Here is a 57,671-nt window from a genome sequence, read left to right as displayed (position 1 = left end):
TACTCCAGCGTCGCCACCTGCGACAGCGCCACGCTGCGCCCGCTGTCGGTCGGCACCGCCAGGCTCGGTAGCTGGCTCAGTGCCTTGCGCTCCTCGGGCGTGCCACGCTGCAGAATCTCGATCAGCTCGTTGTCCTCACGATACTGGCTGACGCTGGTACCGGATAGCGACCCTTGCAGAAAGCGCGACAGCTCGGCCGTGTTGACGCCCAGCGCCCGCGCGCGATCCTGGTCGATATTGAGGATGACCACCTTGCTCGGTTCTTCCCAATCCAGGTGCACGTTGGCCACGTGCGGGTTCTCCCGCACCTTGTCCGCCACCTGGCGAGCCAGGGCGCGCACCTCGTCGATGTGCTCGCCACTGACGCGGAACTGCACCGGATAGCCCACCGGCGGGCCATTTTCCAGACGGCTGACACGGCTGCGCAGCGTGGGGAATTCGTCACGCATCACCTGGATCAGCCAAGTACGCAGCCGTTCACGCTCTTCGATGCTGCTGGCGAGCACGACGAACTGGGCAAAACTGGCTGCAGGCAATTGCTGATCGAGTGGCAGGTAGAAACGCGGCGAACCGGTTCCCACGTAGGCCACGTAGTTGTCGATCCCGCTCTGCGCCTTGAGCATCTCTTCCAGACGCTTGACCTCAGCCTCGGTGGCCAGCAGCGAGGCGCCCTCCTCCAGCTTGATGTCGACCATCAGCTCCAGCCGACCGGAGGCCGGGAAGAACTGCTGTGGCACGAAGCGGAACAGCACGATTGAAGCCACGAACAAGCCCAGGGTCAGCACGATCACCGTCTTGCGGCGGCGTACGCACCACTCCACCAGAGCCCTGACACGTCGATAGAAGGGGGTCGCATACGGATCGTGAGCGCCACCATCGCCATGTTTGGAAGCATGCAGCTTGGCCAGATCCGGTAACAGCTTGTCGCCCAGATAGGGCACGAACATCACGGCGGCAATCCACGAGGCCACCAGAGAGATCACTACCACCTGAAAGATCGAGCGGGTGTACTCGCCGGTGCCCGACTGCGCCGTGGCGATGGGCAGAAAGCCCGCCGCCGTGATCAGCGTGCCGGTGAGCATGGGGAAGGCCGTGCTGGTCCAGGCGAAGCTGGCCGCTTTGAGGCGGTCATAGCCCTGCTCCATCTTGATGGCCATCATCTCCACCGCGATGATCGCGTCGTCCACCAGCAAGCCCAGACCCAGCACCAGCGCGCCGAGAGAAATCTTGTGCAGGCCTATGCCTAAGTAGTACATGGCCGCGAAGGTCATAGCCAACACCAGCGGGATGACCAACGCCACCACCAGCCCGGTACGCAGCCCAAGGGAGAAGAAGCTGACCAGCAGGACGATGGTCAATGCCTCCACCAGCACCTTGACGAACTCGCCCACGCCCGTCTTCACCGCTGCCGGCTGATCGGACACCTTGCGCAGCTCCATGCCCAACGGCAGGGTCTGCTGCAGACGCGCGAACGCCTCTTCCAGCGCCTTGCCCAACACGAGGATGTCGCCGCCGGCCTTCATCGACACTGCAATGCCGATGGCGTCCTCGCCCATGAAGCGCATGCGCGGCGCGGGCGGATCGTTGAAGCCGCGTTTGACCTCGGCCACGTCGGCGATGCGGAAGGTGCGGTCACCGACGCGAATGGGGAAGCTGCGGATCTCGTCCACCGACTCGAAACGGCCGGTGACACGCAGCTGGATGCGCTCGCTATCGGTTTCGAAGAAGCCAGCGGCCGCCACCGCATTCTGTGCCTCCAGCGCCTGCTGCACCGCCGACAGCGGCAGACCGAGAGTGGCCAGCTTGGTGTTGGACAGCTCGATCCAGATTTTCTCGTCCTGCAGGCCGACCAGTTCCACCTTGCCCACGTCCTTGACGCGCTGCAGCTGCAACTGGATGCGGTCGGCGTAGTCCTTGAGCACTGCGTAGTCGAACCCATTGCCGGTCAACGCATAGATATTGCCGAAGGTGGTACCGAACTCGTCATTGAAGAACGGGCCCTGGATGCCGGAGGGCAAGGTGTAACGAATGTCGCCGATCTTCTTGCGAACCTGGTACCAAAGGTCGGGAATCTCCGAACTGTGCATGGAGTCGCGCGCCATGAAGGTGACCTGCGACTCACCCGGCCGGGAGAAACTGACGATACGGTCGTATTCGCCGGTTTCCATCAGCTTCTTCTCGATGCGTTCGGTGACCTGACGCGACACTTCTTCGGCACTGGCGCCCGGCCAGAGGGTACGGATCACCATGGCCTTGAAGGTGAAGGGAGGATCCTCGCTCTGCCCCAGCTTGGTGTAGGAAAGCCCACCGACGATGGCCAGCAGCAGCATGATGTAGAGCACGATCTCGCGGTGGCGCAGCGCCCAGGCAGACAGGTTGAAGCTCATCGGCTTACTCCTTGGCGGCCATTTCGACGTTGCGATTGGCGCGATCCACAGGCCGCACCTGCATCCCCTCGCGCAGCACCTGCACGCCGGCAGCTACCACCCAGTCGGACGCCTTCAGCCCCTCCAGCACCGGTACCTGGTTGTCACCATAAGCGCCGACGCGCACCGCCCGCCGTTCGACCTTGTGCTCACCAGGAGTGACCACCCAGACGAACGGCTGGCCCTGCTCGGAACTGAGCGCAGACAGAGGGACGGCCAGCGGCACCTGGCCGTCGCTGACGATGAAGACCCGCGCGCTCTGCCCCAGCTCGGCGGGCACCTGGCCTTCGGTGAAGGCCACGCGCGTGGCGAAGGTACGCGACTGCGAGTCAGCCGCCGGCGCCATCTCGCGGATGCGACCGGGAAAGCGCTGCCCCGGCTGTGACCACAGCTCCACCTCGACCGCCTGGCCGATCTGGAACCGCCCCACGCTCTGCTCCGGCAGGCTGATCAGCACCTCACGCTCGCCATCGGCCGCCAAGGTGAAAACGCCCTGCCCGGCCGCCACCACCTGCCCGACCTCCAGCGAACGGCGGGCGATCACGCCGTCCTGAGACGCGCGTAGCACGGCGTAGTCGGTCTGGTTGCGGGCCACGTCGTATTCCGCCTTGACCTGATTCAGTCGCGCCTCGCCGGAGCGGTACTGATTTTCGATGTTGTCGAATTGCGAGCGGCTGACCAGGTTGCGGGCCAGCAGGGTCTTGTAGCGCTCACGCTCGGCGCGCACGGTCTGCAGATTGGCTTCGGCCGCCGCCACCTGGGCCCGCGAAGCGTCAAGCTGCAAACGCACGTCCTGAGGATCGAGCTGGGCCAGCGGTTGATCCTTCTTCACCCGATCACCGACATCCACCAGGCGTTTGCTCACCTTGCCGGCGATGCGGAAAGCCAGCTCCGGCTCGAAACGTGCCCGCACCTCACCGGGGTAGCTGTCGACCAGAGCGGCGGCAGGTTGTGGTTGAACCACCATGGCAGGACGAAGGGATTGTTCGGTCTGCTCATCGTTGCTGCAGGCAGCGAGCAGCATGGCGAGACCCAGAGACGCAACGAGCGGAAGGGCGTGGCGAAACATGTTGGCGACCTTTCGGGGAAGGTTTGGAATATTTGTACTGCCGGGTATAGTAAAAATAGCAAACTCGCCAGTCCAGTATTAAAATCCGCCAATGCCCAACAAGTTGTTACAGCCTTCCGGCCCCGGTCGACCGAAGGATCCCGCCAAGCGCCGCGCCATTCTGGATGCGGCCAAATGCCTGTTCCTGCGCAATGGCTACGACGGCAGCAGCATGGACGCCATCGCCGCCGAGGCTGGCGTTTCCAAGCTCACGGTGTACAGCCACTTCACCGACAAGGAGACGCTGTTCTCCGCCGCGATCAAGGCCAAGTGCGAAGAGCAACTGCCCGAGCTGTTGTTCGAACTGCCGGATGACGTACCGCTGGAAAAGCAGCTAGTCGAAATTGGCCGTGGCTTCCTCACGCTGATCAACAGTCGCGAGTCGGTGGAAATGCACCGCATGATGGTCAACCTGGCCAGCCAGGGTTCGAAGCTGGCGCAGATGTTCTACGAGGCGGGCCCCCTGCGCATTCAGCAGGAGATGGAACTGCTGCTGGGCAAGGCCGCGCAGCGCAGCCTGCTGGACATCGATGACGCGCCGCGCGCGGCGGATCATTTCTTCTGTCTGCTCAAGGGTGGTGCGCACTTCCGCCTGCTGATCGGCTGCGGCGCCCCGCTGCAAGACGCAGATGCCGAATACCATGTCCAGGATGCCGTGCAGCTGTTCCTGCGCGCCTATCGGCCAGAACTTGGCGCGCAGTAACGAGGCCCTGTCCGAGGTTCAGGCTTCCAGCTTTTTCTTCGGGTAGATGTCATAACGGCTGGACTTGCCCTCCAGCACGTAACCCGGCTTGAGCCCCTCGATGGCCGGCGCCTTGCGCGGACGCTTGACCACCACCCGATGAGTCGCCAGCGCCAGCGCTGCCGCCAGCAGCGCCGGTGCATCCAGATCGTCACCGACGAAGGGGCGGAACAGACGCATCTCCTTCTTCACCAGCGCACTCTTGTCGCGGTGCGGGAACATCGGATCGAGGTAAATTACCTGTGGCGCCTCATCCTGCCAGCCCTGCATCAGCTCGATAGCATTACCGGTGAGCAGGCGCATGCGCGCCGCAATCGGCGCAACCTCCAGATTCAGCGCCGCCCGCTGCAGACCATCTTCCAGCAACGCGGCAACCAGAGGCTGACGCTCGATCAGCGTCATGTCGCAGCCCAGGCTGGCGAGCACGAAGGCATCGCGCCCCAGCCCGGCCGTTGCATCGAGAATGCGTGGGCGAATGCCCGACTGCACACCGACGGCCTTGGCGATCATCTGGCCGCTGCCACCGCCGAACTGACGGCGATGGGCGGCCGCACCCTCGACGAAATCCACCCGTACCGGGCCAGGCGCCTTATCGCCCAGCTCGACCAGTTGCAGCCCGTCATCGCCTAACTGCAAGGCGTACTCGGTTTCCCCCTCGACAGCCAGGCCGAGCCGCGCCGCCCACTGGGCGGCTGCTTCGGCGTACTGAGGATGCAAGGCTTGCATGCGAATACTGGCGTTATGCCGCTCGTCGGTCATTGGCTCGTTCTGCTCAAAAATCACTCAAAGCATCGGCCACTCGGCCGATATCGAAGAAGCGGCATTCTGCCAGACCCGGCCGCCAACAGCCGCATCGAGTGTGATCATGTTCGACGCCCTCTCCGCTCCACGTGCCAGCAGCGCATCGGCCCGACTGCGCCCCTCCGACGATGAGCTCGACCGCGCCACGCGCGAATCGGTCGACTATCAGATTCTGCGCCGCACCCTGGGGATCGAGGATCAGCCCACACCAGGCGACCTCACCCGCGAACTCGGCCAGACGTCGGAACCGCCCGCCGTCTCCAGCAGCGCAGCGGCGCTCAGCCAGGCCGTGGTCGAACAGCGCAGCCTGGAGCTCAACGTGACAGCCACAGCGACACCTCAGCAGGTGGATCCACTGGTGCTGGATCTGGCCGGCAACGGCTTTGCCACCAGCGGGCTGGGCCGCCCGGTGCGTTTCGACCTGGATGCCGATGGACGCATGGACTCTATCAGCGTACCGACCGGCGACGACGCACTGCTGGCCCTGGATCGTAATGCTAACGGCCGCATCGACGATGGCCGCGAGCTGTTCGGTGACCAGCATAACGCCGCCAATGGCTTTGCCGAGCTGGCCCGTTTCGATGACAACGGCGACGGCCGTATCGACGCCGCCGACAGCGTCTTCGACCAGCTACGCCTGCTGCGTTTCGACGCCCAGGGTCGACAGCAACTGCAGACCCTGAGCGAGGCAGGTGTCAGCGCCATCGATCTGCGCGCACGTGATGTGAATATCGCGCTGGGTGCTTACGACCAGATCGCGCAACTGGGTCAGTTCCAGTTCGCCGACGGGCGCAGCGGACAGGCCGCCGACCTGCTCTTGGCCAAACGCTAGTGTCTGCTCCGTAGGGCGGGTGCAACCCGCCATTGGCGCTGTGGCGGTTTGCACCCGCCCTACGGATCGCAAACGCCTTAGCGACACATCCGCCACAGGCCCATATCCACATGAAAGTGGTCACGGTGCGCAGCGTTGTATTGCGGCCCCAGGGTGACATTGAAGCTGTCACAGGCGGCTTCCTGCACCAGGCGCAGAAAGCGCGCCTTGTCGCCCTGCCCCGTCCAGTCATGCAGCACGCTGATGTGCCGGCCATCACGCAGACGGAAGCCGACCATATCCAGCGCGTTGGCATAGGCGTGCTGACTGGGCCGTTGGCTGCCGGCGATGCTGCGACAGGCGAAACTGCCGACGTGTTCGAGACGCACCACGGGCTGGCCAAATACGGCCTGCGCAGCCGGCTGCAGGCCGTGACGCTCGAACAGGGCAAAACTCACCGCCAGCGGGCAGGTGGACATGAAGCTGCTGCTCAAACCGACCTCGGCGCTGTGGATACGCACCGCGTTCTCGATCAGGCAGCCCGGCTGCGGCGTGCTGTCGGCCAGACGCGTGACACGCAGCCCGGAAGTCGCCAGGGCCTGGTCACACAAGGCGCGATCATCGCTCAGGCGCCAGAGCTTGAAGCGGGTCAGCAGGTTCGGCGTCTCGCGTACATCCAGTGGCGCCCAGGGGTCGAAGCGCGGCGGCACCTCCAGCCATACCCGCCAGATCGCCAGGAGTAGCGCGGCGCCCAGCAACAGCGCCAGTAACAGGGTGCGACCGACGATCCTCGTCAACATGCTCATGCACTCTCAGAGCAGGCCCAGTTGCTCCAGTTCCGGCTCCACCTGCAATTGGGGCAGTGCGGGCATGCCAGGCAGACGCTCACTCAGCCGCTGGTGGAAGCGCCGCGCCAGCTCGGGGGCGAGGCGATTGTCCGAGGTGTGCAGGAATACGTAGGGGCTCAGACCCTGCTCGATCCAGCCGGCGACCTTGTCCAGCCAGGGCGTCATGAAGGGGTCGTTGGCCAGCAGCTCGGGATGGCCGATGAAGCGCAGTTGCGGGCTCTGGCTGAAGGCGGTTGGCCGAGTCGGCAGGCGCGGTTTCTTGGCCTGCGCGTGCAGCACCGCAGGTTCCTGCGAAGCGCAACTGAACAGCGCGCGCGAGTCCAGGCAGATGCGCTCGACCCCGCGTTCATGCAGCAGGCGGTTGAGCATACGTTCGGCATCGCCCTTGGCGAAGAACTCGCCATGACGCACTTCGACGGCCAGTGCCGTATCGCCCCAGGCCTCGATGAAGGCCTCGAGTTCGGCCAGGCGCGAAGGGCCGAAACTGGCCGGAAGCTGTAACCAATAGGGCGCCACCCGCTCGCCCAGCGGCGCCAGCAACTGACGAAAGTCGAGGCTTGGCTCCAGTTGCTGGCACAGGTCGTCGCTATGGCTGATGTCACGCGGCAGCTTGGCGCAGAAGCGAAAATGCGCCGGCATCGCCAGCGCCCAGCGCGCCACCGTCTGCTCGCTGGGCCGGGCGTAGAAGGTGGTGTTGCCTTCCACCGCGTTGAACACCTCGGTGTAGCGCGCGAGAAAATCGTTGGGTCGGGTATCGGCAGGATAGAGCGTGGCGCGCCAGGCAGCCTCGCTCCAGGACGGACAACCGAGGTAATAGGGAAGTGTCGAAGTCATCGAATGATGCGCGCCGCGCCGGAGGGCGTCAGGCGTAGAGATCGAGCCCGAGCACTTCCTGTGCGTCGGATTCGTTGGCATAGCTGGCCGTGGTGCTGTAGCTGGCAAGCGCCTGAGCGCTGCGGCTGCTCAGTTGCGGCTGGGCGTAGCTGGCATTCTGGGTGCGCGCCGGCAGGCTGTCGGTATTGGCGCTGCTGGCCTGGACGCGACGAATCTGCGGCTGTTGCTCCAGCCCCTGGCTGTTCGACGGTGCGGCGGGTTGTTCACGCCGCACCTCCACCTCACGCTGCGCCTCGCGATAAGGCGTGACCGCCGTCCCCGAACGGGGGCCGCGATCCGGCGAATAGGAGGGAAGATAACCGTCGATGCGCATTCAGAAGTGCTCGGCGAACTCGATAAAAACGGAAAGGGTGCTGGCAATGTAGCGGTGCTGAGGCGCCTTGGCAAACGTCAGCAGACAGCGTGTTCGGCTCAGCCTCATGCAGGGACTTTCGGTGTCGCCACCTGATCACGCAGGTACACCGGTTGCGCCTGATCGGCCACCACAGCCTCACCTCGAGCCCAGGCGAAGCGCGCCAGGCTGAGCAGGTCTTCTGCGTGCGGCAGGAGGCTGCCATCGATAGCGTTCGGCTTGAGGGCGATACGCGCGGCATGGGTGCCCCAGCCAGTGCCCGCACCGAACCAGTCGCCCTCGGCACCACGCGGCACCTCGGCCTGTTCCGGCGGCAGCACCGCTTCCTGGCCGAACAGGCGCATCTCACCGCTCTCTTCGCGGTAACAGCCCCAATAGACCTCGTCCATGCGCGCATCGATGGCGGCGGCGACCTGTCGCGCGCCCTGCTCGCGCAGTGCGCGTTGTGCCAGCACGGCCAGGTTGGACACCGGCAGCACTGGTCGATCCAGAGCGAAAGCCAGCCCCTGCACGACACCGATAGCGATACGCACGCCGGTGAAAGCGCCGGGGCCACGACCAAAGGCGATGGCGTCCAGCTCCGCTGCGGCGATGCCCGCCTCACCGAGCATCTGCTGGATCATCGGCAGCAGGCGCTGCGCATGCAGGCGCGGCGCCACTTCGTAGTGGCTGAGCACACGGCCGTCATGCAGCAGAGCAACGGAACAGGCTTCGGTGGCGGTATCCAGGGCCAGGAGAGTGGTCATCGTGTTTGTACGGCGCAATGAAAAGAGCCGGCATTAGACCGGCTCAGCGCTTTTTTTTCCAGCACGGTAGCGGCACCCGGGACGACCGGCATGACCGGGTGGCCATGCCGCCGGGCTCAGCAGGCCGTTACCAGGGCTGGATTTCCATCTTGGCATCCCAGCCCTTGAGCGGTGCCTTGGACCAGGTGCCGTAGGCCGCATTGGGGAACACGATCCACTCGGTGCCCCACTTGCCGGCTTCCTCAGCAAGTGTCTTGCGCTGCTCATCGAGCGGCGTCTTGCGGAAACGCGCATCGAAATCGTGCAAGGTATCGCCGAGCAGCAGGACGATCTGATGATCGGCGCTGACCAGGGCGCGGCGCTCCACCTTGGGCGGGCCGAGCAACAGCACGCTCTCTTCGGAAACCTGCGGCAGGCCCAGTTTGCGCAGGGTGGCCAGGGTGTACTTCTTCTGTTCGTCAGCGCGATCCGAGACGTAGCGGATGGTCACGCCGAGCTTGTCGGCATGTTCGAGGAACTGCTTGGCACCGGGGATCAATGCCGGCGTACCTTCACGCTCCCAGGGCAGCCAGGTGTCCCAGGCGTCGTACTGGTGACAGTTGGCCAGGTCACGCGCCAGGAGGGCGCTGTTGTCGATCACTGTTTCATCGAGGTCGGTGACGATGGCCAGCTTCGATGGATCCTTGGCGGCCGCGACGGCCTTGTCCAGTTTCTCCGTGGCGATGTTGTAGGCCTGCAGTTGCAGCGCCTGGATTTCTGCCGACTGCTGCTGGAAACGCAGCCCCATGGTGAATTCCGACACCGCGCAATCGGGCTTGGCAGACGATGTGTCCGCTGCCTGCACTGCGGGAACGCTCAACAGGGCTGCAGCCAGCCCCAACCAGATACGGCGATGCGCTGATTTCTCGGTCATTGAATGTCCTCTTTCCTGGGGTGATGACCCATGCCGCGCGCGTGTCACGAAGCGGCCTGAGCCGAAGACAGCAGACTGATGCTAACGCGCCTGGCCGAGAGCTTCATACCCGCTGCCGACCGAAACGGCGGGTCAACCCCTCAGAAACGACAAAGGCCCGTAACGGGCCTTTGTGCGGAGCACCTGCTGTCAGGCAGGGCTCGGGATGCTGCGGATCGACTCAGGACAGTGCGGCCAGGGTCTTCTCGGTGATCTGCTCGACGCTGCCAACACCCGGGATGTGGGTGTACTTGGGCGTACCGGTCTCGGCCGAGAGCTTTTGGTAGAAGTCCACCAGCGGCTTGGTTTGCGAGTGGTAGACCGACAGGCGATGACGCACGGTTTCTTCCTTGTCGTCTTCGCGCTGAACCAGTTCTTCACCGCTGATGTCGTCCTTGCCGGCGACCTTAGGCGGGTTGTACTCGGTGTGGTAGACGCGGCCGGAAGCCGGGTGTACGCGACGACCGGACAGGCGCTTGACGATTTCCTCGTCGTCCACGGCGATTTCCACCACGTGGTCGAGGGCAACGCCGGCGTCACGCAGGGCTTCGGCCTGGGGAATGGTGCGCGGGAAGCCATCGAAGAGGAAGCCATTGGCGCAATCGGCCTGAGCGATACGCTCCTTGACCAGATTGATGATCAGGTCATCGGAGACCAGGCCACCGGCGTCCATGACGCTCTTGGCTTTCAGGCCCAGTTCGGTACCCGCCTTGACCGCTGCGCGCAGCATGTCACCCGTGGAGATTTGCGGAATGCCGAATTTCTCGGTGATGTAGCGAGCCTGGGTACCTTTGCCGGCACCGGGCGCCCCCAGCAGAATCACGCGCATCGATGTGCTCCTCAAGATTTGTATAGTTATCGGTCGGATTCGCCTCGTGGGCACTTCTAAAAACGGCCTGAGCTGTCAGCGCCAGGTTTTTAGAAGCACCCTCGTGGTGCCAATCTCTCAAGTGGTTTATGGCTGCCGAAGCGGCCAAAAGGCTGTCCAAGATACACAGCGCCCCCCTGCTGCACAAGCAGCCAAAAGTCGCAGCAAACCCCTACTCTCGAGCGCATGGGGCCTCGTCCAGACAGAGGATCCGGGCCCCTGCTCAGTCCTCAACCGGTATTGCGCAAGCCCGCGGCGATACCCGCCACACTGACCAGCAACGCCTGCTCTAGAGGGCTCTCCGGCGCCTGTTCGCGCAGTCGGCAGCGCGCCAGCAGCTCGGCCTGCAGCAGGTGCAGGGGATCGAGGTAAGTGTTGCGCACGCTGATCGATTGCAGGGTCTCCGGGCTGTGCGCAAGCAGCTGAGACTGGCCGGTCACTTCCAGCACGCCAGAGCATGCCTGCGACAATAGGTCGCGTAACTGCGCACCCAGGGGCTGCAGCGCCGCCTCGACCAGGCGCCGGTCGTACAATTCGGCAATGGCCATGTCGGCCTTGGCCAGCACCATCTCCAGCATGTCGATGCGGGTACGGAAGAAGGGCCAGCGCTCGCGCATCTGCCGCAGCAGATCGCCCTCCCCTGCCAGCAGCGCCTGGCCCAGAGCCTGCTCCCAGCCCAGCCAGGCCGGCAGCATCAGGCGGGTCTGCGTCCAGGCGAAGATCCACGGGATCGCCCGCAGGCTTTCCACGCCACCGGCGCGCCGCTTGGCCGGTCGGCTGCCCAATGGCAGGCGCCCCAGTTCCTGCTCCGGCGTCGCCTGATGGAAGTATTCGACGAACTGCGGATGCTCACGTACCACGCCGCGATAGCCCTGCACGCCCGCTTCAGCCAGGCGATCCATCATCGCCCGCCAGGCGGGTTCCGGCACCGGAGGTGGCAACAACGTGGCCTCCAGAACCGCCGCCAGGTAGAGGTTGAGGTTCTGCACGGCGATGTCCGGAAGGCCGAACTTGAAGCGAATCATCTCCCCCTGCTCGGTGGTGCGGAAACGCCCGGCCACCGACCCCGGCGGTTGCGACAGGATCGCCGCGTGCGCTGGGCCACCGCCTCGCCCGACGGTGCCACCACGGCCATGGAACAGCAGCAGTTCGACCTGATGCTCGCGGCATAGGCGCACCAGCTCCTCCTGTGCCCGATATTGCGCCCAGGCCGCCGCCGTGGTGCCGGCATCCTTGGCCGAGTCGGAATAGCCGATCATCACCTCCTGCGGCCCGTGCAGCCGGGCCCGATAGCCCGGCAACTGCAGCAGGCGGTCGATCACCGGGCCGGCGTGGTCCAGATCGGCCAGGGTTTCGAACAGGGGCACCACACGCATCGGCCGGCGCAACCCGGCCTCCTTGAGTAGCAGTTGCACCGCCAGCACATCGGAAGCCGCGCCGGCCATGGAAATCACGTAGGAACCCAGCGAGGCGGCTGGTGCAACCGCGACCTCGCGGCAGGTAGCGAGTACTTCGGCGGTATCCGCGCTGGGTCGATAGTCGCCGGGCAACAGCGGCCGGCGGTTGTCCAGTTCACGTTGCAGGAAGCTCAGGCGCTGCTCCTCGTCCCAGTCGGCATAGCGTCCGAGGCCGAGGTAATCGGTGATTTCCGACAGCGCTGCAGCATGCCGCGTCGAGTCCTGACGCACGTCCAGGCGCACCAGGAACAGGCCGAAGGTGGCCGCCCGGCGCAGGCAGTCGAGCAGCGGGCCATCGGCAATCACGCCCATGCCGCACTCGTGCAGCGAGTGATAGCAGAGCTGCAGCGGCTCGAGCAGCTCCTGATTGTCCTGCAGCACGCTCGCAGGCGCTGACACTTCACCAGCGAGCGACTCGTGCGCCCACTGGCGCGTGGCGCGCAGACGCTCGCGCAACTGCTTGAGCAGCGCCCGATAGGGCTCGGGCACATCGCCGACACGGCTCTTCAACGCGTCACTGGCCTGCTGCATGGACAGCTCGGCAGCCAGGCTGTCGACATCGCGCAGGTACAGGTCGGCGGCCATCCAGCGCGCCAGCAGCAGCACTTCGCGGGTGACGCTGGCGGTGACGTTGGGGTTGCCGTCGCGGTCGCCACCCATCCACGAGGCGAAGCGGATCGGCGCCGCCGTCAACGGCAGGCGCAAGCCAGTGGCGGTCTGCAAACTGCGGTCGGTGCGGCGCAAGAATTGCGGCACGGCATGCCACAGGGAATGCTCGATGACGGCGAAGCCCCACTTCGCCTCGTCCACCGGCGTCGGTCGGCTGCGGCGAATTTCCTCGGTGTGCCAGGCCTCGGCGATCAGCCGTTGCAGACGCTCGACCACCGCTTCGCGCTCGGCCGGCAGCAGGTCGTCATGATCCAGCGCGGCCAGTTGCGCGGCGATGGCATCGTATTTCTGGATCAGCGTGCGGCGCGCCACTTCGGTGGGGTGTGCAGTGAGCACCAGTTGAATGTCCAGGCGAGCGATCTGCCGAGCGAGATCGTCTGGCGTCTGTCCGGCTGCACTCAGCCGTTCGAGCAGTTCGTCGAGCACGGTGTCTTCGAACAGGGCGGGCTCCTCTGGCCGACGGCGACGCACCCGGTGCTGCTGTTCGGCGATATTGGCCAGGTTGAGAAACTGGTTGAACGCTCGTGCCACCGGTAGCAGCTCGTCTTCACCCAGGCTGGCAAGCGTGGCGCTCAGGCGCTCGGAGCTGCCGCTGCGATCGGCCTTGGCGCTGTGGCGGATGGCTTCGATCTTCTGCAGGAAGGCTTCGCCGTGCTGCTGGCGAATGGTGTCGCCAAGCAGCTCGCCAAGCAGATGCACGTCTTTACGCAAGCGCAGATCGATATCGGTCATCAGGCTTTCTCCACCCCGGATTCGTGCCTCACAGAGTGGCCCAGCAAGGGGCATGGGTTCAAGGTTTGCTGCCTGCCGCCCACCGTTCTGGCGCAGGAAAATGACTAACCAGTCAGTCAGAAAATCATGAGCAGGCTGTCATTTTTTCTGAACCATCCGTTGAACATGCCTGTCGGAAACCCTAGGCGATGACGCTGAACCCGGCCGCTCGAACAGGGCTCGCCGCAGGGTCAATACGCCACCCGTTACGGAACTCGTCATTCATAGGAGTGTTGCAAATGGAGTTAACCACCATGAAGACCCTTAACGCGAAAGCCACCGGCTCACGTTCACATGTGCTCAAGCTGGCGGCCCTGATGCTGGGCAGCAGCCTGGTTCTGGCCGGCTGCGCCGGCAACCCACCCAGCGAGCAATACGCCGTGACGCAGTCGGCGGTCAATTCGGCCATCAGCGCAGGCGGTACCGAATACGCCCCCGTAGAGATGAAAGCCGCGCAGGACAAACTCAAGGAAGCCGAGTTCGCCATGCATGACGAGGACTACGAAAAGGCTCGCCGCCTGGCCGAACAGGCCGAGTGGGACGCCCGCCTCGCCGAGCGCAAGGCCGAGGCTGCCAAGGCCGAACGTGCCCTGCAAGATGCCCGTCAGGGGGTTCAAGAGCTGCGTGAAGAAGGCATGCGCAACGCCCAGTAAAGGGCAGTCGACGCCTCCATTCAACGACTGATCAAAGGATGAACGCCATGCGTAAACACATCATGCTTCCGACTCTGCTGGCCCTGAGCATCGGCCTGGTCGCCTGCGCCAGCCAGCCCAACCCCAACCTGGAATCGGCACGCAGCAATTTCTCCTCGCTGCAGGGTGACCCACAGGCCAGCAAACTCGCGGCGCTGGAAACCAAGGAAGCCAAGGAATGGCTGGATAAGGCTGACAAGGCCTACATGAACGACGCTGACGAGAAGAAAGTCGATCAGCTCGCCTACCTGACCAACCAACGCGTCGAGGTGGCCAAACAGACCATCGCCCTGCGCCAGGCTGAAGACGAACTGAAGAACGCCTCGTCCATGCGCGCTCAGGCTCTGCTGGATGCGCGCGATGCGCAGATCCGCAAGTTGCAGGACAGCCTCAAAGATCTCAACACCAAGCAGACCGAGCGCGGCACCCTGGTGACCTTTGGCGATGTGCTGTTCGACTTCAACAAGGCCGAGCTCAAGAGCAGCGCCTACCCGAACATCACCCAGCTGGCACGTTTCCTCCAGGAGAACCCGGAGCGCAAGGTGATCGTCGAGGGCTATACCGACAGCGTCGGCTCGGCCAGCTACAACCAGAGCCTGTCCGAGCGCCGCGCCAACGCCGTACGCATGGCCCTGGTGCGCGCCGGTGTCGACCCGGCGCGGATCGTCGCGCAGGGTTATGGCAAGGAGTATCCGGTAGCGGATAACTCTACCGACTCCGGGCGGGCGCAGAATCGCCGGGTGGAGGTGACCATCTCCAACGATAACCAGCCGGTGGTGCCGCGTTCGGCCAGCGGGGCCTGATACCTTCCCCCCGGAGGTAGAGCAGCGACCCGCCTGACGGCGTAAGGCTGCTTACTTCACGGAACCGCTCTGAAAAGCCGATGCCAGGTTTTGGCATCGGCTTTTTTATAGCTCGCCATTTTTATAGGGCGCTGCTTGTTTGATACCGGACTGGCAATTCGGTGTTGGTTGTTCTGTGTGCCTGTTCCGAGTTGCCGCGCTTTTGCTGATGTTTCTGGTTTCGCCCTCCCGGGCGAGTGACTTTGCGGGCAAAGTAACCAAACCCTTCCGCCCGTTCATCCGGCCCTGGCTGCGCCAGGGTTCGCTCACTCCATCGCCGTTCCAGAGGCCCGCCACGATGGGCCATCCATGGCCCTCCGTGGCTCTCGCGACATCCTGTCGCTCGACCTCTTCCACGACGACTCCGTTCGCCCTCCTGGGCGGGCTCTGCACGCGCCTGAACCTGAGTTAACCCAGAAGTAGTGCAGAGTGCTTGTACGTGTGTCAGCCTCAGGGCTGACCGGGATACCGGCTGAAAGCCGGCAAGTTATCCCGGCGAATGAAACTATTGGTTTAACTCGCCAACCCAATCGCGACTTCATCGCTACTAGAACACGCCGAGCAATCTGTGGAATGCCGGTTCGTTCAGGCGCGCAGATGCCCCCTTCAGGAGGCCGAACGTAGGCATTGCGCAGGGGGCGAGTGGCATGGATGCCACGAGAGGCTTAAAGGGCCAGGGATGGCCCTTGTAAGCCGACCCCGGAGCGATGCCGGAGTGAGGGAAGTCGAGCGAAGCGAGACCCGGATGGCGGGGGTGCGTTTCTTTTGCTTACTTTTCTTTGCGCATTTCAAAGAAAAGTGAGTCGCCCGAGGGGGCGAAACCAGGACTATCTGAAAACACCACAGCGGCGTCCAAAACACCAAGAGCCAATACGAGCCAACACACAAACTTGCCAGTCCGGTCTCAAACCTAACGTCTACGAGTCTCCGCGAAGAACCTTTTTTGCCTCACTGCTCCAGCGCTGGCGTTTCCTGCCCCAGGCAGCGCACAGCCTGCTTCTTGCGATCCACCAGCACGCCGGTCAGGCCCTTTTGCTGGGTATCGAACAGCACCAGCACGCCATCAACGCATTGCGCCACCTGATCGGCCGGTTGCAGCGAGACCTTGTAGTCCTCGCCGGGAATGGTCTTGAGCATGGTGAAGTCCGACAGCAGCAGCGCATCTTCGGGCTTGGCGAAATGCAGATAGCCGTAGTACCAGAGCACGCCGATGGTGCCGACAATACTGGCGATGCCGGTAAGGATCATGGGGATGGGATCACGTTCTTTCATTGCGAGCTCTCGGAGGCGGAATCAGAAGTGGGGAACGATGGCGTGACGACCACTTGGGGATCCTGCAAGAACGCCAGCAGCACCTGGCGCCAGGCATCCTCGGTGAAGGTCTGGACGTGTCCGCCACGGGTTTCGATGAAGCGGTGTGGCGAACGTGTCGCCGCATTCAGACGGGCGCCATTGGAAAACGGCACCACGTCGTCGTCAAGACTGTGGAAGATCAGCAAGGGCAACGGCCCGAGCGTATCGATCGAGCGAATGGCACTGTCGGCGTCCGGCACCAGCCAGGACAGGGGCACCTGCAACGGCCAGGTCAGCCAGGATTTGTTCAGCACGCTGCGCGCCACGTCGCGGTAACTGGCCGGCACGCCATCGAGTGCCAGGCCCTGCAGTCGGCTGCGTTGTTCAGGATGCTCGGCCAGGTAATGCACGGCCAGGGCGCCGCCCAGGCTCTGTCCGAGCAGCGTCAGCGGCTTGCCCTGCACCTCGGGCGCCTGCGCCAGCCAGGCGAAGGCAGCGTCGATATCCTGATACACCGCTGGCAGGCCAGGCTCGCCCTCGGAGAGGCCATAGCCCCGGTAATCGAGCATCAACACCTGGTAACCCTGCTCCGGCAACCAGTAGGTACCGCCAAGGTGCCAGGCAAGGTTGCCGCCATTGCCATGCAAATGCAGCACCGTGCCCTTGACCGCAACGCCCGCCTTGGCTGGCAACCACCAGGCATGCAGGCGCGTACCATCGGCGGCGTGCAGGGTGATATCGCGATATTCCAGGCCCGCTCGCGTCGGCGTGATCGGCAGGCCGGGCTCGGGATAGAACAGCAGGCTGCTGCAGCCGCTCAGCCACAGGGCGATGAGCAGACACAGCGTGGTGCGCAGACTACTTGCCACCGGCCCGTACTTCCTCGCGGGCCTGCACCGTGGCGGCATGCACGCGCTCGGCCAGACGCGAGAACGGCAGGCTCTGGATCCACACTGTCCCGGTACCCTTGAGGGTGGTCAGGAGAATGCCCTCACCGCCAAACAGCATGCTTTTCAGCCCACCAGCCAGTGCAATGTCGTAGTCAATGCCATCGCTGAAGGCCACCAGGCAGCCGGTATCGAGGCGCAGGGTTTCGCCGTTCAGCTCCTTGCGGATCACCGTGCCACCGGCATGCACGAAGGCCAGGCCGTCGCCTTCGAGCTTCTGCAGGATGAAGCCCTCCCCCCCAAAGAAGCCGGCACCGATACGCTTGGCGAAGCTGATGCCAATGCGCGTGCCGTGCGCTGCGCAAAGAAAGGCATCCTTCTGGCAGATCAGTCGACCGCCAACATGCGCCAGATCGATGGGCACCACCGTCCCCGGATAAGGTGCCGCGAAGGCGACTCGTGCCTGCTTGTTGCCGGCATTGCTGAAGTGGGTCATGAACAGCGACTCGCCGGTGAGCATGCGCTTGCCGGCGCTCCACAGTTTGCCCAACAGCCCACTGGACGAGCCGTCGCCCATGCGCGTCTCGAAACGCACACCGTCGGTCATGTAGTTCATCGCCCCGGCTTCGGCGATCACCGTCTCGCCGGGGTCGAGGATGATCTCCACTGATTGCGCGGAGCTGCCAAGGATTTCGTAATCGAGTTGATGGCTGGGCATGGACGGGGCTCCTGGGTTCATCGGGACTCAACGACCTGGGCGGTTTCCCGCGTTAGCAAACAGACACGGCATCCGCCAATCATTTACGGCCGAGTATGCGCAGGATACGCAGGAACAGATTGATGATGTCCATGTACAGCGCCGCTGCGCTGTCGATCGCATTGTCCAGCGTCTTCGGAATCTGGTTGGCGCGCCCCCAGTCGTAACCGATATAGCCGCAGAAGATCAGCACCACGACCCAATCGAGGATGCCGTGATGGGTGTGGAACACGAAGATTTCCACCAGTTCCACGACGATCACCAGCAGCAGCGCCACGGTCAAGGCCGAGGCGATGCGCCTGAAGAATGCCGGAAACAGCGTCCCCAAAATCATCATCCCCACCGTCACCAGCGCGGTGATACGGATCGCCTCCTGCACCAGTTGCGGGTCGTAGCGGTTGACCACCAGATTGACGACCAAGCCGAACGGCACCACCACCAGGTTGTAGCCGACGAAGCTCACCAATGGGTTGCTGGAACGCGCGAACAGATAGACGCCGAGCATGCACGAGGCGAAATAGCCGCCATAGAACACCCAGGGATTGAGGCTGCGTATCCAATCGGTGCTGATGTTAGCCACCATCCACCAGTTGCACATGAAGCCCCAGAGCAGGGCCAGGCCGATGACCAGGTTGTAGGCGGCCGGGCTGATCAGCCTATCCGTGAGCTGTCCTTGTCGCTCGAAAACCGAGTGTTCCATGAGATAAGTCCTTTTACGGAGGTGGTCTGGCGCCAGTGCGGCGCCGATCAGAGGATATTGGCGTAGTCCGCTTCGATGCGATCCAGGCTCAGGTGGTTGAGGAAGTTGGAGAAGCACATCCATGCCGACAGTGCGTTGAGATCCTGGAACTGCGGTGGCAGGTACTTGGGCGGCAACACCAGCCCCTCGTCCACCAGCTTACGCAGGGTACGCATGTCTTCCAGGGTGGTCTTGCCGCAGAACAACAGAGGGATCTGCTCCAGCTTGCCCTTGCGCACCGCCAACTGGATGTAGTTGTAGATGAGGATAAAGCCTTTCAGGTACGACAGATCCTTGGTGAACGGCAGGCCATTGGGCAGCGAGCCCCGGAATACCCGGCTGGCATTGCTGTAGCCGCCTTCCAGGCCGTAACCCTGCTCACGGAAGAACTCGAATACCTCGAGGAAATCGGCGCCCTCCTCCGCCATGTGGATGGCGCGGGTACGGTTGGTCAGCTTGCGCAGGCGCGTCGGGTAGGAGGCGAAGGCGATCACTTCCATGAGGATGGCCAGGCCTTCCTGGGTCACGGTCGACGAGGGCGGCCCCTTGGCCAGGAAGGTGCAAATCGGCTGGTTCAGGCCGTTCAGGGTGGTGCCGACATGCACCAGGCCTTCATGCACTTCCAGCGCCTTGACGTCGCGCTCGTTGAAGCGGGCGTCACTGCGAATCTTGATGTAGTCGGCGCCGGCAGCGGCATCGGCGAGAATGCCGTCGGACTCCAGCACACGTACCGTGTCGTCGCCGAACACCTCGGCCAGGCGTTGCTGCAGGATGTTCACCGCATCACCCGCGCCGAGGGTCTTGGGCTCGTCTTCAAGATCACCGCGCGCGGCGATGTTGTTGAGGTAGTCCGAAAGCATCAGGCCCAGATCGGCGAGGGTCGGATCACCGGCATGGAAGGCATCGGACGCCGCGCCGTAGAGTTCCTGGCTGATCAGACCGAAGTCCTCGGTGCCACGCGCTTCGAGCATGCGGATGACCATGCGGTACTCGCGACACATGCGCCGCATGATCTGCCCGACCGGGTTGAACTGGCCCAGTTGGCGAGTGATGTCGCGCTCGATGTTCTGGAACTCCAGGCGCTTGGCTGCGGCATCGAAGCCCAGCGGCCGGCTCAGGTAGTAGTCGCGGTCAACCGCTGGCAGGGCCTTGCCCTTGGCCTTGAGGAAGGCATCGCGGATGCCGTCGTCCCATTTCACCGCATCCAGTACGCGAATCGGCGTCTGCGCCTCGACGATGCGGTCGCTCAGGGCGCGGATACAGAGTTGGTAATCGTCCAGTTTCTGCTGGCTGTTCATGCTCATCGTTACTCGGCGGCGCGTTGATAACGCGCTACTTCGACGAACAGATCGGCATTGGCCGGGTCGTCGAGATAGGTGAATACCTTGTCCAGCGGGCTGGTGATCAGGGCGCCATCAGCTTCCGGCATGGACACCTTCTGGCCCTGCAGCAGGCCCTTGTTCATGTCCTGCAGGATGTGTTCGACATCGAGGTTGTACACCACCAGCTCGTTGTCCCTGGTCAGTTCGAAACCGGCGATGGCGAAATTGGCGCCCAGGCTTTTCGGCAAGCCCGCCGAGACATACCAACGGCGGCCATGATGAGCGACGGTGAAACCGAAGGTCTCGAGGCTGGCGAGATTATCCGGGCTGCCCTCGTACATTCGCGCTTCGTAGAGGTTGGAGCCGGCCCGGGTAATTTCCAGGAACAGCTGATCGCCCCACTCGTCCTCGCGTGTCCACTCGCCCAGCAAAGGAATCGGCGCGGCCTCATTGGCCGGAATCGGCTCCCGGAAGGTGACCAGGCAACCACTCAGTAACAGGAAGGACAAGGCGACCAGTACGCGCCAGGCTTTCATTTCGCTCTCCTTGTGCACACCACCAGCCCAGGCTGCATCACAGCCCCAGAACCAGATCGATATAGCGTTTAAGAATGGCCAGCATTCCCTGGCTGTCCAGATGCTCGACGCCCTCGAGCAGGCCTCGATACTCCATCTGCAGGATCACGGCCGTCAACAGCTCGCCATCCTGCCTGGGCTGGGTCGAGCCCAGCATTTCGAAGAAGTGGCTGACACCCTGCAGCAAAATCTCCCGATGTGCCCGCACCAGCTCGTGCAGACGCGGGTTGATCAGCGCCTCCTGCTCGAAGGCACGTTCGGCAATCAGATGGTCACGCCGCTCGCGCAGTTGCTGCTGGATATAGGCTGCGGTGAACGCGGCGATCTCGTCGGCCACCTGCTGGCGGGCCTGGCGGCTACCGTCCAGGCGGCTGACAAGTTCCTGCTGCAAGGCCTGGGTGCCCTGCCAGAACTCGGCCATCGACACCGCCCCCCGCTCGACGAACAGGGCGAAGGTGTCGGTGATGAGGTCGTCGATGTCCTTGAAATAGTAGGTGGTCGCCGATAGCGGCACATCAGCTTCGGCGGCAACCGCACGGTGGCGGACGGCGCGTACACCGTCACGCACGATGATGCGCAGCGCTGCGTCGAGAATGGCCTGACGGCGCTGCTCGCTACCCTGACGACTGGCCTTGCGACCCTGGTATTGCACGCTTTCGGCAGCGGCCTGAGCCGCCTGGGTGGCACTCGGTAGGGATGACGTACGACTCACGATGGGTCGACCCTCGGATTGCTCGATTAGGAAACAGCAGAGTACTGGCTTGGCGGGCTGATCAAAAGAGCCTCGCCGATCATGGCTCAGGCAGCAAAAAGCCGCCCGAAGGCGGCTTTCTGTGAGGCATCAGGCCTGCGGGCGCATGTGCGGGAAGAGAATGACGTCGCGAATCGACGGCGAGTTGGTCAGCAGCATCACCAGACGGTCGATGCCGATGCCTTCGCCAGCGGTCGGCGGCATGCCGTACTCCAGGGCGCGGACGAAGTCAGCATCGTAGTGCATGGCTTCGTCGTCACCGGCGTCCTTCTCGGCCACCTGGGCGAGGAAGCGCTCGGCCTGGTCTTCGGCGTCGTTGAGCTCGGAGTAGGCGTTGGCGATCTCGCGGCCACCGATGAACAGCTCGAAGCGGTCGGTCACGGCCGGATTCTGATCGTTGCGACGCGCCAGCGGCGAGACTTCGAACGGGTACTCGGTGATGAAGTGCGGCTGCTCCAGCTTGCTCTCCACCAGCTCCTCGAAAATCATCACCTGCAGCTTGCCCAGGCCTTCGTGGCCAAGCACCTTGGCGCCCGCCTTCTTGGCGATGGCGCGGGCTTTCTCGACGTCGTTCAGGTCAGCCTCGGTGATGTCCGGGTTGTACTTGAGGATCGAGTCGTACACCGACAGGCGCACGAACGGCTCGCCGAAGTGGAACACCTTGTCGCCATACGGCACGTCGGTGGTGCCCAGCACGGCCAGGGCCAGTTCGCGGAACAGCTCCTCGGTCAGATCCATGTTGTCGCGGTAGTCGGCGTAGGCCTGGTAGAACTCGAGCATGGTGAACTCGGGGTTGTGCCGGGTCGAGACGCCTTCGTTACGGAAGTTGCGGTTGATCTCGAACACTTTCTCGAAGCCACCGACAACCAGACGCTTGAGGTACAACTCCGGGGCGATACGCAGGAACATGGCCATGTCCAGCGCATTGTGGTGCGTCTCGAACGGCTTGGCTGCGGCACCACCGGGGATGGTCTGCAGCATCGGGGTTTCCACTTCGAGGAAGCCGCGCTCGTTGAGGAAGCGACGGATGTGCGCGATCACCTGCGAACGTACGCGGAAGGTGTGGCGGGTTTCCTCGTTGACGATCAGGTCGACGTAACGCTGGCGATAGCGCTGCTCGGTGTCGGTCAGGCCGTGGTGCTTGTCCGGCAGCGGGCGCAGCGACTTGGTCAGCAGGCGCACGTTGTTCATGTGCACGTACAGGTCGCCCTTGCCGGAGCGCGCCAGGGTGCCTTCTGCGGCGATGATGTCGCCCAGATCCCAGGTTTTGATCGCTTCCAGGGTTTCGGCCGGCAGGCCTTTGCGGTCGACGTAAACCTGCAGGCGACCGGAAGTGTCCTGCAGCACCATGAAGGCGCCACGGTTGAGCATGATGCGCCCGGCGATCTTCACCGGGATGGCAGCGGCTTCCAGCTCTTCCTTGCTCTTGCCCTCGTACTGTTTCTGCAGGTCGGCGCACAGGCTGTCGCGGCGGAAATCGTTGGGGAAGGCAATGCCCTGCTCACGGACGGCAGCAAGCTTTTCCTTGCGCTGGGCAATCAGCTTGTTTTCTTCCTGTTGCAGTTCGTTGTGGTCGAGTTGTTGGTCGCTCATGGCGGGTCGTCCCGGTCAAATCATCATTCTGGAAAGATCGCTGCCAGGCTGAAGCGGATGCCTCAGCCGAGGCCCATCCGCTTCAACGTGCAGCTTGTCGCTTGAAGCTTGCAGTGCTGTCAAAGCCCCTGCTTGAGGCTGGCCTCGAGGTAACCGTCGAGGTCACCGTCGAGCACCTTCTGGCAGTCGCTGCGCTCGACGCCGGTACGCAGATCCTTGATGCGCGAGTCGTCGAGCACGTAGGAGCGGATCTGGTGGCCCCAGCCGATGTCCGACTTGCTGTCTTCCAGCGCCTGCGAGGCGGCGTTGCGCTTCTGCATCTCCAGCTCGTACAACTTGGCCCGCAGCATCTTCATGGCGGTGTCCTTGTTGGCGTGCTGGGAACGTTCGTTCTGGCAGGCCACCACGGTGTTGGTCGGCACGTGGGTAATCCGCACCGCCGAGTCGGTGGTGTTGACGTGCTGACCACCGGCACCGGAGGAGCGGTAGGTGTCGATGCGCAGGTCGGACGGGTTGATCTCGATTTCCACCTTGTCGTCGATCTCGGGGGAGACGAACACCGCCGAGAACGAGGTGTGGCGACGCGCGCCGGAGTCGAACGGGCTCTTGCGTACCAGGCGGTGCACGCCGATCTCGGTGCGCAGCCAACCGAAGGCATATTCGCCCTTGATGTGCACGGTGGCGCCCTTGATACCGGCGACTTCACCCTCGGACAGCTCGACGATCTCGGCGCTGAAGCCGCGCTTGTCGGCCCAGCGCAGGTACATGCGCAGGAGGATGTTGGCCCAGTCCTGGGCCTCGGTGCCGCCGGAGCCGGCCTGGATGTCCAGGTAGCAGTTGTTGGCGTCCATCTCGCCGCTAAACATGCGGCGGAACTCCAGCTTCTCGAGGATTTCGCGCAAGCGTTCGACTTCGGCGACGATGTCGCTCACCGCCCCTTCGTCGTTTTCTTCGGCGGCCATTTCCAGCAGGTCGCGGGAATCGCTCAGGCTGCCGGTGAGGTCATCGATGGTTTCGACGATCTGCGCCAACATGGCGCGCTCACGGCCCAGGGCTTGGGCGTATTCGGGCTTGTTCCAGACGCTGGCGTCTTCCAGCTCGCGGTTTACTTCGACCAGGCGATCATGCTTGTGATCGTAGTCAAAGATACCCCCGAATCGACTGGGTCCGCTCGGACAGGTCCTTGATGGCGTTGAGGATCGGATTGATTTCCATGGTAGTCGGCGCTCGCGGCAAATCGGACGGAAAAGCCGGGGAGTATACCCGAGCGCAGCATGCCTGGCAGCCCGGCAAGCCCAAGGAATATCAGAGCGCTGGACTAACGGCGTCTTATACTTGCGCTAGAACTTATACACAGCACTTCTTGATGGAACGCCCAGATGCCACCCTCGTACAGCCTGCGCAGTCGCTTCGCACTGGTCATCGCGCTGTTGGTCGGAGCGCTCAGCTGGATGCTGGGCACCCTGATCGGCCAATACAGCAGCCAGCAATTCCGTGAGGACACCGGCCGCAACCTGGCCGAGCTGTCCTACGCCATGGTCGACCGACTCGACCGAGACATGGCAGGTCGTGCCGCTGTGTTGCGCGTATTGAGCAACCTCGAAGCACTGCGCCAACCGGACAATATCGGCGAGATCCGACGCCTGCTCGACAGCCTGCAGAAAGAGATTCCCAGCATCGCCTGGATCGGCTTCACCGACCCGCAGGGCACCGTACTGGCCTCCAGCAACGGCCTGCTGGAAGGCGCCAGCATCGCCCAGCGGCCGGTTTATCGGGAAGCGCTCAAGGGCCTGTTCATCGGCGATGTGCATGAAGCGGTGCTGCTGGCCAAGCTGCTGTCCAACCCCACCGGCGAGGCGATGAAGTTCGTCGACATCAGCCTGCCGATCCACGGCGCCGACGGCCAACTGGTCGGCGTGCTGGCCTCGCACCTGTCCTGGGCCTGGGCCTATGAGGTACGGCGCGCGCTGCTCGAACCGATGCAGGAGCGACGGCACGTCGAATTCTTCGTCATCGGCCAGGAAGGCACGATATTGCTCGGCCCGCGCGAGATGATCGGCCAGCCCTTGCCACTGCCCGAGCTGGCAAACCTCGAGCCGGGTGCCAGCCAATGGGCCATTCAACGCTGGCCGGATGGCAACGAATACCTCACCGGCCTGACCCGCAGCCGTGGCTATCAGGATTACCCGGGCCTGGGTTGGACGGTGGTGGCACGGCAGTCGGTTGAACAGGCTTATGCCCCGGCTCACCGCCTGCTGCTGAGCATCCTCCTCTGGGGTAGCGGCCTGGCTGTGGTCTTCGCCTTCGTCGGCTGGCTGGCCAGCGGCTACTTCACCCGCCCCCTGCAGGAAATCGCCAACGCCGCCGACCGCCTCAGTGCGGGGGAGATCAACGAAATTCCGGAGATGCACGGGAGTCGTGAGATCACCCAACTGAGTCAGTCCATCCGCCATCTGGTGGACAGCCTGACCCTGCAGAAGCGCGCCCTCGGCGCCATGGAAACCCTGGCCCACCACGACCCGCTGACTGGCCTGCCGAACCGCATTGCCCTGGAGAAGTACCTGCCCCAGGCGCAGCAACGTAGCCAGATGCAGCAGCAGTGCCTGGCCCTGCTCTATCTCGACCTGGATGATTTCAAGCCGATCAATGACACCTACGGCCACAGCGCCGGCGACCACCTGCTGCACGAACTGGCGCAACGCCTCAGGAGCATCCTGCGCGACGGCGACATGGTGGCGCGCCTGGGTGGCGACGAGTTCCTCATGATCCTGCTGGTGCCCGAGCACGACGCCCGCGCCCAGGCGCGGATGGTGGCCGAACGGGCCATCGCCAGCCTGGGTCAGCCGGTAGCCCTCGATGAGGGTGAAGTCAGCATCGGCTGCAGCATCGGCGGCGCCATCTGGCCGCTGGATCACGCCGACCTGGACGAAGCACTGGAACTGGCCGATCAGGCGCTCTACCGGGCCAAACAGGACGGGCGCAACCACGCCCAGTTCCAGCACGACACGATCACCTCCTGATCAGCGGGCGTCGCTGGCGATCATCTGCGCGGCCTTCTCCGCGATCATCAGCACCGGCGAGCAGGTATTGCCGGACACGATGTTCGGCATGATCGAAGCATCGACCACGCGCAAGCCGGCGATGCCATGCACACGCAGGCGCGCGTCGACCACGGCGTCGCGCCCCCGGCCCATGGCGCAGGTACCGGTCGGGTGGAAAATGGTGGTGCCGATCTCACCTGCCGCGCGCTGCAGATCCTCCTCGTTGCGATAGTCCGGGCCGGGCTTGTATTCCTGCGGCCGGTAGCCGGCCAGTGCCGGGGCCGCGACGATACGCCGGGTCAGGCGAATGGCATCGGCCGCCACTCGCAAATCGCGCTCATCGCTGAGGTAATTGGGGCGGATCAACGGGGCGGCGCCCGCATCGACCGAGGCGATTGCGACACTGCCACGGCTATGCGGGCGCAGGTTGCACACCGAGGCGGTGAAGGCCGGAAAGTCGTGCAGTGGCTCACCGAAACGCTCCAGCGAGAGAGGCTGGACGTGGTATTGCAGGTTGGCGCGTGCCTGGTCAGGGCCGGATTTGGCGAACGCACCAAGCTGACTAGGCGCCATCGACAGCGGGCCGCTGCGTTTGAGCAGATACTCCAGGCCCATGCCCAGCTTGCCCCAGGGCGTGGCGGCGATACGGTTGAGGGTCTTCACGCCTTCGACGCGATAGATCAGGCGCAGTTGCAGGTGATCCTGCAGGTTCTCGCCGACGCCGGGTAGTTCGTGTTTGACGCCGATACCCAGGCGTTCGAGCAGGCCGCGCGGGCCGATACCGGAACGCTGCAGCAGCGCGGGCGAGCCGATGGCACCGGCGCACAGCAGCACTTCACGGCGTGCTGCGACGCGCAGTTGGCGTCCCTGCCAGCGCAGCGACAAGGCGTGCGCCCTGCCCGCGTCCAGCTCCACTCGCTCAGCCTCGGCGTCGGTCAGCACATGCAGATTCGGCCGCTGGCGGATGCCGCGCAGGAAGGCCTTCGACGCGTTCCAGCGCACGCCGCCCTTCTGGTTGACCTGAAAGTAGCTGCAGCCTTCGTTGTCGCCGCCGTTGAAGTCCTCGACGCTGGCGATACCGCTTTGCGCCGCAGCCGCGCGAAAGGCTTCGAGAATCTCCCAGGACAGGCGCTGGCGTTCGACCCGCCACTCGCCATCGCCGCCATGCAGCGCGCTGTTGCCGGCGAAGTGATCCTCGGTGCGTTTGAACAGCGGCAGCACATCGTCCCAACCCCAACCGACATTGCCGGCAGCAGCCCAGGCGTCATAGTCGGCGGCCTGGCCACGCATATAGATCATGCCGTTGATCGACGAGCAGCCACCGAGTACGCGGCCGCGTGGGTATTTGAGGCTGCGCCCATGCAGGCCAGGATCGGCCTCGGTGCTGAAGCACCAGTCGGTACGCGGGTTGCCAATGCAGTAGAGGTAACCGACGGGGATGTGAATCCAGGGGTAGTTGTCGCGCCCGCCTGCCTCGATCAACAGCACGCTGACACCCGGGTCGGCAGACAGCCGATTGGCCAGCAGACAACCGGCGGGGCCGGCGCCAACGATCAGGTAGTCATAGGCATCCAGGGGCGCTTGCGACATGAGCATCCTCGCGTGTCGTTCTTGTCATCGGGCCACAGCCTAAAACAAGCGCAGCGCGAGGATGAATGATCTTTTCGTCTAAACGCGCTGCAGCTCGACGCGCACCTGGGCTTCCAGCTCGCCCTTGAGTGCAGGTGGCAGTTGCAGCTGACGCGCCAGCTCTTCGAGGTAAGCCCGCTCCATGAAATGCTCCTCGTCCACCATCAGCACGCTGGCCAGGTACATCTCAGCGGCCATTTCCGGCGTGCTGGCGGCGCGCGCGACATCGGCGGGATCGAGCGGCTTGTTCAGTTCGGTGTGCAGCCAGGCCTGCAATTCAGCGTCCTGTGCCAGCTTGCCCAGTTCCTCTTCGATCAGTTGCCGCTCGCGCTCGTCGACATGGCCGTCAGCCTTGGCCGCTGCCACCAGCGCCTTGAGAATGGCGCGGCTGTGCTGCTCGGCCTGCGGGGCCGGCAAACGATCCAGGGTCTGCGGCTCCACCGGCTGTGCCCCGCCCTGCTGGGCCTGCTGCGCCTGCCAGTTACCGTAGGCCTTGTAGGCCAGCACGCCCAATGCGGCCAGGCCGCCATAGACCGCCACCTTGCCGCCGACCTTGCGCACCCGCTTGTTGCCCAGCAGCATGGCCAGCGCCGCACCGCCACCCGCGCCCTTGAGCATCGCGCCAAGATCGCTGCCACCGCCCTTCTTGCCTGCGCCACCGCCGAGTAGGCCGCCCAGCGCGCCACCCAGCCCGGAAGAGGCACCACCAGCACCTTTCTGTTGCAGCATCTCCTGACCGGATTTGAGCAGTTGATCGAGCAAGCCACGGGTGTTCATCGTCATCGTCCTCCTCGGGAAATGCCTCGATTCTAGGCGGGCACGGGCATGCCCCTGCGAGCGACTGTGCTTCCGAATATTGCGGCCTGACGAAGAAAGGCTTTCATTCGATAAAAAAGAAAGCTCTTATCAGCATTCGACTCACACCTTATCGGTGAGACCACCTGCATGATGACCCTGCGCCAGATTCGCCACTTCATCGCCGTTGCCGAGACCGGCTCGATCTCCGCCGCCGCCCAGGCCGTGTTCATTTCCCAGTCGACCCTGACCCTGGCCATCCAGCAACTGGAGGAAGAAATCGGCGTCAGTCTGTTCAACCGGCATGCCAAGGGCATGAGCCTGACGCACCAGGGTCACCAGTTCCTGCGCCAGGCGCACCTGATCCTGGCCACGGTGGAAAACGCCAAGCGCAGCCTGCAGCAGAGCACGGATCAGGTCGAAGGCCAGCTCACCATCGGCGTCACCAGCCTGGTGGCCGGCTATTACCTGGCCGAACTGATCACCCGCTTCCAGCGTGCCTACCCCAACGTTTCCACGCGCGTTGTGGAAGACGAACGCCCCTATATCGAGCACCTGCTGGTAGCTGGCGAGATCGATGTCGGCGTGCTGATCCTCTCCAACCTGGAGGATCGTCACGCCCTGCAGACCGAAGTGCTGACCCACTCGCCGCACCGCCTCTGGCTGCCGGCCCAGCACCCGCTACTGGAACGCGACAGTATCACCCTGGCCGACGTCGCCGGGCAGCCGCTGATCCAGCTCAACGCCGACGAGATGGGCCTGCACACCGAGCGCATCTGGCGCCGTGCCGGGCTGACGCCACAGGTCAGTCTGCGCACCGCCTCGGTGGAAGCCGTGCGCAGCCTGGTGGCGGCAGGGCTGGGCCTGTCGATCCAGCCGGACATGACCTACCGCCCCTGGTCACTGGAAGGCGACATCATCGAGGCGCGGCCACTGGCCGACCTCGGCGAACCGCTGGATGTCGGCCTCGCCTGGCGGCGCGGTACGGCGCGGCCGGCACTGGTCGATCCCTTCCTAACACTGGCCCGCGAGCAACCGCCGGGACGCAAGGTTTCGATTTAATCGAACGCAGCTTTCAGTATTTAGAATTTGTCGAAGCCCGTGCCGGACTCTAGTCTCCAGTGAACGGTGCGGCTTCCCTGGAGACGCACCATGCCCGAGACACCCCGCCAGAGCGGCCACAAGAAGATGTCCAACCCTCAGCCCGAGCTGCACAGCGCCCTGCTCATCGACGGCCAACTGGTCGCCGGCGAAGGCGGTCGCGAAGCCATTCTCGACCCAGCCAGCGGCGAACGCCTGGTCGAAGTCGCCGAGGCGTCGGGCGCTCAGGTAGAGGCCGCCATCCTCGCGGCGCAACGGGCCTTCGGCCAGTGGTCGCGCAGCACGCCGGCAACCCGCGCCAGTGTGCTGCTGGCCATCGCCGATGCCATCGATGCCAACGCCGAAAAGCTCGCCCGCCTGGAAGCCCTGAACTGCGGCAAGCCACTGCACCTGGCGCGCCAGGACGATCTGCCGGCCACCGCCGACGTATTTCGCTTCTTCGCCGGCGCGGTGCGCTGCCAGCAAGGCCAGTTGGCTGGCGAATACCTGCCGGGCCACACCTCGATGATCCGCCGTGACGCCCTCGGCGTGGTCGCCTCCATCGCGCCGTGGAACTACCCCCTGATGATGGCGGCGTGGAAGATCGCTCCAGCCCTGGCCGCCGGCAACTGCGTGGTGTTCAAGCCGTCGGAGCACACCCCGCTGTCGATCCTGGCACTGGCACCGCTGCTCGCGCAGATCGTGCCGGCCGGAGTGCTGAACATCGTCTGCGGCGGCGGCGAAAGCGTCGGCGCACCGCTGGTCAGCCATCCGAAGGTGCGCCTGGTGTCGCTGACCGGCGATATCGTTACCGGACAAAAAATCCTTCAGGCCGCCTCACGCACGGTCAAGCGCACCCACCTGGAACTGGGCGGCAAGGCGCCGGTGATCGTCTGCGACGATGCCGACCTCGACGCCGTGGTGCAGGGCGTGCGCACCCATGGTTACTACAACGCCGGGCAGGACTGCACTGCCGCCTGCCGCATCTACGCCCAGGCCGGCATTCATGATCGCCTGGTAGCCGCGCTGGGTGACGCCGTCTCCAGCATTCGCTTCGCGCGCAAGAAGGACGCCGACAACGAGATCGGCCCGCTGATCAGCGCCCGCCAGCGCGACCGCGTGGCCAGCTTCGTCGAGCGCGCCCTCGGCCAGCCGCACATCGAACGCATCACCGGCGCCGCGGTGCATTCCGGCCCTGGCTTCTACTACCAACCGACCCTGCTGGCCGGCTGCCGGCAGAGCGACGAGATCGTCCAGCGCGAGGTGTTCGGCCCGGTGGTGACCGTCACCCGCTTCGACGAACCCAGCCAGGCGCTGGACTGGGCCAACGACTCCGAATACGGCCTGGCCAGCTCGGTGTGGACGCGCGACCTGGACAAGGCTTTCCAGCTTGCCGGGCGCCTGCAGTACGGCTGTACCTGGATCAACACCCATTTCATGCTGACCAGCGAGATGCCCCACGGCGGCCTGAAACGCTCCGGCTACGGCAAGGATCTGTCCAGCGATTCGCTACACGACTACAGCGTGGCGCGCCACATCATGGTGCGCCACGGACAACAACTAGACTGATCAACGCCGGCGGCAGCGCCGACGACATTTCACTGCCCCTACAACGATGTCCAATAAAGAGGGAAACACGATGTCCGCGCACAGAACCGCCGCACTAAGCGCCCTGACCACCGCCCTGCTGACCGTTTGTGCCGTGCAGGCCGCCGAACCGCTGACCGCCCTGGGCAAGCCTGAGGGTCAGCTCGACATCATCGCCTGGCCCGGCTACATCGAGCGTGGCGAGACCGACAAGGGCTATGACTGGGTGACCGCCTTCGAACAGGAGTCGGGCTGCCAGGTCAACGTCAAGACCGCCGCCACCTCGGACGAAATGGTCAGCCTGATGGCCAAGGGCGGCTACGACCTGGTCACCGCCTCCGGCGATGCCTCGCTGCGCCTGGTCGCCGGCAAGCGCGTGCAGCCGATCAACACCGACCTGATCCCCAACTGGAGCAAGGTCGACGAGCGCCTGAAGAATGCCCCCTGGCACACCGTCGCCGGGCAACACTACGGCACGCCCTACCAGTGGGGGCCGAACGTGCTGATGTACAACACCAACGTCTTCAAGCAGGCGCCCACCAGCTGGAACGTGCTGTTCGAGGCCCAGACCCTGGCCGACGGCAAGCCCAACAAGGGCCGTGTACAGGCCTATGACGGCCCCATCTACATCGCCGATGCCGCGCTCTACCTCAAGGCGCACAAGCCCGAGCTGGGCATCGACGATCCCTACCTGCTGACCGAGGAGCAGTACGCAGCCGTGCTAGCCCTGCTGCGCCAGCAGCAGCCGCTGATCCACCGCTACTGGCACGACGTGACCGTGCAGATGAACGACTTCAAGAACGAAGGCGTGGTCGCCTCCAGCGCCTGGCCGTACCAGGTCAATGCCCTGCAACTGGAGAAACAGCCGATCGCTTCCACCGTGCCCAGCGAGGGCGCCACCGGCTGGGCCGACACCACCATGCTGCATGCCGAGGCCAAGCACCCGGTGTGTGCCTACAAGTGGATGAACTGGTCGCTGGAGAACAAGGTGCAGGGCGACGTGGCCGCCTGGTTCGGCTCCCTGCCCGCCGTGCCGGCGGCCTGCCAGGGCAACGAGCTGCTCGGCGCCGAGGGCTGCAAGGTCAACGGCTTCGACAACTTCGACAAGATCGCCTTCTGGAAAACCCCGCAGGCCGAGGGTGGCAAGTACGTGCCCTACAGCCGCTGGACTCAGGACTACATCGCCATCATGGGCGGTCGCTGAACGCCGTCCTGGCGGCTGCTGCGCAAGCCTGGTCAGCGCCCGGCAGTGCTCGGAATCCTCACGTACGCCAGTACGCTGCGGTTTCTGCGCGCTGGCCGGACACGGCTGAGGCTCGCTCGCGACACAGCCAGGACGACGTTCAAAACCTGATGGTTTGGTAACCCCTTCCACAGCTTTACCGCCGCACACCCACCACCGACTCTCCCGTCTCGTGTCGGCAAACCGGCCGGGCCGGTGGTGGGCTGTTTTTCTCCTGGAGTGTTGAAGATGACCCTTGCAGTGCAATTCACCGATGTCTCCCGCGTGTTCGGCGAGGTCAAGGCCGTCGACCGGGTGTCCATCGACATCCAGGACGGCGAATTCTTTTCCATGCTCGGCCCTTCGGGCTCGGGCAAGACCACCTGCCTGCGCCTGATCGCCGGCTTCGAGCAGCCCAGCAGCGGCTCGATCCGCATTCACGGCGAGGAAGCCGCCGGCCTTGCGCCCTACCGGCGTGACGTCAACACCGTGTTCCAGGACTACGCGCTGTTCCCGCACATGAGCGTGCTGGACAACGTCGCCTACGGCCTCAAGGTCAAGGGCGTGGCCAGGGCCGAGCGCCATGCCCGCGCCGAGGAAGCACTGGCCATGGTCGCCCTGGCCGGTTTCGGTGGACGCAAGCCGGCGGCCATGTCCGGCGGTCAGCGCCAGCGCGTGGCCCTGGCCCGCGCCCTGGTCAACCGCCCGCGCGTGCTGCTGCTCGACGAGCCGCTGGGCGCGCTCGATCTGAAGCTGCGCGAGCAGATGCAGAGCGAGCTGAAGAAGCTGCAGCGCCAGCTCGGCATCACCTTCATTTTCGTCACCCATGATCAGGGCGAGGCGCTGTCGATGTCCGACCGCGTGGCCGTGTTCAACAAGGGTCGCATCGAACAGGTGGACACCCCGCGCAACCTCTACATGCAGCCGGCCACGGCCTTCGTCGCCGAGTTCGTCGGCACCTCCAACGTGCTGCGCGGCGAGCTGGCGCAGCGCCTGGCCGGCAGTGCGCGACCGCTGTCGATCCGCCCCGAGCACACGCGCCTGGCCGCTGGCGAGGCACTGGCCAGCGACGAGCTGGAGATCAACGGCCTGCTGCACGATATCCAGTATCAGGGCGCCGCCACACGCTACGAGATTCGCCTGGACAACGGGCAGAACTTCGCTGTCAGCCAGGCCAACAGCCAGTGGCAGGCCAGCGCCACCTCGCCCCAGGTCGGCCAGACGGTGCAGGTGCGCTGGTCGCGCGGGGCCATGGTCGCCCTGCGCGAGGAGGCCTGAGATGAGGACCAGCACACTCCCGAGCGGAGGCGGCCTGCTGCACCGCCTGGCCGACCTGCTCTACCGCAAGCCGACGCTCTACCTGTCCCTGCTGCTGATTCCGCCGCTGCTGTGGTTTGGCGCGATCTACCTGGGTTCGTTGCTGACCCTGCTGTGGCAGGGCTTCTACACCTTCGACGACTTCAGCATGACGGTCACCCCGGATCTGACGCTGGGCAACTTCGCCGCGCTGTTCCAACCGGCCAACTTCGACATCATCCTGCGCACCCTGAGCATGGCCGTGGCGGTCACCCTGGCCAGCGCCCTGCTGGCCTTCCCCATCGCCTACTACATGGCGCGCTACACCACGGGCCGGATCAAGGCGTTCTTCTACATCGCGGTGATGCTGCCGATGTGGGCCAGCTACATCGTCAAGGCCTATGCCTGGACGCTGCTGCTGGCCAAGGGTGGCGTGGCCATGTGGTTCGTCCAGCACCTGGGCCTGGAGCCACTGCTGAACCTGCTGCTGGCGACGCCGGGTGTGGGCGGCAACACGCTGTCCACCTCGCATTTCGGGCGCTTTCTGGTGTTCGTCTACATCTGGCTGCCGTTCATGATCCTGCCGATCCAGGCCTCCCTGGAACGCCTGCCGCCGTCGCTACTGCAGGCCTCGGCCGACCTGGGTGCGCGACCGCTGCAAACCTTCGCCCAGGTGATCCTGCCGCTGTCGATCCCCGGCATCGCCGCCGGCTCGATCTTCACCTTCAGCCTGACCCTCGGCGACTTCATCGTCCCGCAACTGGTCGGCCCGCCCGGCTTCTTCATCGGCAACATGGTGTATTCGCAGCAGGGCTCGATCGGCAACATGCCGATGGCCGCCGCCTTCACCCTGGTGCCAATCGTGCTGATCGCCGTCTACCTGTCCATCGTCAAACGTCTGGGAGCCTTCGATGCACTCTGAGCGCGCATCCTGGGGATTGAAGCTGGCCGCCTGGGGCGGGCTGCTGTTCCTGCATTTCCCGATCCTGATCATCTTCCTCTACGCCTTCAACACCGAGAGCGCCGGCTTCAGCTTCCCACCCAAGGGGCTGACTCTGGACTGGTTCGCCGTGGCCTTGGCCCGCGCCGACGTGCTCGAGGCGATCAAGCTGTCGCTGCAGGTGGCGGCCATTGCCACCACCATCGCCCTGCTGCTCGGTACCCTGGCCGCTGCCGCGCTGTACCGGCGCGACTTCTTCGGCAAGGAGAGCATCTCGATGATGCTGATCCTGCCAATCGCTCTGCCCGGCATCATCACCGGCATCGCCCTGCTCGCCGCGTTCAAGACCTTCGGCATCGAGCCCGGCATCCTCACCATCGTCATCGGCCACGCCACCTTCTGCGTGGTGATCGTCTACAACAACGTCATCGCCCGTTTTCGCCGCACCAGCCAGAGCCTGATCGAGGCCAGCATGGATCTGGGTGCCGACGGCTGGCAGACCTTCCGTTACATCGTCCTGCCCAACCTCGCCTCGGCGCTTCTGGCTGGCGGCATGCTGGCCTTCGCCCTGTCGTTCGACGAGATCATCGTCACCACCTTCACCGCCGGCCACGAGCGCACCCTGCCGCTGTGGCTGCTCAACCAGTTGTCACGCCCGCGCGACGTGCCGGTGACCAACGTGGTGGCCATGGCCGTGATGCTGGTGACCATGCTGCCGATCCTCGGCGCCTACTACCTGACCAAGGACAGCGAGGGCGTTGCCGGCAGCGGCAAGTGACCCCGCCTTTCCCATCGACCATCCCCTAGCGAGGTTCCATTCATGCAAACCCATCTGCTGATCAACGGTGAACTGGTCGCCGGCCAGGGCGAGGCCCAGGCCGTGCTCAACCCGTCGCTGGGCACGCCCCTGGTACACATCGCCGAAGCCACTGCCGAACAGGTCGACGCCGCCGTGCGCGCCGCCGATGCCGCCTTCGAGTCCTGGTCGCAGACCACGCCCGGCCAGCGCTCGGCGCTGTTGCTGGCCCTGGCCGACGCCATTGATGCCAACGCCGACGAACTGGCTCGGCTGGAATCGCAGAACTGCGGCAAGCCCTATGCCGCCGCCCGTGGCGACGAGTTGCCGGCCATCGCCGACGTGTTCCGCTTCTTCGCCGGCGCCGCGCGCTGCCTGCAGGGCTCGGCGGCAGGCGAATACCTGCCCGGCCATACCTCGATGATCCGCCGCGATCCGGTTGGCGTGGTCGCATCCATCGCCCCGTGGAACTACCCGCTGATGATGGCCGCGTGGAAACTCGCCCCGGCCCTGGCCGCCGGCAACACCGTGGTGCTCAAGCCCTCCGAACAGACGCCGCTGAGCGCCCTGCGCCTGGGCGGGATCATCGCCGGCATCTTCCCCGCAGGCGTGGTCAACATCGTCTTCGGCCGCGGCCCGAGCGTCGGCGAGCCCCTGGTGACCCACGACAAGGTGCGCATGGTTTCGCTCACCGGCTCGATCCCCACCGGCTCGCGGATCATCGCTGGCACCGCCGACAGCGTGAAACGCATGCACATGGAACTGGGCGGCAAGGCGCCGGTGCTGGTGTTCGACGATGCCGACATCGACGCGGTGGTCGACGGCATCCGCAGCTTCGGCTTCTACAACGCCGGCCAGGACTGCACCGCCGCCTGCCGCCTGTACGTGCAGCAAGGCGTCTACGACGAAGTGGTGCGCCGCCTTGGCGAAGCGGTCGGTTCGCTGAAGATGGGCCTGCAGGACGAGGACGGCGTCGAGCTTGGCCCGCTGATCACCGAGCAGCACCTGCAGCGCGTCGAAGGCTTCGTCGAACGCGCCAAGGCGCTGCCGCACATCCGTGTGGTCACCGGCGGCCAGCGTGCCGCACGGCCCGGCTTCTTCTTCGAGCCGACCGTGCTGGCCGGTGCCCGCCAGGATGACGAGATCGTCCAGCGCGAAGTGTTCGGCCCGGTGATCTCGATCACCGCCTTCGACGACGAAGCGCAGGTGCTGGGCTGGGCCAACGATTCCAGCTACGGCCTGGCCAGCTCGGTGTGGACGCGCGACGTGGGCCGTGCCCATCGCCTGGCCGCACGTCTGCAATACGGCTGCACCTGGGTCAACACGCACTTCATGCTGGTCAGCGAAATGCCCCACGGCGGCGTCAAGCGCTCTGGCTACGGCAAGGACATGTCGATGTACGGCCTGGAGGACTACACCGCCATTCGCCATGTGATGTTCAAGCACTGATCAGCCGCTGTCCGGCACGGGGCAAACCGCCCCGTGCTTGACAGCCTCACGCCAGGCCAAGCACCATCGCCGAACGATTCAGGCAACGGGCCGCCCATGTACGCCACCTTCGACCACCCACCACTGCTCCCAGGCTTCACTGCCTGCCAGTGCGCGTGCGTCGTCGTTGCCAAGAAATCCAAGAAACAGTCGCTCATTTGACCGGGGCGCTGTCCCGTCAGATGGGCTGACAGGACAAGCGCCAGGTTGCATCTCCCCCTCCCGCTCGTATCCCGCACCCTCCCTGACGGCGACCCAGACGGTCAGTCGCACGGAGTTTTTCGCATGTCCGCTTTTCAAGGTATCTGGGTGGCGCTGGTCACCCCCTTTCACAACGGCGAGATCGATTTCGCCAGCCTCGACCGGCTGACGGCCAAACTGCTGGAGGATGGTGTCGCGGGTTTCGTGGTCTGTGGCACCACCGGCGAGGCAGCAGCACTCAGCCATAGCGAGCAACTGGCGGTGCTGGATGCCGTGCTCCAGCGCGTCCCCGCCGAGCGCGTGATCATGGGCCTGGCCGGCAACCAGTTGAATGCATTGCTCGACCTGCAGCGGGAAATCCAGCGCCGCCCGCTGGCCGGTCTGCTGGTGCCGGCGCCCTACTACATCCGCCCGTCGCAGGCAGGATTGGAGCACTTCTTCACCACCCTGGCCGACGCCGCCGAGGTGCCGCTGGTGCTCTACGACATTCCCTACCGCACCGGCGTGCGTATCGAGCGCGAGACGCTGCGCCGCATCGTCCGCCATCCCAATATCCAGGCCATCAAGGACTGCGCCGGCGATGCCGAAACCACCATGGCGTTGATCGCCGATGGCCAGGTGCAGGTGCTGGCCGGCGAGGACGTGCAGATTTTCAGCACCCTGTGCCTGGGTGGCGCGGGGGCCATCTCGGCCTCGGCGCATATTCGCGCCGATCTTTACGTGGAGATGCAGCAGCGTGTGGCGCAAGGCGATCTGCAGGGCGCTCGGCAGTTGCACTACCGGTTGCTGCCCTGGATGCAGGCGGCGTTCAGCGAAGCCAATCCGGCAGCCGTGAAGGCGGCCCTGGCCTTGCTGGAACTGACCCACGAGGAGGTACGCGCGCCGATACTGCCCTGCTCGCCGGAAAACCGCGAACGCCTGCGTCACGTGCTGGCCACATTGGCGGATTAGCTAATGCACTGCCCTGCGTCAGCGCGGAGCGATATGCGCCACCATCAGTTGCACGGTCTCGTTGCCACGGAACTCGTTGAGGTCGAGTTTGTAGGCCAGCTCGGCCCAGCGCACCGTCGGGTTCGGCCAAACCTCGCGGTCGATGTTGAAGGCGATGCCGTCAAGCTGCACGCTGCCGCACTCGGTCTTGAGCACCAGTTTCAGATGGCGCTCACCGACCACGCGCTGATTGATGACCTGAAACACGCCATGGAACAGCGGCTCGGGGAAATGCTGGCCCCAGGGCCCGGCGTTGCGCAGAGCGCGAGCCAGTTCCAGGTGAAACTCGGTGGCATCGAGCTGACCATCGGAGAGCAGCCGGCCGGTCAGGTCGTCCTCGCTGAGCTGGCGGCGCACTTCGGCATCGAAAGCCGCGGCGAAGGCGCCGAAGTTGGCCTGCGGCAACGACAGGCCGGCGGCCATGGCATGCCCGCCAAACTTGCTGATCAGCCCCGGATGCTTGGCTGCAACCGCGTCCAGCGCATCACGGATATGCAGCCCCGGCACCGAACGCGCCGAGCCCTTGAGCATGCCCTCACCGGCATCGGCGAAGGCGATGGCCGGGCGGTGGTAACGCTCCTTCAGGCGCGAAGCGAGAATGCCGATCACCCCCTGGTGCCAGTCCGACTCGAACAGGCACAGGCCGAACGGCATGTCCTCGATCGACAGATCCTTGAGCTGGGCCAGCGCCTCGCGTTGCATGCCCTGCTCGATGGCCTTGCGATCCTGATTGAGTTGATCGAGCTGCACCGCCATGTCGCGGGCCAGCGCCTCGTCGTCGCAGAGCAGGCATTCTATCCCTAAGCTCATGTCGTCAAGACGCCCGGCCGCGTTCAGGCGTGGCCCGAGGATGAAGCCCAGGTCGGTAGAGGTGATGCGCTTATGATCACGCCCGGCGACTTCGAGAATCGCCCGCAACCCAGGCCGCGCCCGGCCTGCACGGATACGCGCCAGCCCCTGGTGCACCAGGATGCGGTTGTTGGCATCCAGCGGCACCACGTCGGCGACACTGCCCAGCGCTACCAGGTCGAGCAGCTCGCCCAGATTCGGCTCTGCACGGCTGGCGAACCAGTTGCTCTCACGCAGCCGCGCACGCAGCGCCAGCAGCACATAGAACATCACCCCAACGCCGGCCATGGACTTGCTGGGGAACTCGCAGCCCGGCTGATTGGGGTTGACGATGGCATCGGCGGCCGGCAGCTCCGGCCCCGGCAGGTGATGGTCGGTGACCAGTACCGTCAGCCCAGCGGCCTTGGCCGCCGCCACGCCATCGACGCTGGAGATGCCGTTGTCCACGGTCAGCAGCAGATCGGGCTGGCGTTCGAGAGCGACGGCGACGATTTCCGGGGTCAGGCCATAGCCATACTCGAAACGGTTGGGCACCAGGTAATCGACATGCGCGGCGCCCAGCAGGCGCAGGCCGAGCACACCGACCGTACTGGCCGTGGCGCCGTCCGCGTCGAAGTCACCGACGATGAGGATGCGCTGACGCTGCTCGAGCGCCGCGACCAGCAGTTCGACCGCCGCATCGATGCCCTTGAGCTGCTGGTACGGAATCAGCCGCGCCAGCCCCTTGTCCAGCTCCTCGGCGGACTGCACGCCACGAGCGGCGTAGAGACGGGTGAGCAGCGGCGGCAGGTTACCCAGGTCGGGCAGTTGTGCAGGTAGGGGACGGGCTTCGATACGCATCTTGAGTCTTTTCGTGTAGGGCGGGTGCAACCCGCCACAGGTGATCCGGCGGGTTGCACCCGCCCTACGGCTTCAACGCTGGCCGGCCAGCCACTCCAGCGGAATCTCGTGCTGACCACGCTCGTCGGTGACGAACAGCTCGCCATCGCTGATCATCACGCTCCAGGACAGCGAACGCGGCATGTCCAGCGCCAGGTCGGCCAGCGCCTCCTGGCCCAGGCCAACCACATTAATGTTTTTCAGGCTGCGCACCGGGTCGAGGCACTTGGTCTGCCACACGCGCAGGTTGCCGTAGGCCACCAGGCTGAACTTCTCGGTACGCCGCGAGCACCAGGTGATGCGCTCGCTGTCAGGCTGGCCGACCTCGATCCAGTGCAGCACGCGATCGTCGAGGCTCTTTTCCCACAACGCTGGCTCGTCGACATCCGACAGGCCGCGGCCGAACGCCAGTTGCTCGTGGTAGAACAGCGCATAGGCGATCAGCCTTGCGGCCAGGCGTTCTTCGGTCTCGGACGGGTGACGAGCGACGGTGAAACGCAGGTTCTCGTAGACGCTGCGATCCATGTCGGTGAGGTTCAGTTCGATTTTGTAGGTGGTCGATGGCAGGGCCATGGCGGGCTTCTTGACGGGTCGGTAAGGCGGCAAGTCTACCGCGATTAGCGCACCTCTGCCCCGCCCGCTGAGCCGCCAGCATCCCCTCGGTACAGTTCCACGCGGTTACGCCCGTCGCGTTTGGCCTGGTACAACGCCTTGTCAGCCAGATTCAGCAGATACTGCAGGTCATAGGTGCCCCACTCCATCGCCACCAGGCCGATACTCACGCTCTGTTCGCGACCCTTGGGCGCCAGCGCGGAGAAGCCGACACGAATACGCTCGGCCAGCGCCAGGGCATCGGTACCACTGCCGTCGATCAGGCAGGCGAACTCTTCGCCACCGATACGCCCGAATACGTCGCTACGGCGCAGATTCTGCGCAACACCGGAAGCAAAGGCCTTGAGCACCCGGTCGCCTTCCTGGTGGCCAAGCTCATCGTTGATCGCCTTGAAATGATCCAGGTCGAAGGACAGCAGCGCCACGGGGCGGCGCTGACGCTGACACAGGCTGAGCAGGCGCTCGCCCGCTTCGAAGAAGGCCCGCCGATTGCCGACTCCGGTCAACTCATCGGAATAAGCGGCCCGGCGGTATTGCTTTTCAGCACGCTCCTTGACCATCGACAACAACATGAAGGCGATACCGACGGCGTACAGCATGCTTTCGATCAACACGAGCGTGAACAGCGGATTCGACTGAATATCGCCATAGCCGGTCACGCCGGGGCCAAGGAACATGCGCGCCAGCAGAAACATCAGGTGCAGGCCGACAAGCACTGCCATGGGCACCACCGACACCTCGAGCGTGCGCCGGGCCCGCCAGAGCTCAACCAGCGCAGCCAGCAGATACAGGCTGGCGATCAGGGTATGCACGGCGACCCGCGCCGCCAGACTGGTATAGAAGGTCGGCCACAGACACAGCAGCGCCCAACATGCGGCGCCTGCGCAGACCCCGGTATAGATCGGCGCACGACCGCAAAATACGCGGATCACCGACCAGTTCATGGCAATGCACAGCAGCAGCACGATATTGCCCAGCACGATGGGCACCCAATCGAAGCTGCCCCCGCGCAGGGCATTGAGCACCAGCCCCAGGGCGGCCAACAGCATCATCGCGCCCGTCCATAACAGGGCCCGCTGCTGACGCCCCTGCGACCAGCTGAAGATCAACAACACCCCGCACAAGCTGATGACCGCAGTGCTGGCGACTAACAGGGTGGGCAGGTGCAACTGCAACATCAACATCGAAGAATTTCCGAAGCTTTTCAGTAAGCCTTCCTGACTTACCAGACATGGCCTGTACGATAGCTGAAAGCGGCCCCGGGAACACGGTCAAAGCCTTGCCAATACGGCCTCCAACACCTGCTGCGGCGCCTCGTGCCAGAGGCCATAGCTCAACGGCAGGGTTTCCAGGCCGGCGCGCGTCAGCACCAGGTAGCGCTCCAGTTCGAGGAAGCCCTCGCCCTCCCCCGGAAAACCGATCAGGTCGATGGCCAGGCATTTGTCGCCACGGCGGCAGAACAGATCCAGCACCTGGCCAGCCAGCGGATAATGGTTCCAGACGCTGACGCCCTCGGCCTGCAGCGCTTCGCACAGGGTCTGCCGCGCCGCGTCGGTGGCGCCGGGTTGCCAGACGGCGCCGGGTTTTTCGAGGTACTCCAGATAACGGCGCAGCAGGTGCGTAGCCGGCAACTGGTGCTCATCACCGCTGAACAGCAGCACCTGGCGCTCGCGGGCGCGGGTGATGGCGACGTTGAACAGGTCGGCGCGATTCAGGTAGGCCGCAGCCTGGCTCGATTCTCTATCGATGGCGAAACTGAGGATCATCAGATCGCGCTCCTCGCCTTGGAAGCCATAAGGCGTGTCCACCAGCAGGCGGAACTCGCGCAATCGTTCCAGCGGCAGGGTTTCGCCGATACGCGTGCGGATGCGTTCGACCTGATCACGGAACGGTGACAGCACACCGATGCTGGGTTTGAGCGGGCTGCCCTGGTACTCGGCCAGGTGCGCGGTGATCAGCGCCAGCACGCGCTCCACCTCTGCTTCGTTGACCCCATTGCGCCCACGCTGGCCGTCGATGCGCAGCAATTGCAGACTGTCGCAGGCCTCACCGCCCGGGCGCTCCTTCATCACCCGCAGGCGCTGGCCGTAGAACAACTCGTTGCTGAAGCGAATCAGCGCCGGGCGGCTGCGAAAGTGTTCGTCGAGAAACACCACGGCGTCCTGGCTGGCCAGTTGCAGGCCGACCAGATCCAGCACGCTGTTGTCACGATAACTCCAGGCCTCGCGCGCCTCGGCCTGCAGGCCGGCGCGTTGCAACAGTTGCGTTTCGCGCACACGGGAGAGAAAGGAAATGTGCCGCAACTGACGTGCATCGCCGGTCACCACGGCGCGCTTGCAGCGTTGGAAAGCCGGTAGCGCCGAAGCAATATCGCACTGGGTCGCCTCGTCCATCACCATCACGTCGAACAGCTGCGGGCGCAGCGGCAGCAGCCGATGCAGCTCGTCCAGCGTCACCACCCAGATCGGGAAAGCAGCGAGCAGGCGCGCCGGGTCGATATCCTCGAACAGCGCCAGTTGGCGCTGCGAATTGCGCGCGCGAATGGCTTGGTTGTAGCGCACGAACAGCCCACGGTCGGTCATCAGCAGGCGCTTGAGCGCCAGGCTGCGATGGCTGTTGAGGTGCTCACGGCTGAGCGACTGACGGCGCTGCTGGCAATCGCGCAACTCATCCAGCAATGCCCAGGGGCGCACACTGCTGCCGATACGTTTGCGCACCCAGGGCACCTGCAACCAGCGCTGCCAGAAAGCCAGGCTGCCACGTTCGGCACGCAGCAGCAGGCGGCTCCAGCGCACGGCCTGCTCGCAGCGACGACGAAAATCAGCCGACAGGCGCACTTCGGCCTGAGTCAGCACCTCCAGTTCGCTGCGTTGACGTGCCTCGAGCGGTTCGGATACCTCGGCAATCTCGCCCTGCAGCATACGCTGCAGCCGCTCGCGCAGGGCCTGGCGCAGGCTGTGGCCATCGCCTTCGAGCACGCCGTCACGCAGGCCGAAATCTTCGCGCAGCTTGTGCGCGATCACGCGCACCGCCTGGGCACTGCGGCTGACCAGCAGTACCGTCTCGCCCTGCAGGTAACGATCCAGCGCCAGCGCGGCCAGGCTGTAGCTCTTGCCGGTGCCGGGCGGGCCGGAAATCTGGCTTAGCGGATAACGCGCGGCATTGGCCAGCGCCCGGCATTGCGCCGCGCTGAGCTGCGCAGGCAGGCGCTGCGGCGTACTGATCGAGCCCGTGGGCGGCACCGCTGGCGCTTCACCGAGCAACTGCAACAAGGCCGGCGAAAGCTGCTCGGCCTCCTGCAGCAGTTGCAGCTCATGGGCAATGCCGCGACTGCCACTGCCGCGCGGCACCAGCGCGACGAAGGCGCCGGCCTGCAGCGACAGGCTGCGGCGACGCTGAGCCTTGGCCAAGGTCTCGACATCTGCCAATTGCGGGAAACCCGCCGCCTCACTGACGTCACCCACCTGCGTATTGCGCTCTACCCAGGCCAGCAACTGCCCCAGAGAGGCATCATCGAGTGGGCCTGTCGGCAGCGGCAGCCCGTCGAGGCTATCACTGCCGTTCTCATCGAACAGACGGCGCAACAAGCGCCAATTGCCATGGGCGCGCTGCACGTCGATGGCGAGCATCTGGCTCTGCCCGTCGGCTGTCGCCTGCAGGTTGGCCTCGTAATAGAACAACGGGCCACAGATCGCCTGCGAGGCCCCGCTTTCCAGCTGCAGCCGGCCACAGATCGGCAGCACGCCGTAGACCAGTTGCAGCTCGCGTTGATACAGCGCCTGCGCCTCGGCCAGGTTACGGCCCAGCTCGGCAGACAACGGCAACAGCGGCATACCGCCACTGGCCAGTTCCTCACGCCCATCGAGCCAGGCCCAGCGATTGGCGGGCAGCTTGCTCAGGTTGTCCAGATCCAGGTCGCGGCTGTCGGCCAGGTAGCAGCTGCGATAGAAGCCGAGCAGTTGGCGGGCGTGAATTTGGCTCATCAGTTACCTGCGTATCGCGCCCACAGCGACTCGAATTCACGGCTGTAGGCCGCAACCAGTTGCGGGTGATCGATCACCAACAGGTTTTCCTCGTTGCTGGTGCTGGCGCTACGTGTCCAGTTGAAGCTGCCGTTGAGCAGCAGGCGCCCATCGAACAGGGCAAATTTGTGGTGCATGTGGAAGGGGCCGGCGTCGATGCGCAGCGGCACGCCCTTGTCGCGCAACCACTGAATATCGCTGCCGACGTCGAACTGTTTTTCGTTGTCGGTGATCACGCGCACGGCGATGCCGCGCTCATGGCACGCCAGCACTTCTTCACTGAGCTGATCGTCGGAGATGGTGTAGACGCAGATTTCCACACTCTTGCGCGCCTGGCGGCACAGCTCGCGGATCTGGCGCCGGCAGCTCTCGCCGGGGCTGAAGTGTGCCGTGGCATGCTCCACGCGTGGCGCACTGCCAACGCTGTCGAGGGTCTTGATGACCTGCTCCAGCCATTTCAGCGCCGGTTCGACATTGGCCGGATCCTGCATCAGTTCACGGGCCAGGGCGAAGGCGCGATTACGCATGAAGCGCACCTGATCGCTGCTCAACTCGCTGCCCAGTTGGCGCAACTCGTCGCGTTCCTCGTTGCTCAGGCGCAGGTCAGCGAGGCTGTCACGCAGTTGCTGGTCGAGGCGATTGAAGTCCATGAAAAATCCCTTTTATCGTTTGAGACGGCGGCGGCTCAAGGCGGCGTACAACACACCGCAGAAAGCCCCAGCCAGGTGGTATTCGAAGGAAACGCCAGCACGCGGCAGCAAGCCGAAGAACCAGCCGCCGTAGAGGAAGAACACCAGCACCGCCAGCAGCAGGTCGAGCAGGCTGCGTTCGAACCAGGCCCGCGCCAGCAACAGCCCCCAGAAGCCGAACAGCCAGCCACTGGCGCCGACGTGCAGGCCGGTACGACCGAACAGCCAGACCAGCACCCCGCTGCCGAGGATGATGAAGGCGCTGGCGTAGAAGAAATCGCGGCGCGAGCGCAGCAGCACCAGGCTGCCGAGCACCAGCAAGCCGCTGAGGTTGCTGAGCAGATGCGCCCAACTGCCATGTAGCCAGGGCGCGAAGAGAATGCCGGGCAGCGCCTCGATATGCCGAGGCACCAGCCCCCAGACGTTCAGGGCACCGCCCAGGGCGCTGTTGGCCAGTTGTATCAGCAGCATCGCGCCGCTGATGAACAGCAGCGGACGCAGCTCAACCAGCCAGCCTCGCCTCACGGCGCCTCGTCGTCCGCAACATCGCCGCGCTGCTCCTGACCGAGCAACGTGCCGAGGTCACGCAGTTGCGTGGAGATTTCCAGCATGCGGTTGTGGGTGCGCAAATCGATGTCGATCTTCTTGTCCATCGCCTTGATCAGCGGCAGGAAGCTGTTTTCCAGGCTATCGGCCAGGCTTTCGAGCAATTTTTGCGTGCCCGGCTGCGGCGGCGCAACCACCTCTACCTGCGGGCGCAGCTTGCCGAGATTATCCAGCCCGACCAGCAACTGTTCCCAGGGAATGCTCGGCGCCGCGCTGGCCGGCTTGCTGCCAGCACCCAGACCGCGCACGCTTTCCACCAGGTCGTTGAGCTGGGCAACCACACGTCCACCGACATCGCTGTCGCTGCCGCCCATGGCCTTGTTGCGCATGAAGTCGCGCTTGATCTGCGCCCAGCGCTCGGCCTGCTCGGGCGTCTGATTGCCGCGCAGCTCGGCGAGCTTGAGCAGGTTCTCTTCGGCACCGGTGGTGAGCAGTTGCGACTCGCCCTGATAGTGGTCAGCGATCAGTTGCAGCAGCTCGGCATCGTTCATCACCGCGCTGATCTTCTCCGCCATCTTGTTCATGTTGCGGTAGCTGCCCTGCAGCTTGAACGGTGGCTCGGTACGGTAGCTGTCGGCCTGCGCGGCGCTGACGATGTACTGCTGGTTGACCCGACCAACCACGTCGCGCACCTGCATCAGACGCTGCAGGGTCGAGCTGATCTCGTTGATCTCGGCGGCGCTGTAGGTGTGGCTCAGCTCGTTGGCGGAGAACGGCTTGCCCTCGGCCTTGGCGACGAAACGGTAGACGTCGGCCATGTCGCGGGTGGCCAGCGGCGCCAGCACCGGGTTGGAGGTCAGGCTGTTCTCGATGTAGCTCAGCGCGAAAGCCTCCTGCATGCCGCCCAGGGTGTCGCCGAGGTTGTAGATGTCGGCGCGGTTGGCGAGCATGTCGGGAATCTTGAACACGTCGCCGGACTCGGTGTACGGGTTGCCGCTCATCACCACGCAGAACTTCTTGCCGCGCATGTCGTAGGTTTTGGTCTTGCCCTTCCACACGCCTTCGATGCGCCGCGTGCCGTCGCACAGCGAGATGAACTTCTGCAGGAACTCGGGATGGGTGTGCTGGATATCATCGACATAGAGCATCACGTTGTTGCCCATTTCCAGCGCCAGGTTGAGCTTTTCCAGCTCCTGGCGCGAGGTGGCGTCCGGCGCCTGCGCCGGGTCGATGGAGCGCACCTCGTGACCCAGTGCAGGGCCGTTGACCTTCATGAAGATCAGGCCGAGGCGGTGCGCCACGTATTCCATCAGGGTGGTCTTGCCGTAGCCGGGCGGCGAGATGAGCATCAGCAGGCCCATCAGGTCGGTGCGCTTGTTCTCGCCGGCGGTGCCCATCTGCTTGGCCAGGTTGTCGCCGATGAAGCCCAGGTACACGTCGTTGATCAGCTTGTTGCGCACGAACGACGACAAGGGCCGTGGCTTGAATTCGCTCAGACGCAGCGCATCGCGCTCGCGGTTGATGACTTCCTGGCGCAGCGCCTGGTAGCGCTGCAACTGCGGCACGAAGTGATCCAGGTGCTGCTGCAGGCGCGCGAAGTAATCGTCGATGGCCAGCAGCAGGCTGCCATTCTGCAGTCGCGGATGATCGCCGAGCAGGCCGCTGACGCTGAAACGCAGATCGACCTCGGTGAAACGCCGGGGGAAGTCGTCATCCAGCAGGCTGACGGCGATCGCCTCGGGCACGTAGTCGGCCAGCTCGGCCATGCTGGCGTCCTGCGCGCACAGGCCGTCGAACCAGGTCTGCGCCAGCGACCAGCGCTGCACCGGGCGGCCACGCAGGTTGTCCAGCGCGGCGCGGTAGTCGTCCCAGACATGGCTGGCCTGCATGCGCTGCTGCAGGGTGTCGAGCAGTTTCCGGGCGTACTTGCTGAAGCTGAATTCGATCGGCTTGGCCGCCAGTTCCTCGACCAGATAGGCCGCAGCCGCCTGGCGCTGCGCCGCGTCCACCGCCAGCGGGTGCTGGGCGAGGAAGCGCTGCATGGCGGCATCGATCTCTTCGCGCAGGCGCTGCACGCCGTCCTCGCTGCCGAACAACTGGCGCAGGTGCAGGCTGCTGCGCGCCCGCTCGGGCCACAGCTCGGCCTCGATGTCCTGCCCCCAGCGATTCCAGAACAGCGCGGCGAAGCCCCGCGCAGTCGGTGCATAACGCAACAGCCCGGCGCTTTCGCGCAGCGGCAGCAATTGAGTGAGGATCAACGCGGCGTCGTGGTCGTGAATGCCCTTCTCATAGGCATCCTTGTAGCGCGGTGCGGCGAAGTCGCGGATCAGGCGGGTCAGGGTTTCCGGCTGCGCCAGGTGGGTCTTGAGCAAGTCCAGAGTCAGGCCTTCGCGGCCCGCCACGGCGGCGTCGAGCACCAGGCCGGCGAGGTATTCGGCGCGGTACAGCGAGGGCGACTCGGACTCCAGCGATACCTGCCAGTAGTCGCGCAGACCATCCAGCGTCTCATCGCGCAGCGGTTCGAGGAAATCGGTGCCGGTCAGGTGCAGATACAGCGCATCACCGCGCGGCATCAGGGTCAGGTCGAGTTCCTGGGTGTTGACGCTGAAGCGGTGACGCGGGCCGAGCTTGATGACGTTGCCGCCTTCCTCGAACAGCTCGCTCTTGTCGCGCAGGGCGCGCACCGCCTGGTCGCGGGCAGCCTTCAGACGCGCCTCGACATCATCGGCCTTGACGCTGTCTTTCAGCTCGCGCAGGCGCTCGGCCATCTCGCGCAGCTTGAGAATCAGCGGGTCGGCGGCGAAGAAGGCGTTGAGCTCCTCCATCTGGGTCAGGCGCGCGGTGCGCCGGCCCAGGCTGTCGAGAATCCGCCGGGCAGCATCGAGCACACCCTGGGCGCGGCGCTGGCGGTCGTCGAGCAGGCTCTGCTTGTGCGACTCGAAGGTTTCCAGCAGCTCTTCACGCTTACCGAGGATATCGCTGAGGAATTCTTCGTGATCACCGAACTGGCTTTCCAGCTCTTCGAGCTGCACCAGCAGGCGCGACAACTGCTCGTCGCACTTTTCCGGATCCTGCGCCAGCGCCAGGGCGTTGGTGATGCCCTGGCTGAACAGTTTGAACTGGGCGCCGAACTGCGCCACCGTCTCGGCCGACCCCAGGCCCTTGCGCCGTTGCTCGGCACGCGCCTTGGCCTGGTTGAGGTGAGCGTAGACCTCGGAAATCGACTCGACGATGGCGGTGCGCTGGGTGGCGTCGTCGATCTTCAGCGAGGCCATCAGGCTGGAGAGCATGTCGAGGTTGCCGGCCATGGCCTGCATCTCGGCCAGCGGCTCGTTCAGTTGGGTGACGCTCTCGGCCTTCTGCGCCAGGCCGTCCAGTTCACCGAGGCGCTGCACGTAGGGTTGCAGCGCGGCGTCGCTGGCGAGGAAGGCGGAGGTGGCGGTGGCCACACGCTCCTGCGCTTCGAGCAATTCGGCTTCCATGGCATCGATGCGCGCCACGTCGATGTAGCGGTAGTCGCGGATGGTCAGCAGTTGGCCGCGTTGGGCATTGATCGCGTTGAGCGCTTCGACGAAATGCTGCACCTCGTCCCAGCTATCCACCAACAGACCGGAGAGCAGGCTCTTCTGCCGCGTCTCGGCCTCGGCCATGGCACGGGCGGACTGCTGGCGGATGCTCTCGACCTTCTCGAATTCATCGAGTACCAGCTCGCCAGTGGCGGCCACTTCGCGCAGCAGCGGCGCCAGCTCGGCGCACTGGGCATCGCCCAGCCAGTGGTAGACGTCGAACAAGCGCCGGGTGTTCTGGCACAACTGGGTGTAGCGCGCCACCGACACTTCGCGACTGTCGATCTCGCGGCTGAGGCCCAGCAGGTCGGATACGCCACGCACCAGCTCGGCGTTGCCGATGCGCCCGAAGAAGCCGCTGCGCGCCGGCTGGCGGGCGGCGTAATCGTCGCTTTCGAACGGCGTCTGCCAGATTTGCATCGGGTGGATGCGGGTCGGCTCGCTGCCCTCGGCGGAGAAGATCACCATGCGCCCGTCTTCCAGGCGCGCGTAGCCGTGGCCGAAGATCGGGTTGTGCAACTGGCGGTTGATCATGTTGTAGGTGAACAGCGCCGAGCGGCCTTCTTCCGGGTGGTAGAAGATGTACTGCACATCCTCGCCGTTGGGCGAGCGTACCGAGCGCTTGAAGCGCATGCCGCCCATGGGCTGTTCGAAGGTCTTGTACTCGCCGCTCTGCAGGTAGTAGCCGCCGGGGAAGATGATGCCGTGGTCTTCCGGTAGCTGCACGCAGGCCAGGCCGATGGCGTCGATGCGCTCGACCTTGCTGGTCAGGCTGTTGAACACCAGGTAGCGCCACTGCTCTTCGCGGTACGGCAGGATCTTCAGCAGGATCAGGCTGCCCAGGCGGGCGTATTCGATCTGCGCATCGTCCAGCGACTGGGTCTTGTCCACCACCGGCTCGCGGTAGATACCCAGGCCATCCTGGGTGTTGTTCTCGACCTTGATGGTGAGGTCGCCGCCGATGGTCTCGACGAATACGGTGTCGAGAATGTTCATGTGCGGATGGCGGCCGGTGACCACCATCTCGCGGGACGTCTTCTGCCATTCGAAATCGAATGGCGCCGGCAGCGCGATATCGCGCTCGCCACGGTTGTCGATGTAACGCACCTCGCGCCCGTCGACGGAGATCGACCAGCGGAACACGCGGATATCGCTGACCCGCTCGCCGATCTGGAAGCTCGCCAGCAACTTGCCGTCGCGGATGGCCAGTTGCAGCAGGCGGGTGTTCTTGTAGTAGGTGTACAGCTCGTTGAAATCGGCGACGAAACTGGCCTGCGCCAGGAATGAACCCTCCAGCGGCACCGGCTCGGCGTCGTAGCCTTCGGCACCCTCGACCAGGCGATAGAGGGAGAACACATCGGCGACCGAGGTTTCCTTCTTCAGGCCCATGAACACGTTGTAGCCGAACAGCAAACAATCACCGACCTGGACGATATCGCGGGCGATGCAATTGTTTTCGGTGCGGATGCGCACCCGGCCAATGGCTTCCATGGCGCTGCTGCCGAACTCGGCCAGGCGCTGGCCGTTGAGCGTTTCGGTCAGCGCGCGCAGGCGCTGGCCCTGCTCCTGCAGGCGCTTGTGCAGCACCTCGTAGGCGCCGCCTTCGGCGACGGCCTTGTCCAATACGTCCTGTGTTTGTGCGTCCGACATCGTGTTCTTCCTGGATATTCGGCATCGAGCACCCTCGCCCGGTCAGCAGGGCAAGGGGTCTGGAAAATGCGTGGGAGGTTCGCGGCTAAAGCCCCTCCCACAAGGCTCGGCATGCTGTGGCCGGTAGGGTGGAAAACGCTCTTTTTGTCCACCGCTCGTGTCGCCAGTGGTGGGCAAAAAGTGCGTTGTCCACTGGGTGGGCTGAAGCCCACCCTACGGGCCGGTCACTCAGGCCTGCTCGGAGCCGGCGTTCGGTGCGACCACCGGTGCGACAGGCGCGGCCTTGCCAGCAAGCAGGCGGGAGATCACGTCCTGCACCACCGGGCTCTTGCCGACCACCCCTTCGATGGCCTTGCCCACCGACAGCGACTTGGCGAAGGAGTTGAAGAAATCGCCCTCGCCGCCGACGATATCGATCTTCGCCTTGGACATGGCCGCAGCCAGCACCTCGGCCTGATCCTTGGCGATGTCCTTGTTGGCGTCGATGGCGGCCATGGCCTCCTCGAAGCTCTTCTCCAGCTGCATGCGGAACTCTTCGTGGGCACGCGCGGCGTCGCTGAGCGAATCCAGCGCGCCGAATTTCTTGCCCAGACCTTCGGCTTCGGCGCTCAGGCGCTCCAGCAGAATCGCGGCTTCGGCGGAACCCTGTTCCTTGGTCGCCTTGGCCTTGGCCAGGCCCAGTTGCTCTTCGCCACGCGCCTGGGCAGTGAGTTTTTCTTCCAGCACCTTGGCTTCGGCCAAGCCGTCTTTCTCTTTGGCAGCCGCCTGGGCTTCCAGCACACGGGCTTCGGCCAGGCCTTTTTCCTGCTCGCCCTTGGCATCGGCGATCAGGCGCTCGGCCTGCACGCGAGCCTCGGCGAGGCCTTCCTTCTCCTTGGCGGCGGCGGTGACTTCACGCACCTTGGCGTCGGCCAGACCCGGCGCAGCGCGCTCGGCTTCGATGCCTTCGGCCAGTTTCTTCTTGGCCTCGGCGCTCTTGGCTGCGGCTTCCAGTTCGGCCTGGGCCAGGTTGTTGATTTCCACGGCCTTGTGCTTGGAGCGAGTCTCGTCGGCTTCGGCCTGCTTGACCTGACGCACCAGCTCCTGCTCGGCTTCGGCCTGGGCGTTGAGCACGGCGACCTGCTTGAGGCGCTCGGCTTCGGAGACTTCGCGCACTTCCTTGATGCGTTCTTCTTCCTGGGCCACGGTCTTCTCGACCGCCACGCGCTCGCGGATCACCCCGGCGATGTTCTTGCGCTCTTCTTCCAGCGCCTTTTCCTTCTCGATGCGCTGCAGTTCGACCTCGCGCTCGCGGGCGACCACTTCCAGATCCTTGGCGCGGGTGACCTTCTCCACCTCGATGACCACGGCACGCTGGCGATTCTGCTGGGCCACTTCCACTTCGCGCTGATGGTTCTCGGCGCGGATGTCCAGCTCCTGCTGGGTCTGGATGCGCGCCTGCTCGGCCTTCAGGCGCTCTTCCTCGCGCACCTTGAGGGTTTCCGCCTGCTCGCGGGCCTGGATGGTTTCGATTTCGCGCTTCTGCCGCGCCTCGGCGTCGGCCTGCTGGCGCTCCAGGGCCAGGGTGGCTTCGCGGGTTTCGACGTTCTTCTTCTTGATCGCCAGCTCTTCGTTGCGCTCCAGCTCGTTGGTGATGACGTTCTGTTTAGCGGTCAGCTCGGTGATCTTGCGAATACCCTCGGCGTCGAGGATGTTGCTCGGATCCAGCGATACCTTGGAGGTCTGCTCCAGATAGTCGATGGCCACGTCTTCCAGAACGTAGCCGTTGAGGTCGTTGCCGATCACCTCGACGATGCGGTCGCGGAAGTCCTGACGATTCTCGAACAGCTGGACGAAGTCGAACTGCTTGCCGACGGTCTTCAGCGCCTCGGAGAACTTGGCATTGAACAGCTCGTTGACCGCTGCGCGGTCGGAGGCGCGATCCACGCCGATGGCCTTGGCCACCTTGAGCACGTCTTCCTGGGTCTCGTTGACCCGCAAGTAGAAGGCCACGGTGATGTCGGCGCGCAGGTTGTCACGGCAGATCAGCCCGTCCTTGGCGCGGCGGTCGACTTCCAGGGTGATCAGGGAGATCTTCATGAACTCCTTGAGGTGGATCACGGGGTACACCAGCGAGCCGGTGAAGTGCACCTTCGGCGTCGAGCTCATGTCGTTGACGATCAGCGCAGTGCCCTGCGGAACCTTGATATAGAAGGCCTTGAACAGGGCGATCAGGGCGATCACGAAGAGGACGACCAGCCCGGCCCCGACGATGAAGGGGATGAGGTTTTCCATTACAGCTTCACTCCTTTGCTAATTGTGCAGGCAGGTTCGGCATATCCTGCCTGCCCTCTGTTACACGCGAATAGTCGGCTAGACGCCGCGGAACTCTTCTTCGGTGATGATGCGATAGGCATGCTCGGCCGCCAGGTACTCCAGCAGCACCACACGGTCACCACGCTTGAAACCCAGTGCCTCGTCGGCGCGCACGCGCAGGATCAGCCCGGCGCCGCCATCTTCCAGCACCGCCTCGCCATGGCTGGCCGTAACCTTGCCACTGCGCACCACCGCCACTTGCCCCAGCACCGTTTTGCTGCTGGTTGCCTCGGCCTTCAGAAAAAGAGGCCGCAGCGGCCGGCAAATGGCCGCGCACAGCGGCGCAGCGACCACGAAGGCCCCAGCGATCACCACCAACCCCAGCGGGTAGCGCAGAATGCCCAACGGCAGATGACGCAGAAGCCACAGCTCGATGAAGTAGCAGATGAACCAGGCGAAGAAAAACAGCAGCGTCAGCACCAGGGTAACCGGCACGCCGTCGAGCTTGAGTTTGTAGAGCAGGCCGGCGAGGCCTTCGGTCTGACCGCTGCCTTCCATCATCGAATCGGCTTCGATGTCGAGCAGATCGACCTCGAGCAGGCCGGCGGCGACCACCAGCCAATAGATGACCGCCACGCACAGCAGGAAGCTGTAGATGGCGGTGGGGAATGACAGCGACGTCTGCAGGAAGAGTTCCATTTTTTCCTTTCCCGAATCAGGGAAACGGGGCGCGAACGCCCCGTGTCTTTCACACCAGGATCAAGCCTTGGTTTTGTCCTTCAGACGCGCCAGCACGCTGTCGGCACTGGCGTTGTCGGCCTTGATGCCGGCCGCACGCAGCTTGGCTTCCAGCGAATCGTCCGGCGCGCTGGTAGCGGCCAATTCGGCCGAAGCTTCCATCTTCGCCGCACGCTCGGCCTGTTTCTGCTTGATGCGCTCGAGCGACTCGACCGCCGTCTGCAGCTTGGCTTGCGAGCCGCCGTAGCGCTGGGCCACGGCCATCTGTGCCTTCTGCACGCTCTCGGTGGCCTTGACCGTATCCACCTGCTGCTTGAGGCGCTTGATATTACCCTCGGCCTGGGTCACGGCCTTGCGCAGTTGTGCCACGCTGGCGGCGAACCCTTCGGCCTGCTCGCGTTCGCTGGCCTGTTCGATTTCCAGGTTGGCGATCTTCTCGGCCACTTCCTTGGCCAGGGTTTCGTTGCCCGCCTCCAGCGCTTTCAGTGCGTACTGCTCGTACTCGGCGATGCTCGCCGCGCTCTTGGTCGCCTTGTCGCTGGCCAGCTTGTGCTTGGCCATGATCTCGGCCAGCGCTTCCTTGGACTTGCGCAGCTCGACGTCGGCGTCGCGGATTTCCTGATCGAGAATGCGCAGGGCCTGGCTGTCGACCACCGCCTCACCCATTTCATTGGCGCCGCCACGCAGCGCCGTCAGCAATTTGCTCCAGACATTCATCGTCCTATCTCCTCTCAGGCGCCAGACTTGAGGAAGCCTTCGTAGGCTTCGGTGGCCTTGATCACGTTGTCCGCCAACAGCTCGATCTCGAACACCACGTCGGACAGGCTCGAGTAGGAGCTCAGCGCACCGAACATGGTGTAGCAGTCGCGCCCGTCGACCATCTTCTCAAGGCCGATGGACGACAGCGGGAACAGCTTGTGAGTGCGCAGCACTTCTTCGTTGAAGGCAGCGGCATCTTTCACGTCCGTCGCTGGCCAGAGCAGTGCTTCGACGATGATCTGCTCGCCGAATACGGCGACGAACAGTGGCAGATCACCGTATTCGCGCATGGTGATGTGCAGGCTGGCGTCGGCGCCCTGAATCAGCTCGATGCCGGCCTGACCGTTTTGGAACAGTTCCGTTGCCGCGAGCGCTTCATGCAGCGCCTGAGCGGTCCAAACCTGAGGCATGTTCATACCCTCCTCCTTCTCCATCGGAGCCAGCAGCGACTGTGGCTGGCGCAGTTTTCGCTCGAACGCGACCAGAAGCGGCGCATGCTCGGGCAAGATCCAGACTTCCTTCTTCACCAACCCCTGCTCACGCAGGCGTTGACGATAAAGACGTTGGTAATGAGCGGATGATTTGCTGTCCATGCGTCGCAGCCTAGACCCTTACATGTAAGTCATCAAGTAATCACATGTAATAACTGTGATGCCGTTCGTCAGAAAGCCGCGCAGGCAGATACGCGCAACCATCAATGGCCGCAGCGACGAAAAGACAAGGGAAGGAGAACAGAGAGAGATTCATCCATGACTCAACCACAACGCTTCCATTCGCGGAGTGTCGAATTAAACCTCAGCAATCGCCGCGCCGCACGTGAAAAAGCGCCAACCGAGTCGCAGTTATGAGCAACCCACTCCCTCACCAAGCAGGTCGCACGATGCACGAACTTCCACTCAGGGTGCGCCAGCTCCTGCACGCCGACCAGCGCAGCAGCGCCATCGTGCTGCTAGGCGAACTTGCCGAACTCGACGCGAAAGAGGCCGAGCAGTGCATCGATCATTACCTGAATGAAAACCCACCCATTCGCCCACGCGGCGCAGCCATCGTTCGCGCCAACCGAACCAATGCCCTGATCTGGCTGACATTGATCATCCTGATGGCGCTTCTTGGAGTGATCTTCGCGCTCTGAGCCGCCCCAAAACAAAACCGGCGCCACAAGGGCGCCGGTTTGATCGAGGCGGAAAACCTCAGAGCGGTTTGCCGCGATTGCCGTGAGCCGCAACGAACTGCTGCACGGTTTTCAGGTCATTGGCCAACACCGTGCAGCGCTCCTCGCGCTGGAACAGATCGGTCAGGTGCGCCGGCAACGCCGGAACGGCGTCGATGCCGGCCTTTTCCACCGCCTCGGGGAATTTGACCGGATGCGCGGTACCCAGCACCACCATCGGCGTGGCCAGGCTGCGACGGCACTCACGCGCGGCGCGCACGCCGATGGCAGTGTGCGGATCGAGCAGCTCGCCGCACTCCTTGTACACCTCGGTGATGGTTTCGCAGGTCTGCTCGTCATTCACCGCCAGCGAATCGAACAGCTTGCGCGCCTCGACCCAGCGATCTTCCTCGACGCTGAAGCCGCCACCTTGCTTGAAGGTATCCATCAAGCCAGCGATAGCCGCGCCATTACGCCCGTGCAGGTCGAACAGCAGACGTTCGAAGTTGGACGAGACCATGATGTCCATGGACGGCGACAGGGTCGGGTGCAGGGTTTCTTTCACATACTGATTGCCGCTCATGAAGCGGTGCAGGATGTCGTTGCGGTTGGTGGCGACGATCAGCTGGCTAACCGGCAGGCCCATGTTGCGCGCCAGGTAGCCGGCGAAGATGTCGCCGAAGTTGCCGGTCGGCACCGAGAAGGCGATGGAACGCGCCGGGCCGCCGAGCTGCAGCGCCGCGTGGAAGTAGTAGACGATCTGGGCCATGATCCGCGCCCAGTTGATCGAGTTGACTGCCACCAGGCGGGTGCCCTTGAGGAAGCCCTGGTCGGCGAAGCTGGCCTTGACCATCTCCTGGCAGTCATCGAAGTTGCCTTCGATGGCGATGTTGTGGATGTTCTCACCGAGGATGGTGGTCATCTGCCGGCGCTGCACTTCGGACACACGGTTGTGCGGGTGCATGATGAAGATGTCGACGTTGTCGCAGGCCTTGCAGCCTTCGATGGCCGCCGAGCCGGTGTCGCCACTGGTGGCGCCCATGATCACCACACGCTCGCCACGCTTGGCCAATACGTGATCGAGCAGGCGGCCGAGCAGTTGCAGGGCGAAATCCTTGAACGCCAGGGTCGGGCCGTGGAACAGCTCCAGCACCCACTCGTTGCCGTTCAGCTGACGCAGCGGCGCCACGGCGTTGTGCTCGAACACACCGTAGGTTTCTTCGAGGATCTTTTTGAAGTCGGCATCAGCGATGGAGCCGGCAACGAACGGACGCATCACCCGGAAGGCCAGCTCGTGATACGGCAGACCCGCCCAGGAAGCGATTTCCTCGACGGTGAAACGCGGCAGATTCTCCGGCACGTAGAGGCCGCCATCGCTGGCGAGGCCAGCCAGCAGCACGTCTTCGAAATTCAGGGCCGGCGCCTGGCCGCGGGTACTGATATAGCGCATGGGATAAACCTTCGTTCGACTGCACCCGCAGGCCTGCGCCTGCGGGTGGACACGGGATTAGTTGAGCTGTTCGACGCGCAGACGCATGACCGGCGAGGTCACGCCATCCAGCGCTTCCATGGCGGCGATGGCCTCGATGATACGCGCCTCGACCACGCGATGGGTCACGAGGATCATCGGCACCAGACCGTCCTGCTCCTCGACTTCCTTCTGCATGATCGACTCGATGTTGATGCCGCGCTCGGAGAGGATGCTCGCCACCTGAGCCAGCACGCCCGGGTGATCCTTGGCCTGGATACGCAGGTAGTAGGCACTCTCGCTCTGCTCGATGGGCAGGATCGGGTGATCGGACAGCGAGTCCGGCTGGAAAGCCAGGTGCGGCACGCGATTGGTCGGATCGGTGGTCAGCGCACGTACCACGTCCACCAGGTCGGCCACTACGGCCGAAGCGGTCGGCTCCATGCCGGCGCCGGCACCGTAATACAGGGTGCTGCCAACCGCATCG

General features: G+C 64.3%; 48 protein-coding genes (2 of these 48 cut by a window edge). 14 read left to right on the top strand and 34 right to left on the bottom strand.

What is annotated here, in order from left to right; all coding sequences use genetic code 11:
• Together ACODS1_RS01105 and ACODS1_RS01100 are read right to left on the bottom strand one after the other, a co-directional pair.
• On the bottom strand, positions 1-2,387 hold the 5' portion of the coding sequence (locus ACODS1_RS01105; RefSeq protein ID WP_489084192.1) for an efflux RND transporter permease subunit. The gene continues 685 nt to the left of window position 1, outside the view; only the first 2,387 of its 3,072 coding nucleotides appear in the window; it begins with the start codon at positions 2,385-2,387; its stop codon lies off the left edge, out of view.
• 4 nt (positions 2,388-2,391) lie between these two features.
• Positions 2,392-3,495, bottom strand: a complete 1,104-nt coding sequence (locus ACODS1_RS01100) for an efflux RND transporter periplasmic adaptor subunit (protein WP_489084191.1) — start codon at positions 3,493-3,495, stop codon at positions 2,392-2,394.
• 91 nt (positions 3,496-3,586) lie between these two features.
• Between ACODS1_RS01100 and ACODS1_RS01095 the strand changes: the two genes are divergently transcribed.
• Entirely contained in the window at positions 3,587-4,237 is a 651-nt protein-coding gene (locus ACODS1_RS01095) for a TetR/AcrR family transcriptional regulator (protein ID WP_489084190.1), read from the top strand.
• Positions 4,238-4,255: 18 nt separating this feature from the next.
• Here ACODS1_RS01095 and ACODS1_RS01090 read toward each other — a convergent pair whose 3' ends face one another.
• Positions 4,256-5,035, bottom strand: coding sequence for a class I SAM-dependent methyltransferase (locus ACODS1_RS01090; RefSeq protein WP_489084189.1), 780 nt, complete (start codon positions 5,033-5,035; stop codon positions 4,256-4,258).
• Between the two features lie 106 nt (positions 5,036-5,141).
• On the opposite strand from ACODS1_RS01090, the gene ACODS1_RS01085 reads away from it, so the two are divergent.
• Positions 5,142-5,909, top strand: a complete 768-nt coding sequence (locus tag ACODS1_RS01085) for a hypothetical protein (RefSeq protein ID WP_489084188.1) — start codon at positions 5,142-5,144, stop codon at positions 5,907-5,909.
• Between the two features lie 77 nt (positions 5,910-5,986).
• Here ACODS1_RS01085 and ACODS1_RS01080 read toward each other — a convergent pair whose 3' ends face one another.
• From ACODS1_RS01080 to ppc, 7 genes are all read right to left on the bottom strand, one after another.
• Entirely contained in the window at positions 5,987-6,688 is a 702-nt protein-coding gene (locus tag ACODS1_RS01080; protein WP_489084187.1) for an extensin-like domain-containing protein, read from the bottom strand.
• Between the two features lie 12 nt (positions 6,689-6,700).
• On the bottom strand, positions 6,701-7,570 hold the full coding sequence (locus tag ACODS1_RS01075) for a DUF72 domain-containing protein (RefSeq protein WP_489084186.1): 870 nt from the start codon (positions 7,568-7,570) through the stop codon (positions 6,701-6,703).
• A gap of 28 nt (positions 7,571-7,598) precedes the next feature.
• Complete coding sequence (locus ACODS1_RS01070; protein ID WP_322981624.1) at positions 7,599-7,943, bottom strand: hypothetical protein; 345 nt, start codon at positions 7,941-7,943, stop codon at positions 7,599-7,601.
• 104 nt (positions 7,944-8,047) lie between these two features.
• Entirely contained in the window at positions 8,048-8,728 is a 681-nt protein-coding gene (gene tsaB, locus ACODS1_RS01065; RefSeq protein ID WP_489084185.1) for a tRNA (adenosine(37)-N6)-threonylcarbamoyltransferase complex dimerization subunit type 1 TsaB, read from the bottom strand.
• Positions 8,729-8,855: 127 nt separating this feature from the next.
• On the bottom strand, positions 8,856-9,641 hold the full coding sequence (locus ACODS1_RS01060) for a 5'-nucleotidase, lipoprotein e(P4) family (protein WP_489084184.1): 786 nt from the start codon (positions 9,639-9,641) through the stop codon (positions 8,856-8,858).
• Between the two features lie 220 nt (positions 9,642-9,861).
• On the bottom strand, positions 9,862-10,509 hold the full coding sequence (gene adk / locus ACODS1_RS01055) for an adenylate kinase (RefSeq protein WP_322981621.1): 648 nt from the start codon (positions 10,507-10,509) through the stop codon (positions 9,862-9,864).
• Between the two features lie 269 nt (positions 10,510-10,778).
• A complete protein-coding gene (gene ppc, locus ACODS1_RS01050) occupies positions 10,779-13,406 on the bottom strand; it encodes a phosphoenolpyruvate carboxylase (RefSeq protein ID WP_489084183.1) in 2,628 nt (875 codons plus the stop codon).
• 278 nt (positions 13,407-13,684) lie between these two features.
• On the opposite strand from ppc, the gene ACODS1_RS01045 reads away from it, so the two are divergent.
• Both ACODS1_RS01045 and lptF read left to right on the top strand, forming a co-directional pair.
• On the top strand, positions 13,685-14,098 hold the full coding sequence (locus ACODS1_RS01045) for a DUF4398 domain-containing protein (protein WP_489084182.1): 414 nt from the start codon (positions 13,685-13,687) through the stop codon (positions 14,096-14,098).
• A gap of 47 nt (positions 14,099-14,145) precedes the next feature.
• Positions 14,146-14,940, top strand: coding sequence for a lipotoxin F family OmpA-related lipoprotein LptF (gene lptF, locus ACODS1_RS01040; protein WP_489084181.1), 795 nt, complete (start codon positions 14,146-14,148; stop codon positions 14,938-14,940).
• A gap of 987 nt (positions 14,941-15,927) precedes the next feature.
• Here lptF and ACODS1_RS01035 read toward each other — a convergent pair.
• The 9 genes from ACODS1_RS01035 to prfB form a co-directional block, all read right to left on the bottom strand.
• Positions 15,928-16,251, bottom strand: a complete 324-nt coding sequence (locus tag ACODS1_RS01035; RefSeq protein WP_322981029.1) for a PA3694 family proteiin — start codon at positions 16,249-16,251, stop codon at positions 15,928-15,930.
• Complete coding sequence (locus ACODS1_RS01030; protein ID WP_489084180.1) at positions 16,248-17,141, bottom strand: alpha/beta hydrolase; 894 nt, start codon at positions 17,139-17,141, stop codon at positions 16,248-16,250. Before ACODS1_RS01030 ends, ACODS1_RS01035 begins: the two co-directional genes overlap by 4 nt.
• Positions 17,131-17,877: a TIGR00266 family protein gene (locus ACODS1_RS01025; RefSeq protein ID WP_489084179.1), complete on the bottom strand. Its 747-nt coding sequence runs from the start codon at positions 17,875-17,877 to the stop codon at positions 17,131-17,133. The genes ACODS1_RS01030 and ACODS1_RS01025 overlap by 11 nt, the downstream gene beginning before the upstream one ends.
• Positions 17,878-17,956: 79 nt before the next feature.
• Positions 17,957-18,616 carry a Bax inhibitor-1 family protein gene (locus tag ACODS1_RS01020; RefSeq protein ID WP_322981032.1) on the bottom strand — a complete coding sequence of 220 codons (660 nt, stop codon included), beginning with the start codon at positions 18,614-18,616 and terminating at the stop codon, positions 17,957-17,959.
• Between the two features lie 47 nt (positions 18,617-18,663).
• Positions 18,664-19,953, bottom strand: a complete 1,290-nt coding sequence (locus tag ACODS1_RS01015; RefSeq protein ID WP_489084539.1) for a flavohemoglobin expression-modulating QEGLA motif protein — start codon at positions 19,951-19,953, stop codon at positions 18,664-18,666.
• A gap of 8 nt (positions 19,954-19,961) precedes the next feature.
• Complete coding sequence (locus ACODS1_RS01010; protein ID WP_489084178.1) at positions 19,962-20,513, bottom strand: hypothetical protein; 552 nt, start codon at positions 20,511-20,513, stop codon at positions 19,962-19,964.
• 37 nt (positions 20,514-20,550) lie between these two features.
• On the bottom strand, positions 20,551-21,264 hold the full coding sequence (locus ACODS1_RS01005; protein WP_489084177.1) for a TetR/AcrR family transcriptional regulator: 714 nt from the start codon (positions 21,262-21,264) through the stop codon (positions 20,551-20,553).
• Between the two features lie 129 nt (positions 21,265-21,393).
• Positions 21,394-22,896: a lysine--tRNA ligase gene (gene lysS, locus ACODS1_RS01000; protein WP_489084176.1), complete on the bottom strand. Its 1,503-nt coding sequence runs from the start codon at positions 22,894-22,896 to the stop codon at positions 21,394-21,396.
• Positions 22,897-23,015: 119 nt separating this feature from the next.
• A protein-coding gene (prfB, locus tag ACODS1_RS00995; RefSeq protein WP_489084175.1) for a peptide chain release factor 2 occupies positions 23,016-24,111 on the bottom strand; the annotation gives its coding sequence in 2 pieces (ribosomal slippage) (positions 23,016-24,038 and positions 24,040-24,111; 1,095 coding nt in all).
• Positions 24,112-24,275: 164 nt separating this feature from the next.
• Between prfB and ACODS1_RS00990 the strand changes: the two genes are divergently transcribed.
• On the top strand, positions 24,276-25,916 hold the full coding sequence (locus tag ACODS1_RS00990) for a diguanylate cyclase domain-containing protein (protein ID WP_489084174.1): 1,641 nt from the start codon (positions 24,276-24,278) through the stop codon (positions 25,914-25,916).
• On the opposite strand, the gene ACODS1_RS00985 is transcribed toward ACODS1_RS00990, so the two are convergent.
• A complete protein-coding gene (locus ACODS1_RS00985; protein WP_489084173.1) occupies positions 25,917-27,527 on the bottom strand; it encodes a GMC family oxidoreductase in 1,611 nt (536 codons plus the stop codon).
• A 78-nt stretch (positions 27,528-27,605) separates the two neighbouring features.
• A complete protein-coding gene (locus ACODS1_RS00980; RefSeq protein WP_322981158.1) occupies positions 27,606-28,343 on the bottom strand; it encodes a tellurite resistance TerB family protein in 738 nt (245 codons plus the stop codon).
• Positions 28,344-28,511: 168 nt separating this feature from the next.
• On the opposite strand from ACODS1_RS00980, the gene ACODS1_RS00975 reads away from it, so the two are divergent.
• From ACODS1_RS00975 to dapA, 8 genes are all read left to right on the top strand, one after another.
• The gene (locus ACODS1_RS00975; protein WP_322981039.1) at positions 28,512-29,423 is read left to right on the top strand and encodes a LysR family transcriptional regulator; all 912 of its coding nucleotides are present in this window, start codon (positions 28,512-28,514) and stop codon (positions 29,421-29,423) included.
• Between the two features lie 90 nt (positions 29,424-29,513).
• A complete protein-coding gene (locus ACODS1_RS00970; RefSeq protein WP_489084172.1) occupies positions 29,514-31,010 on the top strand; it encodes a gamma-aminobutyraldehyde dehydrogenase in 1,497 nt (498 codons plus the stop codon).
• A 70-nt stretch (positions 31,011-31,080) separates the two neighbouring features.
• Positions 31,081-32,232: a putative ABC transporter substrate-binding protein YdcS gene (gene ydcS, locus ACODS1_RS00965; protein WP_322981040.1), complete on the top strand. Its 1,152-nt coding sequence runs from the start codon at positions 31,081-31,083 to the stop codon at positions 32,230-32,232.
• Positions 32,233-32,499: 267 nt separating this feature from the next.
• Positions 32,500-33,528: an ABC transporter ATP-binding protein gene (locus tag ACODS1_RS00960; protein WP_322981041.1), complete on the top strand. Its 1,029-nt coding sequence runs from the start codon at positions 32,500-32,502 to the stop codon at positions 33,526-33,528.
• Position 33,529: 1 nt separating this feature from the next.
• Positions 33,530-34,468: an ABC transporter permease gene (locus ACODS1_RS00955; protein ID WP_489084171.1), complete on the top strand. Its 939-nt coding sequence runs from the start codon at positions 33,530-33,532 to the stop codon at positions 34,466-34,468.
• The gene (locus ACODS1_RS00950; protein WP_322981043.1) at positions 34,458-35,264 is read left to right on the top strand and encodes an ABC transporter permease; all 807 of its coding nucleotides are present in this window, start codon (positions 34,458-34,460) and stop codon (positions 35,262-35,264) included. The genes ACODS1_RS00955 and ACODS1_RS00950 overlap by 11 nt, the downstream gene beginning before the upstream one ends.
• Positions 35,265-35,306: 42 nt before the next feature.
• Positions 35,307-36,731, top strand: a complete 1,425-nt coding sequence (locus tag ACODS1_RS00945; RefSeq protein ID WP_489084170.1) for a gamma-aminobutyraldehyde dehydrogenase — start codon at positions 35,307-35,309, stop codon at positions 36,729-36,731.
• 324 nt (positions 36,732-37,055) lie between these two features.
• Entirely contained in the window at positions 37,056-37,922 is an 867-nt protein-coding gene (gene dapA / locus ACODS1_RS00940) for a 4-hydroxy-tetrahydrodipicolinate synthase (RefSeq protein WP_489084169.1), read from the top strand.
• Positions 37,923-37,940: 18 nt separating this feature from the next.
• Here dapA and recJ read toward each other — a convergent pair whose 3' ends face one another.
• The 11 genes from recJ to bacA all read right to left on the bottom strand — a co-directional run bounded on the left by recJ (position 37,941) and on the right by bacA (position 55,159).
• On the bottom strand, positions 37,941-39,650 hold the full coding sequence (gene recJ, locus ACODS1_RS00935; RefSeq protein WP_489084168.1) for a single-stranded-DNA-specific exonuclease RecJ: 1,710 nt from the start codon (positions 39,648-39,650) through the stop codon (positions 37,941-37,943).
• Between the two features lie 72 nt (positions 39,651-39,722).
• Positions 39,723-40,262 carry a YaeQ family protein gene (locus tag ACODS1_RS00930; protein ID WP_106736834.1) on the bottom strand — a complete coding sequence of 180 codons (540 nt, stop codon included), beginning with the start codon at positions 40,260-40,262 and terminating at the stop codon, positions 39,723-39,725.
• 44 nt (positions 40,263-40,306) lie between these two features.
• The gene (locus ACODS1_RS00925) at positions 40,307-41,485 is read right to left on the bottom strand and encodes a GGDEF domain-containing protein (protein WP_489084167.1); all 1,179 of its coding nucleotides are present in this window, start codon (positions 41,483-41,485) and stop codon (positions 40,307-40,309) included.
• An 87-nt stretch (positions 41,486-41,572) separates the two neighbouring features.
• Complete coding sequence (locus ACODS1_RS00920; RefSeq protein ID WP_489084166.1) at positions 41,573-44,284, bottom strand: DEAD/DEAH box helicase; 2,712 nt, start codon at positions 44,282-44,284, stop codon at positions 41,573-41,575.
• Positions 44,284-44,973: a phospholipase D-like domain-containing protein gene (locus ACODS1_RS00915; RefSeq protein ID WP_489084165.1), complete on the bottom strand. Its 690-nt coding sequence runs from the start codon at positions 44,971-44,973 to the stop codon at positions 44,284-44,286. The genes ACODS1_RS00920 and ACODS1_RS00915 overlap by 1 nt, the downstream gene beginning before the upstream one ends.
• 12 nt (positions 44,974-44,985) lie before the next feature.
• Complete coding sequence (locus ACODS1_RS00910) at positions 44,986-45,537, bottom strand: rhomboid family intramembrane serine protease (protein WP_489084164.1); 552 nt, start codon at positions 45,535-45,537, stop codon at positions 44,986-44,988.
• Positions 45,534-50,774, bottom strand: coding sequence for a DNA repair ATPase (locus ACODS1_RS00905; protein WP_489084163.1), 5,241 nt, complete (start codon positions 50,772-50,774; stop codon positions 45,534-45,536). Before ACODS1_RS00905 ends, ACODS1_RS00910 begins: the two co-directional genes overlap by 4 nt.
• 228 nt (positions 50,775-51,002) lie before the next feature.
• A complete protein-coding gene (locus ACODS1_RS00900) occupies positions 51,003-53,048 on the bottom strand; it encodes a flotillin family protein (protein ID WP_489084162.1) in 2,046 nt (681 codons plus the stop codon).
• Positions 53,049-53,126: 78 nt separating this feature from the next.
• On the bottom strand, positions 53,127-53,768 hold the full coding sequence (locus tag ACODS1_RS00895) for a hypothetical protein (RefSeq protein WP_489084161.1): 642 nt from the start codon (positions 53,766-53,768) through the stop codon (positions 53,127-53,129).
• Between the two features lie 60 nt (positions 53,769-53,828).
• Positions 53,829-54,524: a PspA/IM30 family protein gene (locus tag ACODS1_RS00890; protein ID WP_489084160.1), complete on the bottom strand. Its 696-nt coding sequence runs from the start codon at positions 54,522-54,524 to the stop codon at positions 53,829-53,831.
• Between the two features lie 14 nt (positions 54,525-54,538).
• On the bottom strand, positions 54,539-55,159 hold the full coding sequence (gene bacA, locus ACODS1_RS00885; RefSeq protein ID WP_489084159.1) for a biofilm formation regulator BacA: 621 nt from the start codon (positions 55,157-55,159) through the stop codon (positions 54,539-54,541).
• Between the two features lie 251 nt (positions 55,160-55,410).
• Here bacA and ACODS1_RS00880 point away from each other — a divergent pair, with 251 nt between their 5' ends.
• Positions 55,411-55,698 carry a hypothetical protein gene (locus tag ACODS1_RS00880; protein WP_489084158.1) on the top strand — a complete coding sequence of 96 codons (288 nt, stop codon included), beginning with the start codon at positions 55,411-55,413 and terminating at the stop codon, positions 55,696-55,698.
• A 58-nt stretch (positions 55,699-55,756) separates the two neighbouring features.
• On the opposite strand, the gene thrC is transcribed toward ACODS1_RS00880, so the two are convergent.
• Together thrC and ACODS1_RS00870 are read right to left on the bottom strand one after the other, a co-directional pair.
• Positions 55,757-57,166 (bottom strand): threonine synthase, encoded by a 1,410-nt coding sequence (gene thrC, locus ACODS1_RS00875; protein WP_489084157.1) that lies wholly within the window; start codon positions 57,164-57,166, stop codon positions 55,757-55,759.
• A 57-nt stretch (positions 57,167-57,223) separates the two neighbouring features.
• A protein-coding gene (locus tag ACODS1_RS00870) for a homoserine dehydrogenase (RefSeq protein WP_489084156.1) crosses the window boundary here: on the bottom strand, positions 57,224-57,671 show its final stretch. It continues 857 nt past the right edge of the window; only the last 448 of its 1,305 coding nucleotides appear in the window; its start codon lies off the right edge, out of view — the gene reads right to left on this strand; its stop codon occupies positions 57,224-57,226.

The organism is Pseudomonas sp. FG29, assembly GCF_057809355.1.
The sequence above is the reverse complement of the archived record's forward strand: the minus strand, read 5'-3'. Positions and strand labels throughout refer to the sequence as shown.

Bases quoted from the DNA above. Each gene is read 5' to 3' on its own strand.
- ACODS1_RS01100 (WP_489084191.1), bottom strand. From the start codon at position 3,495: ATGTTTCGCCACGCCCTTCCGCTCGTTGCGTCTCTGGGTCTCGCCATG.
- ACODS1_RS01095 (WP_489084190.1), top strand. From the start codon at position 3,587: ATGCCCAACAAGTTGTTACAGCCTTCCGGCCCCGGTCGACCGAAGGAT.
- ACODS1_RS01090 (WP_489084189.1), bottom strand. From the start codon at position 5,035: ATGACCGACGAGCGGCATAACGCCAGTATTCGCATGCAAGCCTTGCAT.
- ACODS1_RS01085 (WP_489084188.1), top strand. From the start codon at position 5,142: ATGTTCGACGCCCTCTCCGCTCCACGTGCCAGCAGCGCATCGGCCCGA.
- ACODS1_RS01080 (WP_489084187.1), bottom strand. From the start codon at position 6,688: ATGTTGACGAGGATCGTCGGTCGCACCCTGTTACTGGCGCTGTTGCTG.
- ACODS1_RS01075 (WP_489084186.1), bottom strand. From the start codon at position 7,570: ATGACTTCGACACTTCCCTATTACCTCGGTTGTCCGTCCTGGAGCGAG.
- ACODS1_RS01070 (WP_322981624.1), bottom strand. From the start codon at position 7,943: ATGCGCATCGACGGTTATCTTCCCTCCTATTCGCCGGATCGCGGCCCC.
- tsaB (WP_489084185.1), bottom strand. From the start codon at position 8,728: ATGACCACTCTCCTGGCCCTGGATACCGCCACCGAAGCCTGTTCCGTT.
- ACODS1_RS01060 (WP_489084184.1), bottom strand. From the start codon at position 9,641: ATGACCGAGAAATCAGCGCATCGCCGTATCTGGTTGGGGCTGGCTGCA.
- adk (WP_322981621.1), bottom strand. From the start codon at position 10,509: ATGCGCGTGATTCTGCTGGGGGCGCCCGGTGCCGGCAAAGGTACCCAG.
- ppc (WP_489084183.1), bottom strand. From the start codon at position 13,406: ATGACCGATATCGATCTGCGCTTGCGTAAAGACGTGCATCTGCTTGGC.
- ACODS1_RS01045 (WP_489084182.1), top strand. From the start codon at position 13,685: ATGGAGTTAACCACCATGAAGACCCTTAACGCGAAAGCCACCGGCTCA.
- lptF (WP_489084181.1), top strand. From the start codon at position 14,146: ATGCGTAAACACATCATGCTTCCGACTCTGCTGGCCCTGAGCATCGGC.
- ACODS1_RS01035 (WP_322981029.1), bottom strand. From the start codon at position 16,251: ATGAAAGAACGTGATCCCATCCCCATGATCCTTACCGGCATCGCCAGT.
- ACODS1_RS01025 (WP_489084179.1), bottom strand. From the start codon at position 17,877: ATGCCCAGCCATCAACTCGATTACGAAATCCTTGGCAGCTCCGCGCAA.
- ACODS1_RS01020 (WP_322981032.1), bottom strand. From the start codon at position 18,616: ATGGAACACTCGGTTTTCGAGCGACAAGGACAGCTCACGGATAGGCTG.
- ACODS1_RS01015 (WP_489084539.1), bottom strand. From the start codon at position 19,953: ATGAACAGCCAGCAGAAACTGGACGATTACCAACTCTGTATCCGCGCC.
- ACODS1_RS01010 (WP_489084178.1), bottom strand. From the start codon at position 20,513: ATGAAAGCCTGGCGCGTACTGGTCGCCTTGTCCTTCCTGTTACTGAGT.
- lysS (WP_489084176.1), bottom strand. From the start codon at position 22,896: ATGAGCGACCAACAACTCGACCACAACGAACTGCAACAGGAAGAAAAC.
- ACODS1_RS00990 (WP_489084174.1), top strand. From the start codon at position 24,276: ATGCCACCCTCGTACAGCCTGCGCAGTCGCTTCGCACTGGTCATCGCG.
- ACODS1_RS00985 (WP_489084173.1), bottom strand. From the start codon at position 27,527: ATGTCGCAAGCGCCCCTGGATGCCTATGACTACCTGATCGTTGGCGCC.
- ACODS1_RS00980 (WP_322981158.1), bottom strand. From the start codon at position 28,343: ATGAACACCCGTGGCTTGCTCGATCAACTGCTCAAATCCGGTCAGGAG.
- ACODS1_RS00975 (WP_322981039.1), top strand. From the start codon at position 28,512: ATGATGACCCTGCGCCAGATTCGCCACTTCATCGCCGTTGCCGAGACC.
- ACODS1_RS00970 (WP_489084172.1), top strand. From the start codon at position 29,514: ATGCCCGAGACACCCCGCCAGAGCGGCCACAAGAAGATGTCCAACCCT.
- ydcS (WP_322981040.1), top strand. From the start codon at position 31,081: ATGTCCGCGCACAGAACCGCCGCACTAAGCGCCCTGACCACCGCCCTG.
- ACODS1_RS00960 (WP_322981041.1), top strand. From the start codon at position 32,500: ATGACCCTTGCAGTGCAATTCACCGATGTCTCCCGCGTGTTCGGCGAG.
- ACODS1_RS00955 (WP_489084171.1), top strand. From the start codon at position 33,530: ATGAGGACCAGCACACTCCCGAGCGGAGGCGGCCTGCTGCACCGCCTG.
- ACODS1_RS00950 (WP_322981043.1), top strand. From the start codon at position 34,458: ATGCACTCTGAGCGCGCATCCTGGGGATTGAAGCTGGCCGCCTGGGGC.
- ACODS1_RS00945 (WP_489084170.1), top strand. From the start codon at position 35,307: ATGCAAACCCATCTGCTGATCAACGGTGAACTGGTCGCCGGCCAGGGC.
- dapA (WP_489084169.1), top strand. From the start codon at position 37,056: ATGTCCGCTTTTCAAGGTATCTGGGTGGCGCTGGTCACCCCCTTTCAC.
- recJ (WP_489084168.1), bottom strand. From the start codon at position 39,650: ATGCGTATCGAAGCCCGTCCCCTACCTGCACAACTGCCCGACCTGGGT.
- ACODS1_RS00930 (WP_106736834.1), bottom strand. From the start codon at position 40,262: ATGGCCCTGCCATCGACCACCTACAAAATCGAACTGAACCTCACCGAC.
- ACODS1_RS00925 (WP_489084167.1), bottom strand. From the start codon at position 41,485: ATGTTGATGTTGCAGTTGCACCTGCCCACCCTGTTAGTCGCCAGCACT.
- ACODS1_RS00920 (WP_489084166.1), bottom strand. From the start codon at position 44,284: ATGAGCCAAATTCACGCCCGCCAACTGCTCGGCTTCTATCGCAGCTGC.
- ACODS1_RS00915 (WP_489084165.1), bottom strand. From the start codon at position 44,973: ATGGACTTCAATCGCCTCGACCAGCAACTGCGTGACAGCCTCGCTGAC.
- ACODS1_RS00905 (WP_489084163.1), bottom strand. From the start codon at position 50,774: ATGTCGGACGCACAAACACAGGACGTATTGGACAAGGCCGTCGCCGAA.
- ACODS1_RS00900 (WP_489084162.1), bottom strand. From the start codon at position 53,048: ATGGAAAACCTCATCCCCTTCATCGTCGGGGCCGGGCTGGTCGTCCTC.
- ACODS1_RS00895 (WP_489084161.1), bottom strand. From the start codon at position 53,768: ATGGAACTCTTCCTGCAGACGTCGCTGTCATTCCCCACCGCCATCTAC.
- ACODS1_RS00890 (WP_489084160.1), bottom strand. From the start codon at position 54,524: ATGAATGTCTGGAGCAAATTGCTGACGGCGCTGCGTGGCGGCGCCAAT.
- bacA (WP_489084159.1), bottom strand. From the start codon at position 55,159: ATGGACAGCAAATCATCCGCTCATTACCAACGTCTTTATCGTCAACGC.
- ACODS1_RS00880 (WP_489084158.1), top strand. From the start codon at position 55,411: ATGAGCAACCCACTCCCTCACCAAGCAGGTCGCACGATGCACGAACTT.
- thrC (WP_489084157.1), bottom strand. From the start codon at position 57,166: ATGCGCTATATCAGTACCCGCGGCCAGGCGCCGGCCCTGAATTTCGAA.